General features: G+C 65.0%; 49 protein-coding genes and 1 pseudogene (1 of these 50 only partly in view). 28 read left to right on the plus strand and 22 right to left on the minus strand.

Annotated elements, in window-relative coordinates:
• Positions 1 to 781, minus strand: the 5' portion of a protein-coding gene (locus ACTHNR_RS24745; RefSeq protein WP_440551100.1) for a TIGR00730 family Rossman fold protein. The gene continues 101 nt to the left of window position 1, outside the view; the window shows 781 of its 882 coding nt (coding positions 1-781); the start codon lies at positions 779 to 781; its stop codon lies off the left edge, out of view.
• Between the two features lie 198 nt (positions 782 to 979).
• Here ACTHNR_RS24745 and ACTHNR_RS24750 point away from each other — a divergent pair, with 198 nt between their 5' ends.
• From ACTHNR_RS24750 to ftsH, 4 genes are all read left to right on the plus strand, one after another.
• Positions 980 to 1,630, plus strand: coding sequence for a BON domain-containing protein (locus ACTHNR_RS24750; protein WP_440551102.1), 651 nt, complete (start codon positions 980 to 982; stop codon positions 1,628 to 1,630).
• 173 nt (positions 1,631 to 1,803) lie between these two features.
• Positions 1,804 to 2,142, plus strand: coding sequence for a carboxypeptidase-like regulatory domain-containing protein (locus tag ACTHNR_RS24755; RefSeq protein ID WP_440551104.1), 339 nt, complete (start codon positions 1,804 to 1,806; stop codon positions 2,140 to 2,142).
• Positions 2,143 to 2,161: 19 nt separating this feature from the next.
• Complete coding sequence (locus ACTHNR_RS24760) at positions 2,162 to 2,632, plus strand: universal stress protein (protein ID WP_440551195.1); 471 nt, start codon at positions 2,162 to 2,164, stop codon at positions 2,630 to 2,632.
• 24 nt (positions 2,633 to 2,656) lie between these two features.
• Positions 2,657 to 4,567: an ATP-dependent zinc metalloprotease FtsH gene (ftsH, locus tag ACTHNR_RS24765; RefSeq protein ID WP_440551106.1), complete on the plus strand. Its 1,911-nt coding sequence runs from the start codon at positions 2,657 to 2,659 to the stop codon at positions 4,565 to 4,567.
• Positions 4,568 to 4,633: 66 nt separating this feature from the next.
• Here ftsH and ACTHNR_RS24770 read toward each other — a convergent pair whose 3' ends face one another.
• Positions 4,634 to 5,020, minus strand: coding sequence for a response regulator (locus ACTHNR_RS24770; RefSeq protein ID WP_440551108.1), 387 nt, complete (start codon positions 5,018 to 5,020; stop codon positions 4,634 to 4,636).
• 264 nt (positions 5,021 to 5,284) lie between these two features.
• Here ACTHNR_RS24770 and ACTHNR_RS24775 point away from each other — a divergent pair, with 264 nt between their 5' ends.
• Positions 5,285 to 6,763: a PAS domain-containing sensor histidine kinase gene (locus tag ACTHNR_RS24775; protein WP_440551197.1), complete on the plus strand. Its 1,479-nt coding sequence runs from the start codon at positions 5,285 to 5,287 to the stop codon at positions 6,761 to 6,763.
• Positions 6,764 to 6,857: 94 nt separating this feature from the next.
• Positions 6,858 to 7,328, plus strand: coding sequence for a CBS domain-containing protein (locus ACTHNR_RS24780; protein WP_440551110.1), 471 nt, complete (start codon positions 6,858 to 6,860; stop codon positions 7,326 to 7,328).
• Between the two features lie 39 nt (positions 7,329 to 7,367).
• Here ACTHNR_RS24780 and ACTHNR_RS24785 read toward each other — a convergent pair whose 3' ends face one another.
• Entirely contained in the window at positions 7,368 to 8,222 is an 855-nt protein-coding gene (locus tag ACTHNR_RS24785) for a MipA/OmpV family protein (protein WP_440551112.1), read from the minus strand.
• Positions 8,223 to 8,382: 160 nt separating this feature from the next.
• Between ACTHNR_RS24785 and ACTHNR_RS24790 the strand changes: the two genes are divergently transcribed.
• The gene (locus ACTHNR_RS24790; protein ID WP_440551114.1) at positions 8,383 to 8,874 is read left to right on the plus strand and encodes a response regulator; all 492 of its coding nucleotides are present in this window, start codon (positions 8,383 to 8,385) and stop codon (positions 8,872 to 8,874) included.
• Here the strand turns inward: ACTHNR_RS24790 and ACTHNR_RS24795 are convergent.
• Positions 8,834 to 10,153, minus strand: coding sequence for a cation:proton antiporter (locus tag ACTHNR_RS24795; RefSeq protein ID WP_440551116.1), 1,320 nt, complete (start codon positions 10,151 to 10,153; stop codon positions 8,834 to 8,836). The genes ACTHNR_RS24790 and ACTHNR_RS24795 overlap by 41 nt on opposite strands.
• A 207-nt stretch (positions 10,154 to 10,360) precedes the next feature.
• Between ACTHNR_RS24795 and ACTHNR_RS24800 the strand changes: the two genes are divergently transcribed.
• From ACTHNR_RS24800 to ACTHNR_RS24835, 8 genes and pseudogenes are all read left to right on the plus strand, one after another.
• A complete protein-coding gene (locus ACTHNR_RS24800) occupies positions 10,361 to 10,915 on the plus strand; it encodes a ferritin-like domain-containing protein (protein WP_440551118.1) in 555 nt (184 codons plus the stop codon).
• A gap of 70 nt (positions 10,916 to 10,985) precedes the next feature.
• Positions 10,986 to 11,549 carry a type 1 glutamine amidotransferase domain-containing protein gene (locus tag ACTHNR_RS24805; protein ID WP_440551120.1) on the plus strand — a complete coding sequence of 188 codons (564 nt, stop codon included), beginning with the start codon at positions 10,986 to 10,988 and terminating at the stop codon, positions 11,547 to 11,549.
• Positions 11,546 to 11,908: a DUF1488 domain-containing protein gene (locus tag ACTHNR_RS24810; RefSeq protein WP_440551121.1), complete on the plus strand. Its 363-nt coding sequence runs from the start codon at positions 11,546 to 11,548 to the stop codon at positions 11,906 to 11,908. The genes ACTHNR_RS24805 and ACTHNR_RS24810 overlap by 4 nt, the downstream gene beginning before the upstream one ends.
• An 85-nt stretch (positions 11,909 to 11,993) precedes the next feature.
• Positions 11,994 to 12,605, plus strand: coding sequence for a hypothetical protein (locus ACTHNR_RS24815; protein WP_440551123.1), 612 nt, complete (start codon positions 11,994 to 11,996; stop codon positions 12,603 to 12,605).
• A 176-nt stretch (positions 12,606 to 12,781) separates the two neighbouring features.
• On the plus strand, positions 12,782 to 12,940 hold the full coding sequence (locus tag ACTHNR_RS24820) for a DUF1328 domain-containing protein (protein ID WP_440551125.1): 159 nt from the start codon (positions 12,782 to 12,784) through the stop codon (positions 12,938 to 12,940).
• Positions 12,941 to 13,098: 158 nt separating this feature from the next.
• Positions 13,099 to 13,914, plus strand: a pseudogene (gene ku, locus ACTHNR_RS24825) (non-homologous end joining protein Ku); the annotation flags it as partial.
• Between the two features lie 8 nt (positions 13,915 to 13,922).
• On the plus strand, positions 13,923 to 16,736 hold the full coding sequence (gene ligD / locus ACTHNR_RS24830; RefSeq protein WP_440551127.1) for a DNA ligase D: 2,814 nt from the start codon (positions 13,923 to 13,925) through the stop codon (positions 16,734 to 16,736).
• A gap of 120 nt (positions 16,737 to 16,856) precedes the next feature.
• Positions 16,857 to 18,653 (plus strand): thiamine pyrophosphate-requiring protein, encoded by a 1,797-nt coding sequence (locus tag ACTHNR_RS24835; RefSeq protein ID WP_440551129.1) that lies wholly within the window; start codon positions 16,857 to 16,859, stop codon positions 18,651 to 18,653.
• Positions 18,654 to 18,660: 7 nt separating this feature from the next.
• Here ACTHNR_RS24835 and ACTHNR_RS24840 read toward each other — a convergent pair whose 3' ends face one another.
• A complete protein-coding gene (locus ACTHNR_RS24840; RefSeq protein WP_440551131.1) occupies positions 18,661 to 19,674 on the minus strand; it encodes an SDR family oxidoreductase in 1,014 nt (337 codons plus the stop codon).
• A 251-nt stretch (positions 19,675 to 19,925) separates the two neighbouring features.
• Here ACTHNR_RS24840 and ACTHNR_RS24845 point away from each other — a divergent pair, with 251 nt between their 5' ends.
• Together ACTHNR_RS24845 and cydB are read left to right on the plus strand one after the other, a co-directional pair.
• Positions 19,926 to 21,362: a cytochrome ubiquinol oxidase subunit I gene (locus ACTHNR_RS24845; RefSeq protein ID WP_440551132.1), complete on the plus strand. Its 1,437-nt coding sequence runs from the start codon at positions 19,926 to 19,928 to the stop codon at positions 21,360 to 21,362.
• Positions 21,349 to 22,362 (plus strand): cytochrome d ubiquinol oxidase subunit II, encoded by a 1,014-nt coding sequence (cydB, locus tag ACTHNR_RS24850; protein WP_440551134.1) that lies wholly within the window; start codon positions 21,349 to 21,351, stop codon positions 22,360 to 22,362. The genes ACTHNR_RS24845 and cydB overlap by 14 nt, the downstream gene beginning before the upstream one ends.
• A gap of 3 nt (positions 22,363 to 22,365) precedes the next feature.
• Here the strand turns inward: cydB and ACTHNR_RS24855 are convergent, their stop codons facing one another.
• The 8 genes from ACTHNR_RS24855 to ACTHNR_RS24890 all read right to left on the minus strand — a co-directional run bounded on the left by ACTHNR_RS24855 (position 22,366) and on the right by ACTHNR_RS24890 (position 32,019).
• Positions 22,366 to 22,944: a DUF3005 domain-containing protein gene (locus ACTHNR_RS24855; RefSeq protein ID WP_440551136.1), complete on the minus strand. Its 579-nt coding sequence runs from the start codon at positions 22,942 to 22,944 to the stop codon at positions 22,366 to 22,368.
• An 82-nt stretch (positions 22,945 to 23,026) separates the two neighbouring features.
• Entirely contained in the window at positions 23,027 to 24,670 is a 1,644-nt protein-coding gene (locus ACTHNR_RS24860) for a GMC family oxidoreductase (RefSeq protein ID WP_440551138.1), read from the minus strand.
• Positions 24,660 to 25,403 (minus strand): gluconate 2-dehydrogenase subunit 3 family protein, encoded by a 744-nt coding sequence (locus tag ACTHNR_RS24865; protein ID WP_440551139.1) that lies wholly within the window; start codon positions 25,401 to 25,403, stop codon positions 24,660 to 24,662. The genes ACTHNR_RS24860 and ACTHNR_RS24865 overlap by 11 nt, the downstream gene beginning before the upstream one ends.
• A complete protein-coding gene (locus tag ACTHNR_RS24870; protein ID WP_440551141.1) occupies positions 25,400 to 26,383 on the minus strand; it encodes a hypothetical protein in 984 nt (327 codons plus the stop codon). The genes ACTHNR_RS24865 and ACTHNR_RS24870 overlap by 4 nt, the downstream gene beginning before the upstream one ends.
• A 13-nt stretch (positions 26,384 to 26,396) precedes the next feature.
• Positions 26,397 to 27,569: an enolase C-terminal domain-like protein gene (locus ACTHNR_RS24875; RefSeq protein ID WP_440551143.1), complete on the minus strand. Its 1,173-nt coding sequence runs from the start codon at positions 27,567 to 27,569 to the stop codon at positions 26,397 to 26,399.
• 113 nt (positions 27,570 to 27,682) lie between these two features.
• Entirely contained in the window at positions 27,683 to 29,263 is a 1,581-nt protein-coding gene (locus ACTHNR_RS24880; protein ID WP_440551145.1) for an efflux transporter outer membrane subunit, read from the minus strand.
• Positions 29,264 to 29,265: 2 nt separating this feature from the next.
• Complete coding sequence (locus tag ACTHNR_RS24885) at positions 29,266 to 30,831, minus strand: DHA2 family efflux MFS transporter permease subunit (RefSeq protein WP_440551147.1); 1,566 nt, start codon at positions 30,829 to 30,831, stop codon at positions 29,266 to 29,268.
• 21 nt (positions 30,832 to 30,852) lie between these two features.
• The gene (locus ACTHNR_RS24890) at positions 30,853 to 32,019 is read right to left on the minus strand and encodes an HlyD family secretion protein (RefSeq protein ID WP_440551149.1); all 1,167 of its coding nucleotides are present in this window, start codon (positions 32,017 to 32,019) and stop codon (positions 30,853 to 30,855) included.
• Between the two features lie 296 nt (positions 32,020 to 32,315).
• Between ACTHNR_RS24890 and ACTHNR_RS24895 the strand changes: the two genes are divergently transcribed.
• The 6 genes from ACTHNR_RS24895 (at position 32,316) to ACTHNR_RS24920 (ending at position 38,106) form a co-directional block, all read left to right on the plus strand.
• Complete coding sequence (locus ACTHNR_RS24895) at positions 32,316 to 32,666, plus strand: hypothetical protein (RefSeq protein ID WP_440551204.1); 351 nt, start codon at positions 32,316 to 32,318, stop codon at positions 32,664 to 32,666.
• A 12-nt stretch (positions 32,667 to 32,678) separates the two neighbouring features.
• Complete coding sequence (gene coxB / locus ACTHNR_RS24900) at positions 32,679 to 33,641, plus strand: cytochrome c oxidase subunit II (protein ID WP_440551151.1); 963 nt, start codon at positions 32,679 to 32,681, stop codon at positions 33,639 to 33,641.
• A gap of 10 nt (positions 33,642 to 33,651) precedes the next feature.
• Entirely contained in the window at positions 33,652 to 35,667 is a 2,016-nt protein-coding gene (gene ctaD, locus ACTHNR_RS24905) for a cytochrome c oxidase subunit I (RefSeq protein WP_440551153.1), read from the plus strand.
• Positions 35,664 to 36,278, plus strand: a complete 615-nt coding sequence (locus ACTHNR_RS24910) for a cytochrome c oxidase subunit 3 (protein ID WP_440551155.1) — start codon at positions 35,664 to 35,666, stop codon at positions 36,276 to 36,278. Before ctaD ends, ACTHNR_RS24910 begins: the two co-directional genes overlap by 4 nt.
• Before the next feature lie 4 nt (positions 36,279 to 36,282).
• Positions 36,283 to 36,699, plus strand: a complete 417-nt coding sequence (locus ACTHNR_RS24915; RefSeq protein WP_440551158.1) for a hypothetical protein — start codon at positions 36,283 to 36,285, stop codon at positions 36,697 to 36,699.
• Positions 36,700 to 36,828: 129 nt separating this feature from the next.
• Positions 36,829 to 38,106, plus strand: a complete 1,278-nt coding sequence (locus ACTHNR_RS24920) for a c-type cytochrome (protein WP_440551199.1) — start codon at positions 36,829 to 36,831, stop codon at positions 38,104 to 38,106.
• A gap of 33 nt (positions 38,107 to 38,139) precedes the next feature.
• On the opposite strand, the gene ACTHNR_RS24925 is transcribed toward ACTHNR_RS24920, so the two are convergent.
• Both ACTHNR_RS24925 and ACTHNR_RS24930 read right to left on the minus strand, forming a co-directional pair.
• Positions 38,140 to 38,664, minus strand: coding sequence for a PRC-barrel domain-containing protein (locus ACTHNR_RS24925; RefSeq protein ID WP_440551161.1), 525 nt, complete (start codon positions 38,662 to 38,664; stop codon positions 38,140 to 38,142).
• Between the two features lie 108 nt (positions 38,665 to 38,772).
• Entirely contained in the window at positions 38,773 to 38,979 is a 207-nt protein-coding gene (locus ACTHNR_RS24930; protein WP_440551164.1) for a hypothetical protein, read from the minus strand.
• A gap of 164 nt (positions 38,980 to 39,143) precedes the next feature.
• On the opposite strand from ACTHNR_RS24930, the gene ACTHNR_RS24935 reads away from it, so the two are divergent.
• On the plus strand, positions 39,144 to 39,455 hold the full coding sequence (locus tag ACTHNR_RS24935; RefSeq protein WP_440551167.1) for a chemotaxis protein: 312 nt from the start codon (positions 39,144 to 39,146) through the stop codon (positions 39,453 to 39,455).
• Between the two features lie 46 nt (positions 39,456 to 39,501).
• Here the strand turns inward: ACTHNR_RS24935 and treF are convergent, their stop codons facing one another.
• The 3 genes from treF to ACTHNR_RS24950 form a co-directional block, all read right to left on the minus strand.
• Positions 39,502 to 41,241 (minus strand): alpha,alpha-trehalase TreF, encoded by a 1,740-nt coding sequence (treF, locus tag ACTHNR_RS24940; protein ID WP_440551170.1) that lies wholly within the window; start codon positions 41,239 to 41,241, stop codon positions 39,502 to 39,504.
• A gap of 222 nt (positions 41,242 to 41,463) precedes the next feature.
• Positions 41,464 to 42,207: an acetoacetyl-CoA reductase gene (gene phbB / locus ACTHNR_RS24945; protein WP_440551172.1), complete on the minus strand. Its 744-nt coding sequence runs from the start codon at positions 42,205 to 42,207 to the stop codon at positions 41,464 to 41,466.
• Positions 42,208 to 42,310: 103 nt separating this feature from the next.
• On the minus strand, positions 42,311 to 42,508 hold the full coding sequence (locus ACTHNR_RS24950) for a hypothetical protein (protein ID WP_440551173.1): 198 nt from the start codon (positions 42,506 to 42,508) through the stop codon (positions 42,311 to 42,313).
• Between the two features lie 721 nt (positions 42,509 to 43,229).
• On the opposite strand from ACTHNR_RS24950, the gene ACTHNR_RS24955 reads away from it, so the two are divergent.
• Positions 43,230 to 43,403, plus strand: coding sequence for a hypothetical protein (locus ACTHNR_RS24955; protein ID WP_440551176.1), 174 nt, complete (start codon positions 43,230 to 43,232; stop codon positions 43,401 to 43,403).
• Positions 43,404 to 43,555: 152 nt separating this feature from the next.
• Here ACTHNR_RS24955 and ACTHNR_RS24960 read toward each other — a convergent pair whose 3' ends face one another.
• Entirely contained in the window at positions 43,556 to 44,053 is a 498-nt protein-coding gene (locus ACTHNR_RS24960) for a PRC-barrel domain-containing protein (protein WP_440551178.1), read from the minus strand.
• Positions 44,054 to 44,107: 54 nt separating this feature from the next.
• Positions 44,108 to 44,341, minus strand: coding sequence for a DUF2795 domain-containing protein (locus ACTHNR_RS24965; protein WP_440551179.1), 234 nt, complete (start codon positions 44,339 to 44,341; stop codon positions 44,108 to 44,110).
• A 241-nt stretch (positions 44,342 to 44,582) separates the two neighbouring features.
• Between ACTHNR_RS24965 and tkt the strand changes: the two genes are divergently transcribed.
• Complete coding sequence (gene tkt / locus ACTHNR_RS24970) at positions 44,583 to 46,676, plus strand: transketolase (RefSeq protein WP_440551181.1); 2,094 nt, start codon at positions 44,583 to 44,585, stop codon at positions 46,674 to 46,676.
• A gap of 75 nt (positions 46,677 to 46,751) precedes the next feature.
• On the opposite strand, the gene ACTHNR_RS24975 is transcribed toward tkt, so the two are convergent.
• Positions 46,752 to 47,123: a hypothetical protein gene (locus tag ACTHNR_RS24975; RefSeq protein WP_440551183.1), complete on the minus strand. Its 372-nt coding sequence runs from the start codon at positions 47,121 to 47,123 to the stop codon at positions 46,752 to 46,754.
• Between the two features lie 405 nt (positions 47,124 to 47,528).
• Here ACTHNR_RS24975 and ACTHNR_RS24980 point away from each other — a divergent pair, with 405 nt between their 5' ends.
• On the plus strand, positions 47,529 to 50,123 hold the full coding sequence (locus ACTHNR_RS24980) for an ATP-binding cassette domain-containing protein (protein WP_440551201.1): 2,595 nt from the start codon (positions 47,529 to 47,531) through the stop codon (positions 50,121 to 50,123).
• Between the two features lie 80 nt (positions 50,124 to 50,203).
• Positions 50,204 to 51,418: a zinc-dependent alcohol dehydrogenase gene (locus ACTHNR_RS24985; protein WP_440551185.1), complete on the plus strand. Its 1,215-nt coding sequence runs from the start codon at positions 50,204 to 50,206 to the stop codon at positions 51,416 to 51,418.
• 99 nt (positions 51,419 to 51,517) lie between these two features.
• Here the strand turns inward: ACTHNR_RS24985 and ACTHNR_RS24990 are convergent, their stop codons facing one another.
• Positions 51,518 to 51,805, minus strand: coding sequence for a hypothetical protein (locus ACTHNR_RS24990; RefSeq protein WP_440551187.1), 288 nt, complete (start codon positions 51,803 to 51,805; stop codon positions 51,518 to 51,520).
• Positions 51,806 to 52,222: the final 417 nt, after the last annotated feature.

A 52,222-nucleotide genomic window follows, 5' to 3' on the forward strand; every position in this document is an offset into this window, starting at 1 on the left:
GGGCGGCGTCGCTGGGCGCGATCATGCCTTCGTCCACGAGAAAGTCGAAATTCACGGCGCGCCGCCAATACGGCTCGCCTACCAGCACGACCGGCAGCGGCGCGATCTTCCCCGTTTGCAGGAGCGTGAGCACCTCGAACAGCTCGTCGAACGTACCGTAGCCGCCCGGGAAAAACACGGCCGCCTTGGCGCGTTCCAGCAGGTGCAGTTTGCGGATGGCGAAGTAATGCAGCCTGAAGCACAGGTCCGGGCTGATGTAGGGGTTCGGGTATTGCTCGCGCGGCAGCGAAATGTTGAGGCCGATGCTCGCCCCGCCCATCTCGTAGGCGCCGCGGTTGGCGGCTTCCATGATGCCGGGGCCGCCGCCCGTGACGATCGCCAGGCCCGCGAATGCGCCGTGCGCCGACAAGTGCCCGACTCGGGCGCCGAACGCACGTGCGACGAGGTAATAGCCGCTCGAGGCGGCCAAGCGCTGTGCGGTGCGCACGGCCTGACGGCATCCGTCGTTCCCCGGGTTCCGGGCCAATGCTTCCCTCGCCGCCTGTAAGCGAGCCTCGGCTTGTTCCGGAGCGACGAGGTGCGTGCTGCCGTACACCACCACCGTGTGCTCGATGCCGTGCCGCTGCAAGGTTTGCTCGGTCTTCCAATAGTCGAGCTGCAGCCGCACCCCGCACATCTCGGGCTGCTGCAAAAACGCGCGGTCTTCGTCGGCCTGGCGGTAGCTTGGGCTGTCGATCAGGCGGCGGATGCGCGCCGATTCATCGTTGGGCTCGTCGGTCATGAAAGTGCGGTTGCCGGGGGGGCTTGTCGATGCTTTCCATCCTGCGCCCTGGTCGACGCGCTGAAGTTGATCGGTATCAAGGCGCCCGCGCGCCGGTGGGCGATGCTATGAACTGTTACGCGAGTGATGCGACGCACACGGCCTGTTGCCGGAGAAGGCGCGGACAACGAGCGCAAGAACGACGATGGAGCATGGCAGATGAAGTCGGATGAAGAACTCAGGCAAGACGTAGTGGACGAACTGGAATGGGACCCGGCCGTCGAGGAAGAGGGCATCCAAATCAGCGTTCGCGAGCGCGTCGTCACGTTGGAAGGCACCGTGCCGAGCCTTGCGCAAAAGATCGCGGTGGAGAAGGCCGTGCAGCGCGTCGACGGTGTGCGGGCCTTCGTCGTTCGGCTGCAAGTATCGGCTGACGGCGCATCCATGGACGCCGACGGCGAGATCGAAAAAGCAGTGCGCACTGTGCTCGATGCCACCGAAGGGCTGCCGGCGGATGCGATCTCCGTCACGGTCGACCGCGGCTGCGTGACGCTGGCCGGCACGCTCGATTGGGGCCATCAGCGCCGCGCGGCCGAACTGGCCGTGGGGCGGCTGCGCGGCGTCGTGGGCATCGTCAATCGCATCGCGGTGTGTGGCGAAGCGAATCCGGACGAGATCGGCGCCAAGATTCTCGGCGCGCTCAAACGGCGTGCGCGCGCCGATGCGCAGAGATTGACGATCGAGGTGCGCGACGGCGTGGTGACCCTGAGCGGCGCGGTGCATTCGTTCGCCGAAAAGCGCGCGGCGCACGGAGTCGCATGGGCGACACGCGGGGTGCGCGACGTCATCGATCGCATGACGGTCGAATGATCGTCGATCGACGCCTTCATGAATTCACGAAACGGTAGAGGCTGAAAATGCTTAGACGAAATCGGTGGTGGGTGATGGCGCTATGCGTGGCCGGTGCGATGGCAGGTCAAGTTTCGGCGAAGCCGCCGTCGCCTGCGCCGTCCTCATCGCCCTCCTTATCGGAAGACGCTCCGATGGTGCTGCGGCAAAACGGCATCGAATACGTGAGCGGCGGGATCGGAGAGGAGCAGGTCGCCGCGATGCGACAGATGGCGTCCCATTACAGCTTGAACGTGATGGTGGCGGGCCGCGGCGGCGAATACTTGTCCGACGTCGACGTGACGATCGCATCCGCGACGGGGAAAAACGTCTTTACCGCGCGCACCGACGGCCCGTACCTGCTCGTCAGGCTGCCCGCCGGGCGCTACCGCGTGACCGCGCAAAGCGGCCAAGCCAGTCAAACCCGGCAGGTGACGGTGCCGGCGCACGGCACGGCGCGCCTCGATTTTCATTTAGCCACCAACGAGTCTTAACGACGCGAGGAGAACCATGATGTATCGCAACATCCTGCTTGCAGTGGACGGCAGCTCGTCGTCCAAGCGCGCCATCGAAGAAGCCGTGCGCATTGCATCGCTCGCGCATGCGACCGTGCACGCGGTGTACGTCGTCGATAAGTCGGCGCTGTTCAACTACGGCGGCTACTACGATCCGCAAGCGCTGCTCGACGCGCTACGCGGCGACGGCCGCGCTGCACTGGCGCAAGTACGAGAGGCGCTCGGCGGGGCGGGCGTGACGGGCGACGAGGAATTGATTGAGACCGAAAGCATGGCCGACGACGTCGCAACGTGCCTGCAGCGCTACGTTGATGCTCACGCGATCGATCTCGTCGTGATGGGTACGCACGGCCGGCGCGGCATGCCGAGGCTCGTCCTCGGCAGCGTTTCCGAGCGGTTCTTGCGCTTCTCGACATGCCCGGTGATGCTCGTGCGGGCAGGGCAAGAACCAGAAGCTGCGTCGACGTAAACCCAGCGCCGCCGGTCAATCGCCATGGACCGCCAAAACGATCTCGTCAGTACGCTGCTTACGATCGGCTTGCTGGTGCTGATCGCTTTCCAACTGCTGACGTTGCGCGCACCGGCCCAACCGATCGACTACAGCGACTTCCGCCGGCTCGTCGCGGCCCGCCAAGTCGATAACCTCGAGATCACGCCGACGCGGATTACGGGCAACTTGCGCATGCCGAGCGCCGGCGCACTGCTGACTGCCTCCGATGCGCAGGCGGTGAAATCGCAGGGCGCGCCATGGCGCTTCACGACGGTACGGGTGGCCGACGATCGCTTAAGCGATGCGCTGGCGCAGGAAGGCATCCGCTATCGAGGAGAGAGCGACAGCACATGGCTCGGCTCTCTTCTCTCCTGGATCGCTCCGATCGTCGCGTTCTTCTTCGTTTGGTCGTTGCTGATGCGGCGCGGCGGAGGCGGTGCGATGCAGGATTTCATGGGCGTGGGCAAAAGCAAGGCGCGCGTCTATATGCAGAAGGAGACCGGCGTGAGCTTCGACGACATCGCCGGTATCGACGAGGCCAAAGCCGAATTGCAGCAAATCGTCGAATTCTTGCGTAACGCCGAACGCTATCGGCGGCTCGGGGGCAAGATTCCGAAGGGCGTGCTGATCGTCGGCGCGCCGGGCACGGGTAAGACGCTGCTTGCCAAAGCCGTGGCAGGCGAGGCATCGGTGCCGTTCTTTTCGATCAGCGGCTCCGCGTTCGTCGAGATGTTCGTCGGCGTGGGCGCGGCGCGCGTGCGCGACCTGTTTCAACAGGCGCAGCAAAAGTCGCCTTGCATCGTCTTCATCGATGAACTCGATGCGCTCGGCAAGGTTCGCGGCGCCGGCGTTACCTCGGGCAACGACGAGCGCGAGCAGACGCTGAATCAATTGCTCGTCGAAATGGACGGCTTTCAGCCCAATTCCGGCGTCATCATCATGGCCGCGACGAACCGGCCCGAGATCCTCGATCCCGCGCTCTTGCGGCCGGGGCGCTTCGATCGCCATATCGCCATCGATCGGCCCGACGTGGTTGGGCGCCGTCAAATACTCGGCGTGCACGTCAAAAACGTGACGCTCGCGCCCGATGTCGATTTGGCGGAGATCGCGGCGCGCACGCCCGGATTCGTCGGGGCCGACTTGGCCAACGTCGTCAACGAGGCGGCATTGCATGCGGCGGAACTCGAGAAGGCCGCCGTCGAGATGGACGACTTCGACGAGGCGATCGATCGCGCCATGGCGGGCATGGAGCGCAAGAGCCGAGTGATGAACGCGGAGGAAAAAGTCATCATCGCGCATCACGAAGCCGGGCATGCGCTCGTCGCGCAAAGCCGCGCGCACTGCGATCCGGTCAAGAAGGTATCGATCATTCCGCGCGGCATCGCCGCCCTGGGCTATACGCAACAAGTGCCGACCGAAGATCGTTACGTGCTGCGCAAAAGCGAACTGCTCGACCGGCTCGATGCGCTGCTCGGTGGACGCGTGGCCGAAGAAATCATGTTCGGCGACGTATCGACCGGGGCGGAGAACGACCTCGACCGCGCGACCGCGATGGCGCGTCATATGGTGGAGCGCTACGGCATGAGCGAGCGCGTGGGCCTAACGACGCTGAACTCGACGACCTACCCGGCGCCGACCGATGGCGCTCGCTACAGCGAGAGCACGGCGCGGCTCGTGGACGAGGAGGTCAGAGCGCTGCTGCGCGAGGCGCATGAACGCGTGGAGCGGACGCTGCGCGAACGTCGCGCACCGCTCGAGCGAATCGCCAAGCGGTTGCTGGAGTGCGAGGTGCTGGATCACGATGCGCTCATGCGGCTGATCGAGGGCGATGCGCCGCAGCCGCCTGCGGCTGCTAGCGCACCCGCGATGGATCCTGTCGAGCCTGTGCCAAGAAGCATTGGCAGCGAAACATAACGAAAGAATGATGAAAGATAAACGAAGGAAAGGCATCTCGATCGCCTTTCGTTTGTCTTTCTGTCCTCAATGCGAAGACGCGGGCGGATGCTGTTCGGCGAGCGTCACGAGCGCCGCGCGCAACTGGACGAATTCGCTCGCCTTATCGAGAAACAGCCGGGCGCCCAGGTCCATGCACACTTTCCGCATTTGCGCGTAAGCGGAATTGCTGAGGACGATGGCGGCGGTCGCGGGCCGATGCGCGCGCAGCCACTTCAGAACGGTCAGGCCGCTCGTGCCTGCTCTCAACTGCAGATCGAGGATGACGACGTCGGGCTCGCTGGCATGAATGGCGGCGAGCGCGGTCGCGGCTTCGTCGGCTTGCGCCACGATATGCGTGCCCGGGACGGTTTTCACTAGATCGCACAGGCGCTCGCGAATCGGCGCGTAATCTTCTACAAGTAACACCTTCATGATGCACCGCGGCTGTTTCAGGTTCGTGACCCAAGTGTCCGCGAAACGCCCGCGCTAGAAAATCAGCCGCGGACTTGATTCGTGTGCGGCTTTCGGCTTGGCTGTCAGCCAATGCCTACACGGCCGGAAGGGCAAACGTTTGCGTCTTTGCGCGCTCGTGCATGACAGCGTTCGGCCGCGAGCGCTAGACTGAAGTATCTGCAACGCGGGAGCCGGTTAGTGGATACTCAGCCGTTACCATCGAACAGCCAGGCCGGCGGCGCGTTGCTGGCGCGAATTTCGCCCGAAGAGCGGTACCGCGCCATGGTCGACTCCGTGAAGGACTACGCCATCTTCCTGCTCGATGCGAAGGGCCGGATCGCCACGTGGAATGCGGGGGCCGAACGGATCAAGGGGTACAGCGCGCGGGAAATCATCGGGCGCCATTTTTCCGTGTTCTACCCGCCTGAAGTGGCGGCGCGCGGCTATCCGGAGGAAGAATTGCGGCACGCGTCGGAGCTCGGGCGCTGGGAGGACGAGGGCTGGCGCGTGCGCAAGGACGGCTCTCGGTTTTGGGCCAACGTGGTCATCACGGCGTTGCGCGATGCGACGGGCGAGGTGATGGGTTTCGCCAAGATCACGCGCGATTTGACCGAGCGCCGGCGCAACGAGGAGCAATTGCGCCAGAGCGAGGAGCGCTTGCGGCGGTTGATGGACGCCGTCGAGGACGCGATCTTCATGCTCGATACTCAGGGGCTCGTGACGAGCTGGAACGGCGGTGCGACGCGCATGCTGGGGTTTCACGCGGGGGAAATCATCGGGCGCCACTTTTCTCGCTTCTATCCGATCGAGGCAATTGCCGAGCGTGAGCCCGAAGACGAACTGGGCGACGCGGCGGCCTACGGCCGTATCGAGAAGGAAGGGTGGCGCGTGCGCAAGGACGGGGCGCGTTTTTGCGCGCACATCGTGTTGACCGCCGTCTACGGCGTCGCGGGCGAACTCGTCGGTTTCGCCAAGGTGGTGAGAGACGTCACGGAACGCAACCAGCTGCGCGAACTCGAGTACGCGAGCGAATTGGCCGCGCGCATCGAGGCGACGCGAGAGGAAGAGAAAAAGCGCATTGCTCGCGAGCTGCATGACGATCTCGGGCAGCAGCTGACGGCCTTGAAGATGGATTTGACGGCGTTGACCGGAGACGACGCCCGTCCCGAGGCGCATTCCGACGGCGCCCGGGACGCGGTGCGCTTGCGCGCGCTGGCGATGCGCGAGGCGGTCGACCACGCGATCGCTTCGGTGCGGCGGCTGGCGGCGGGCTTGCGCCCGGCGGTGCTGGACGATCTCGGCTTGCTGCCCGCGCTCGAATGGCTCGTCGACGATTTCCGCCAGCGCTCGCGCCTGCACATCGAGATCGCGACCAATGCGGAGGACATCGCGTTCAACGACGCCGCGGCGACCGCCATTTTCCGCATCGTGCAGGAAGCGCTGACGAACGTGGTGCGGCATGCGCACCGTGTGACGGCGGTCACGATCGAGCTGAAGTGCGGGCCATCGGTGTGCGAGGTGGCGATCAGGGACGACGGCGTCGACGTCGAGCCGCTTGTGGGTTCGGCCGAGCGGCGCCCGAGCCCGTCGGGACTCGCGGGGATTCGCGATCGCGTGCGCCGGTTGGGGGGCTCGGTCTACATCGGGCGCGAAGCGGGCGCCGGGTTCGCCATTCGCTTATCGGTGCCGCGCGAGGCCGTCGAGGCGCAACCGCTGCGGTGACTTGACCTGCATCAAAGGGCGACGCCACGCGTCGGCGCAGGCTGATCGAATGCGCCGGTGTCACGCTCGCCGGCGCCGATCAAGGAGAGCGCTGATGAAAGTCGAGGAGTATCAAAGCAGCGGTACCGTCCACGTTCCGATGACCTGCACCGTGAGAGAGGCCGCCAAGCAGATGCGCGATCAACACGTCGGAGCATTGATCGTGACGGAGAACGGACCGCCGTCGAGCCGCGTCGTCGGGATCGTGACCGATCGCGACATCGTGGTGAAGGCCGTGATCGAACGTCTGGCGCCGGACGACTTGCTCGTGGCCGACATCATGCAGACCCATGTACTCTCCATCGACCGAAGCGCGGACATCGGCGACGCGCTGCAGACGATGGCGAGCCACGGCGTGCGCCGCCTTGCCGTGACGAACGCGGAAGGCGCGCTCGTGGGCATGCTTTCGCTCGACGACTTGCTGGGCGCGCTGGCCCGCGACTGGGCGCTGCTGTCCTCGATCGTGCGCTCGGAACTCACGCGCGAGCGTACGGGCAGCGTTCAATCGATGCTGCCGGCTGCTTGAGGCCGCGGCGCGGCGTTAAGCCACGCCGGGCAAGCGCGATCAGAATTGGTAGTTGATGGCGAGATCGAACACGCCCGATGCGCGCGTCTGCGTGATCGGGCTGTGCGCGGCCGAGCCCACGAGCTGCTGGAATGCGCCGTCGGCCGAGAAGATCCAGTGTTTTTTCACGGTCAGCGAAGCCGAGACGCCGAAGCCGACCGAGCGGATGCCGGCGGAGGCGTTGTATTGCCGGTAGCCCGATCGCGCCGCTTGCGTCGCATTCACGCCGAACCAGCTATTCATATAGCGGGAGTCGGCGATCGTCATCGTGGGGCCGGCGAACCACGCGAATTTTTCCGAACTTCCGGGCATCGGCATGTAAGCGCCGAGATCGCCGATCCAGCCGTTGTCGCCGCCGAAACTGCGGCGTACATCGGCGCGAATGACGAGCGGAAACGATTTCGAAACGGCGTATTCGCCCACGAGCCGCAAGCTCGGCGCCGGATTGATATTGCCCATGCCGTTCAAGTGCTCGAGGTCATCGGCGGCGCGCCGGCCCAGGTTGTAAGCAGCCCCTATCCCGAGCCGCCAATTCGGCCCGGTCAGGACGTTCATGCCGATGCCTTCGCCGGTGGACAGAAAGAAGCGATCGCGGTAACGAATGTCGATGCTGGGGCCCGCGAGCATCTGATAGCGGGACGAGCCGTCGTAGCGAGGCTGAAAGCTGGCGGAGGGGCCGACGCGAATGCGCCACTTCGGCAACTGCGGCTCGAACATTTGCTCGAGCAGGATGCCCGAGGAATATTGCCACTCGGCCAGCGGCGAGGGCGTTTGCGCCTGAACGGACGCGGGTGCGAGAGCGGCAAGAATGGCGCCGGCGAATGCCAGGCGCGAAGCCGCGAACGAGGTCGACATAGCGCTTTTCCTTATTGGAGACACCTCGAAAGACCTGAGGCAAATCGTGCCAGAGCTGACAGCAAAACGCATGCCCTTTTTTTGTCGCAGCGTGCGCCGCAGCAGGTTCGCAATTTGCGGCGCATCGCGTCTGCGTCGAGACCCACCAGGAGAAAAAGCAGTGACCGAGCCCGTCAAAGCTGAATCGAGCGAGGACGTCGTGCTGTGGCGAACGTTTCGGCCCGCCATGGTCGATCATCGGCGCGTGCTCGTCGTCGACGACTATCGCGATGCGGCCGAGGCCCTGCAACTTTTGCTCGATGCGGACGGGTTCGAATGCCGCGCGACGAGCGATCCTCGCGAGGCCTGCACGATCGCGCGCGAGTGGCAGCCCTTCGCGGTGATGCTCGATATCGCCATGCCCGGAATCGACGGCCTGGAGCTCGCACGGCGGCTGCGCGCGGACAGCGCGACGACGCATATGGTGCTGATCGCGTGCACGGGCTATGCCTCGGCGGAAGATCGGGCGCGCGCACGCGAAGCCGGATTCGACGCGCACTGCGCGAAGCCGTTGACGCCTGAGCTGATACTGCGCGTGCTCGAATTCGCCAGCGAGGGGAATCGTCCCCCGCCTATTTCGCCGCCCGACGCGCGCGGCGATACCGCTTCATGAGCGGGGTGGCCGACATGCCGTGCACGAACACCGAAGCGGCCACGACGGCGAGCGCGTAGGGCGCGAGCGGCACGATGTCGTCCCTCGGCCCGTGTTCGATCGCGTAGGAGAGGTAATAGATCGTGCCGATGCCGCGGATACCGAACCAGCTCATCATGCTGCGCTCCTCGCGCTCGGCACGGGAGCCGAGCAGCGACAGTTCGACGGCGGCGGGCCGAATCACGAGAAAGAGCGCCAGCACGAGCGCAACCGCGCGCCAGGTGAGGAGCGGCGCGGACAACGTGCTGAGCAGGTTGCCCACCATGATCATCATCGCCATCTCCGCAATGCGTTCGAGTTCGATCGTGAAGCCGAGCACCGATTCGGCCATGTAGGCGTGCGCTTTGTCGGGGTGAGCCGCCGTTGCGGCCACGTCGGACGAGTCGATCGAGCCGATCGCATCCTGCGGCGAGCGCGCGCCGGTGGCGCGGTGTTCGACGCGGCGCATGGCCACGCCCGCGGCGAAGACGGCCAGAAAACCGAACGTATGCAGTAGTTGCGCGGCGCCGTACGACAACTCGATGAGACCGAGTGCAAAAAATCCTTCAAGCCCGAGCGCTTGCGCGTGGCGCGTCCGTAGCCAGGCGACCGCGTGCGTGGTGGCGAAGCTGAGCAGCGCGCCGATACCGATCGCGCCGACGAGCCCCCATAGAGTTTCGATCAACGTCTCGAACGCCGGGAGATCATGTCCGGTTTGCGCGCCGCCCGCGCACCAGGCGAGCGCGATCAGCGAGAAGGGCTGGGCGATGCCGTCGTTCAGTCCGCCTTCGCCGGACAAAGCGAAACGCACGATGTCGAGGTCGTTGGCGTCGCGCACCTGCACGTCGTGCGCCAGCACCGGATCGGTCGGCGCGAGCATCGCCGCCAGCACCCACGCGGGGCCCCAATCGAGTCCCAAGCCCCACGCGCAGAACACCGCCAGCAGGGGGACCGTCAAGAGCATGGCGAGCAAGCCGAGCCGCACGGGCAGCGACCACAGCGAGGCGAAAATCGGCGCGCGAAGCCGAAGGCCGATCGCAAAGAGCGAGGCGAGCAAGGCGACTTCGCTCAAGAGGCGCACGAGCGAGGCGTCGCGTTCGATGTCGAGATCCAGCAAGCCGCCCGCGCTCGGGCCCAATGCGACGCCCGCGGCGAGGTACAGCATCGCGCCCGTCAACGGCAACCGCTTGAACAGCGAACTCGCAACGCCCATGGCGACGAACATGCCGCCGACGATGAGAAACCAAATTGTTTCCCGCATGGAGAGGGCATCCCATCATTGGGTTCGTCGGTAATCGTTGGCTCGGTGCAATGCGCATGCCAACCCTCCCTGTGGATGCGCACCTCAATTCGATTTCTTTGGCACGGATGATGCATACGAGCTAAGGCGTTGCTCGGGGTCGGCCCCATTCACGGCCGCGAGCGGCACACGTCGCGTTTCTTAAATACAAATCGATGGAGAAAACCCATGGCGAATCAACCGTTTTTGTCGGACGTCCAGGCCATTCGCAAGCGTGCACGCGAGCACATCGAGGAAGGGGCCGTGACCGCCGGCTATCAGGCCGATCGCGAAGCGGTGCTCAAGCTGCTCAACGACGCGCTCGCGACCGAGATCGTCTGCACGCTGCGCTATCGCCGCCATTACTTCATGGCGAAGGGCATCCATTCGAAAGGCATTGCCGACGAATTTCTGCAGCATTCGAACGAGGAGCAGCAGCACGCCGATCAAATTGCCGAGCGCATCGTGCAGTTGGGCGGCGAGCCGAATTTCTCGCCGGAGGGGCTTCTCACGCGCAGTCACGCAGAGTATGTCGAAGGCGCTTCGCTCGTCGACATGATCAAGGAAGATCTGGTCGCGGAGCGCGTGGCGATCGACAGCTACCGCGAGATCATTCAGTTTCTCGGCGAAAAGGATCCAACGTCGCGGCGCATCATGGAAAGCATCCTGGCCGTGGAAGAGGAACACGCCGACGACATGGCCGATCTGCTCACGGGCTTGCCCAGCGACACCAAGGCCAAGTGAGTTTTTGTGCTGGGCACTGGGTTTGCTGCGGTGCATGCAGCACTTCACTTCATCTAGAGGAGCTGCGCCGATGACTACGAAGACAAAGACGCTGGAAGGTTGCAAGGTCGCCATGCTGGCAATGGACGGTTTCGAGGAAGCGGAGCTTAGCGAGCCGAAGCAGGCGTTGTCGGAGGCCGGCGCGATCGTGCACGTCATTTCGAAGAAGCGCGGGCAGATCCAAGGCTTTCGGCACACGGAGCGGGGCGGCATGGCGACCGTCGACGCGACGTTCGACGAGGTGCGGCCGGAACAATACGACGCGGTCGTGCTGCCCGGTGGCGTCGTGAACGGCGATGCGATCCGTACCGTGCCCGAAGCGCAGGCGTTCGTGCGGGCGATCGACGAAGCCCATAAGCCGCTCGCCGTGATTTGTCACGGCGGCTGGCTGCCCATTTCGGCTGGCATCGTCAAAGGGCACACCATGACGAGCTGGCCTAGCCTGCAGGACGACTTGCGCAACGCGGGCGCGACCTGGGTCGATGAGGAAGTGGTCGAAGACGGCAACTTCATCACGAGCCGCAAGCCCGACGACATCCCGGCGTTCAATCAAAAGCTCATCGCCCGTCTGGAACAGCGAGGTCAGACACGATGAGTCGCGACGGGACGCGAGCCGGCAGCGAAGCGAAAACGAGCGCCGTGCCCAGAGCGGCGGCGCAGGCGACGGGGCCAACCCTAACCGTGACGTTCGCCGACGACGCACCCGCGTTCGACGGCGCCCAGATGGTCGTGCGTTTCGTCGCGAACGTCGACGGTGTCCCGCTCTCGTGCGCGATCACGGCCGAAGCGCTCGAGGATCATTTCGGCGCGGGCTCGACGCTCGAGGCCGAACTGTTGCGTGCGTACGCCGAAGGTCGAGACCGGATTCACGCGGTTTGCGCACGCGCGATCGAAGAGAGCCAAGGCGCCGCGGTCGTGCTGCGCAGCGGCTTGTTCCGCATCGAGCGAACGTGACCGCGGCTTCGCGCGCCGTGACGCGTTGAGTGCAACGTAGCTCGGGGGCGCGCCCCAAGGAGACAGAACTAGGAGGGCAATTGTCATGTCGCTGATCGTCGCAGGTCGCTTCACCACGTTCGACGATGCCGAAGCGGCCGCGAGCCGTCTGTTCGCGGCGGGTTTCGTGCAGGAGGACGTTACGCTGTTCTTCGTCAATCCGCGCGGGCAGCATGCGCGCTTTCCCATCGGCGGCGACCAGTACGCCGACCCGCAAGCGGCGCGCGCATCGAAAGGCGCGGGCAAGGGCGGCGCAATCGGCGCCGTGATCGGCGCGATCATCGGCGTCGCGTTGTTCAGTGCGTTTTCCTCGCCGTTCCTATTGCTCGTCGTGGCGGCCGGTGTCGGCGCCTACCTCGGCTCCTTGATCGGTGCGATGTCGCATACGCGCGGGGGAGGCAAGCTGCCCGACGAGCACGTGCCGCACGAGGCGCGCGATTCCGGCGTGCTGGTGGCCGTCCACGTTTCGCCCGACAACCAGCATGAAGCCGCGCGCGTGCTGCGCGAGGCGGGCAGCCTCGAAGTCGAGCGCGCGCACGGGCGCTGGCAGCACGGAAAGTGGGCCGATTTCGATCCGACGAAGGATGTCGAACCGATTCCCGCCACGGTCGCGGAGACAGTTTCCACGCGCCACGCGCAAGCTCACGCCAATCGTTAGGTGAACTGACAAATCGGTTCGAGGGGCGCAACGCAGCCCTGACCCGATAGGCATACGCATTGCAGTATCAAGGGAAGCGTTGCCGTCAAGAATCACAACGCTTCGCGCGCGCCGCGTTTTTCACGAACGCGCCCAGACGCCCAAGCCGGCGCACCGGCTTTCAACAGGAGGACGCCATGCTTCGATACGCAGTCGTATTTTTCATCATCGCGCTCATTGCCGCGATCTTCGGTTTCACCGGCATTGCCGCCGGCGCGGCCGAGATCGCGAAGATCTTGTTCTTCATCTTCCTCGTCATCTTCCTGGCGACGCTGTTGATCGGCGTATTCAGGTGACGACGGCAAGCACATAATAGTCTCGCCGTTGCAGGGATTACGAGCGCTTTGCAAGGAATGCAAAGCGCTCGCGCGAACGTCTCGCCTCGTCCCGCGCCGGCGTGCGTCGTCGGTGTAAAGGCGCTCGGCGCGCGGCCGACGGCGAAAGGAGAGTCGCCATGTCACGCGTGATTTGGAAAGGGGCGATCAGTTTCGGTCTCGTCAACGTGCCGGTGCAGCTGCATCCGGCCACGCGCCCGGAGCGGACGAGCTTCAACTTGCTCGACAAGGACACGGCCGATCCGATCGGCTATAAGCAGATCAATAAACGGACCGGCAAGGAAGTGCGCCGCGAGAACATCGTGCGCGGCTACGAGTACGAGAAGAACAACTACGTCATTCTCAGCGACGATGAAATCCGCTCGGCCAGCCCGGAATCGACGCAGACCGTCGACATCCTCGCGTTCGTCGAGGCGTATGGCGTTTCGTTCTTGTATCTCGATACGCCTTACTACCTGGTACCGGAGCGGCAAGGCAAGAAAGCCTACGCGCTGCTGCGCGAGGCGCTTGCCCAATCGGGCAAGATCGGCATCGCCAATGTGGTGCTGCACAACAAGCAGCACTTGGCGGCGCTCATCCCCGCAGGACCGGTGCTCGCGCTCAATACGTTGCGTTGGGGCGGCGAGGTGCTCGACGCCGGCGATCTCTCGCTGCCGCCCGCCGATGCGAAGTCGGCCGGCGTGAACCCGCGCGAAATCGAAATGGCGAAAAAGCTCATCGAGGATATGACCGAGACATGGGATCCGATGCACTATCACGATACCTTTCGCGACGACATCCTCGCGCTCGTCGATCGTAAGGTGCGCGAGGGTAAGACGCACGAGATCAGCGAAGGCGGGCGGGCGCCGGCCCGGACGCGGGCGACGGCCGATGTCGTCGATCTGTCGGAACTGCTCAAGCGCAGCCTCGGGCGCGGTAAGGGCAAACACGCGGCTTGATCGGCATGGCGGATAAACTCGACACCTATCGCAAGAAGCGGCGTTTCGACGAAACGCCCGAGCCGTCGGGCGCGGCGCGGGCAAGGCGCGCCAAGGAGACGGCGGGCCGCAAAAGCACGGGCCCCGCGCTTTCCTATTTGATTCAAGAGCACCATGCGCGGCGGCTGCATTACGATTTCCGGCTCGAACTCGACGGCACGCTCAAGTCATGGGCTATCCCCAAGGGGCCGTGTCTCGATCCTTCGGTGAAACGCCTGGCCGTGCACGTGGAAGACCATCCGCTCGAATACGGCAGTTTCGAAGGCGAAATCCCGCAAGGCAACTACGGCGCGGGCACCGTCATCGTGTGGGACCGGGGGACTTGGGAGCCGGCCGGTGGCGTCGCCGACGCACGCAAGGCGTATGCGGCAGGCAAGCTCAAGTTCACGCTGAACGGCGCGAAGCTGCACGGGGGCTGGGCGCTCGTGCGCAGCAGCATGCGCGGCAGCGGAGACAAAGAGCAATGGCTCCTCATCAAGGAGCGTGACGACGAGGCTCGGCTCGAGAGCGAATACGACGTCATCGCCGAACAACCCGGCAGCGCGCTCGCGGCTGGCGCTGCCCGCGCCGAGTCTGGACGCAAGGCGGCGACGCGCTCGGGCGACGACGGTGCGGCGAACGGAAAGACGAAGACGAAAACGAAGGCGAAAACGAAGGCGAAGGGAAAGGCGGCGAACACGAGCGCGATGGCCGTCCCCGCGAAAGCGCCGCACGCGGGCGAATCCCGCTCGGGTCACCCCGACATCGTCGCCACGCGCACGACGCAATCGCTGCGCGAGCTCGCGGTCTCGCCTTCGATCGAGGGCGCCGTCAAGGCGCGCTTGTTCGAGTCGTTGAAGCCGCAGCTTGCCACGCTCGTGGATGAAGCCCCCGCCGGCGGCGACTGGTCGTTCGAAATCAAATTCGACGGCTACCGCACGCTGATAAGGATCGATCGCGGCGATGCGAAGCCGGTCCGGATATTCACGCGCAGCGGGCTCGATTGGACCGCGAAGTTCAAGCGTCAAGCGCAGGCATTCGCCGCGCTGGAGGTGGAGACGGCCTGGATCGACGGCGAGGCGGTCGTGCTCGACGCCCACGGCGTGCCGAGCTTCCAGGCGCTCCAAAACGCGTTCGACGCCAATCGCCCACAGGACATCGTCGTCTTTGCGTTCGATTTGCCCTATCTGAACGGATATGACCTGCGCGACGTGCCGCTCGTGCAGCGCAGGGCGCTGTTGCGGGCGCTGCTCGAAGGATTCGACGACGACACGATTCGCTTCTCCGAGGACTTCGCGCTCGATGCGAACGATCTGCTGCACAGCGCCTGCGAGATGGCGCTGGAGGGGATCGTCGGCAAGCAACGGGACAGCCGGTATACCTCGCGGCGCAGCGGCGCTTGGATCAAGCTTCGCTGCCGTCGCCGGCAGGAGTTCGTCATCGGCGGCTATTCCGAACCCGCAGGCAGTCGCAGCGGCTTCGGCGCGCTGTTGCTCGGCGTCTACGACGCGAGCGGCAAGCTGCATTACGCGGGCCGCGTGGGCACGGGTTTCGACGCGTCGATGCTGCGATCGATCAAGCGCGAGCTCGACGCGCTGGAAACCGCCCGTTCGCCGTTCGCGGAGCCGCCTAGCGAGCGCAGCCGCACCAAGGTGCATTGGGTGCGGCCCGAACTCGTCGCCGAATGCAATTTTTCGGAATGGACGAGCGAGCGCGTCGTGCGGCAGGCATCGTTCATCAGCTTGCGCCGGGACAAGCCGGCCCGCGACATCGTGCAGGAGGCGCCGCGACATATGGACGGAACAAACGAGGCTTCGGGGGAGAAGCGCTCGCGAAAGGCGCGGACCGCCTCCACCGCTGCCGAGCGCGAAGAACCCAAGAAAACCGCACGACCAAAAGGCGAAGGCGACACGGTCGCCGGCGTGCGTATTTCGAACCCGCAGCGCATGATCGACAAGTCGATCGAATTCACGAAGCGCGATCTCGTCGACTATTTCGAGCGCATCGCGCCTTGGCTGCTGCCGCACTTGAAGGGACGGCCGGTCGCGCTGGTGCGGGCCCCGGACGGTATCGACGGCGAACTTTTCTTTCAGAAGCACAGCGCTCGCCTGTCGATTCCCTTCATCACGCAGCACGAAAAGCTCGACCCGGGTCACCCGCCGCTGCTTACGATCGACAGCGCGCAGGCGCTCGTGGGCGTGGCGCAAATGGGCACGGTCGAACTCCATACGTGGAATGCGGTGGTCGCGAACATCGAGAAGCCCGATCGGGTGGTGTTCGACCTCGATCCCGATCCGGCGCTCGGATGGGATCGCATGGTCGAAGCGGCCCGATTGACGCGTGAGTTGCTGGCGGAACTCGGGCTTCAGTCATGGTGCAAGACGAGCGGCGGGAAGGGCTTGCACGTGGTCGTGCCGCTCGCGCGCCACGCGGGATGGGACGACGTAAAGGCATTCGCGCAAGCCGCCGCGCAACATATGGCGGCGACGTTGCCAGACCGGTTCAGCGCGAAGATGGGGGCGCAAAACCGTCGCGGCCGCATTTTCGTCGACTACCTGCGCAACAACCGCGGATCGAGCACGGTGGCGGCATTTTCGCCGCGCGCGCGGCCCGGCATGGGTGTGTCGGTCACGCTCTCGTGGGACGAACTGGAAGATACGACGGGCGGCGCGCAATGGACCGTCGAGAACGTTCATGAGCGGTTGGCTTCGCTGCGCGCCGATCCCTGGGCCGACTATGCCGGGGCGAAACAGCGGATCACGCGCGACATGCGCGCGCGCTTGGGTATGAACGACGTTTGATGCGATTGCGGCGCTCGATGAGCGACGACGCCATGCGCGGCAATGCAGCGCGGGGCGCTTGCTCGGGCTTGCTTCTTGCGCGATATCCAGTCTCCCAGGTCGACCCAATCGGAGGCACAGATGGCGCAAACAGTAGGCGATTTCATCGTCGAAAGATTGCATGAGTGGGGCGTACGCCGCATATTCGGCTACCCCGGCGACGGCATCAACGGCGTATTCGGCGCAATGCGCCGCGCGCAAGGCAAGATCGAATTCATTCAGGCGCGTCACGAGGAAATGGGCGCGTTCATGGCGAGCGCCCACGCGAAATTCACGGGCGAACTCGGTGTGTGCATCGCGACCTCCGGCCCCGGCGCCGCGCACCTCGTCACAGGGCTCTACGACGCGCGGCTCGACCATATGCCGGTGCTGGCGATCTGCGGGCAGCAAGCGCGTGCCGCACTCGGTTCGCACTATCAGCAGGAAGTCGATCTCGTCTCGATGCTCAAGGATGTCGCGGGGGCGTACGTGGAGCAGGCGAGCGTGCCGGCGCAGGTGCGTCACATGGTCGATCGCGCCGTGCGGATCGCGCTGTCGCAGCGGCGCGTGACAGCCATCGTGCTGCCGAACGATCTACAGGAACTCGAATACACGCCGCCGCCGCGCAAGCATGGTACGGCGCATTCGGGCGTGGGCTATTCGCGCCCGCGCATTCTGCCCGAGCCCGCCGATTTGGCGCGCGCGGCCGACGTGCTCAACGCCGGCAGCCGTGTGGCGATGCTCGTGGGTGCGGGGGCGCTGCATGCGACCGACGAGGTCATCGCCACCGCCGAGCGTCTGAAGGCCGGCGTGGCGAAGGCGCTGCTCGGCAAGGCCGTCGTGCCCGACGAATATCCGTGGGTCACGGGCTCGATCGGGTTGCTCGGCACGAAGCCGAGCTGGGAGCTGATGAACCACTGCGATACGTTTCTGATGATCGGGTCCGGCTTCCCCTATTCGGAGTTCTTGCCCAAGGAGGGCGAGGCGCGCGGGGTTCAGATCGACATCGGCGCGGACATGCTCAGCTTGCGTTACCCGATGGAAGTGAACTTGGTCGGCGATAGCGCGGAGACGCTGCGTGCGTTGCTGCCGCTCTTGGATCAGAAGACGGACGATGCCTGGCGCAAGCGGATCGAGAACTGGACTTCGGACTGGTGGGAGACGCTCGATAAGCGCGCGAAGGAAAGCGTCAAACGGGGCGTGAATCCGCAGCGGATTTTCACCGAGCTCTCCCCGAAGCTCTCGTCGGACGTCATCCTGACGAGCGACTCCGGCTCTTGCGCGAACTGGTATGCGCGCGACCTGAAAATTCGCCGCGGCATGATGTGCTCCCTCTCCGGCGGGCTCGCGTCGATGGGGGCGGCCGTGCCGTATGCCATCGCCGCGAAATTCGCGTACTCCGATCGCCCCGTGATCGCGATGGTAGGCGACGGCGCCATGCAGATGAACAACATGGCCGAGCTCATCACGGTCGCCAAGTATTGGCGGCAATGGAAGAATGGCCGTTGGATCTGCATGGTGATGAACAACGAGGATCTGAATCAAGTGACGTGGGAACAGCGCGTCATGGAAGGCGATCCGAAGTTCGAAGGCTCGCAGGATTTGCCGAACGTGCCGTTTCACCGGTTCGCCGAACTCATCGGGCTGAAGGGGATCTACGTCGATACGCCCGAAGCGATCGGCCCCGCTTGGGATGAAGCGTTGTCGGCGGATCGGCCGGTCGTACTGGAGATCAAGACCGATCCGGAGGTGCCGCCGCTGCCGCCGCACGTCACGCTCGTGCAAGCGCGCAAGTTCATGCGTACGCTGATGGAAGGCGACCCCGAGGAGGGCAGCGTCATCGTCAACACGGCCAAGCAGGTGATGGCTTCCGTACTGCCCGGGAAGAAGGACTCCTAAGGATCGTTCAGCCGTGCTTGACGGCTTTCCGGCCCGCCAGCAGCGCGATCAAGCCCAGCGCGAGCGCCGCGCCCAGGGCGGCGCCGCGGTGGGTGTCGAGCCAGAGCGACGCGCACGTCGACTTGGCTTCGCCGCTGAAGGAGCCACGCAAACGGTGCGCCCCCGGAACGCTACGCCATAGGTCGACCGCATGCTCGGGGTCGGTCGGGCTTTGGCGTTGTTGAGCGCGAAAGGCGCGTTTGGCGAGGTAGCGATCGAGATAGCTCGGCGCGATCTTGTTCGCCACGATGGCTTTGATCGACGAAAGCCCGACATGCAGCTCTCGTCGCGGATGCGTCGCGGCCCACACGATCGCGCGCGCGGCGACCTCTGGCTCGTACACCGGGGCCACCGGCCGCGGTGCGCCGGGCATGCGGCTCGGCGCCCAATCGAATTGAGGCGTATTCAACGCGGGCATCTGCACCATCGTCACGCGCACGCCGCTCTTGTCGTGCAGCAACTCGCAGCGCAAAGCATCGGTAAAGCCGCGGATCGCATGCTTCGCCCCGCAATAAGCCGACTGTAGTGGAATGGCGCGGTAGGCGAGCGCCGAGCCTACTTGCACGATTACGCCTTTGTCGCGCCGGCTCATGCGCTGCAGCGCGGCCATCGTGCCCCAGACGTAGCCGAGGTAGGTCACCTCGGTGATGCGCGCGAACTCGGCGGGCTGCATGCGGGCCACGGGCGAGAACATCGTCACCATGGCGTTGTTGACCCAGACGTCGATGGGGCCGAGTTCGGTCTCGACGCGCTCGGCTGCCGCTTCGACGGCTTCGGGCGAGCTGACGTCGATCGGGATCGGCAAGGCGCGTACGCCGAAGCGGCGCACGGCTTCCGCCACTTGCCCCAGCGCTTCTTCGTCACGGGCCAGCAAAGCGACGTCGGCGCCCTTCTGTGCAAAAGCGAGCGCCGCCGCGCGGCCCACGCCGGCGCTCGCGCCGGTGACGACGACGATGTTCGGTGAACGACGTGAATGCGCCATGGCAGTCTCCATGAAGATTTGGCCGAGGCATAGCCGTATTCGTTGCGAACGCCGTAGGACGCCGAGAGTGCGCCCCGGTAGCGCACGCCTCACGCTGCGCGAATCGGTATCGGTCGATCGGTTGCATATCGCGTGCCGGCTGCGCGCCATCGCTTGCTATCCCGCACGCGGCACTTCCCTTGCTTGCCGATCGAGCGCACACCGGTGTTTCGTCCCGCCCTCCAACGCTCGATCGTTCCTTCCTTTCCTCCATGAGCGCACTTCTGCTGTCCCGCTTGCAGTTCGCCTGGGTCATCGCGCTGCATATTCTGCTGCCGGCATTCACGGTGGGCCTGTCCTGTTACATCGCAACGCTCGAAACGCTCTGGTGGGCGACGGGGCGCGATGTGTATCGCCGGTTGTCGGCGTTTTGGATTCGGATCTTCGCGGTCTCGTTCGGCATGGGTGTCGTGTCGGGCATCGTCATGCCGTTTCAATTCGGCACGAATTGGAGCCGATTCGTCACGGCCACGTCGAGTACGATCGGTTCGTTGATGGCTTACGAAGTGCTGACCGCCTTCTTTCTGGAATCGGCGTTTCTAGGCGTATTGCTGTTCGGGCGCAAGCTCGTTCCGCAATGGGCGCATGTCCTTTCGGCGATCTTCGTCGCATTGGGCACATTGATGTCGTCGTTTTGGATTCTCGCGGTCAACAGCTGGATGCAGACGCCGAGCGGATACCGCATCGTGGATGGCAAGTTCGTGCCCGACAGCATGATGGCGATCATCTTCAATCCGTCGTTTCCGTATCGCCTCGCACATACCGTCACGGCGTTTCTCGTGACGACGGCGTTCGTCGTGCTGGGCGTCGGCGCGCACTACCTGCTCAAGGCGCGCGCGCCCGAGGAAGGGCGTGTCATGGTGAAAATGAGCCTGTGGTTCTTGGCGGTCATGGTGCCCCTGCAGGTCGGTATCGGCGACGCGCACGGGCTCAATACGCGAAAGTATCAACCCGCCAAGCTCGCGGCGATGGAAGGACTATGGGATACGGGCCGGCGCGTGCCGGCCAACCTGTTCTCGATCCCCGACGACAAGGAGGAGCGCAACCACTTCGAGGTTTCGATCCCCGTGCTCGGCAGCATCTATTTGACGCACGATCCCAACGGCCTCGTTCAGGGCTTGAAAGACTTTCCGCGAGCGGATCGGCCGGTGGTGCCGATCGTGTTCTTCGCCTTTCACATCATGGTCGGAGTGGCGTTGCTGATGCTGGCGGTCGTGATTGGGGGCCTTGTTTTATGGCCGAAGCGAAAGCTTTTTGCGAGCAGGCGATGGCTCGGCTTGTGCCGCATCGCGAGTCCGTTGGGCTTCATTGCCGTGATCGCCGGATGGACGACGACCGAAGCGGGCCGTCAGCCGTGGACGGTATACGGGCTCATGCGCACGGCCGATTCGGTCACACCGTCCTTGACGAGCAGCGACGTGGCCATCTCGCTGGCGCTCTACGTGGTGAGCTACATCGTCATTTTCGGCTCGGGCGGCGTGCTGCTCGCCCGGCTGATTCGGCTCGGCCCCGACGCGCGCGAGAAGGAGCCGGCCACGCTCGATCGGCGAGCGGCCCGGCCCTTGTCGGCCGCGCATGCGGCACATGGAGACGACGTGCGCGCCCGGGCGGTCCCGGGTGCGATGGGAGGCGACGATGACGCAACTTGACCTCGTGCCGCTATGGGCGGCGATTCTCGGCTTCGCGGTGCTGATGTATATCTTGCTCGACGGCTTTGACCTCGGCGTGGGAATTCTCTTCCTGCTGCGCAAGAACGAACGGGACCGCGACATCATGATGGCGTCGGTGTCGCCCGTATGGGATTTCAACGAAACGTGGCTCGTACTGGGCGGCGCGGGCTTGCTGGCGGTATTCCCGGGGGCATTCGCCATCATCGTCCCGGCCGTGTACTTTCCGGTGCTGCTGATGTTGCTCGGGCTATTGTTCCGCGGCGTCGCATTCGAGTTCAGGGGCGTGCCCGGCGCGAATAGACGCTTATGGAACATTGCGTTCGCCGGCGGCTCCTTGCTGGCCGCTTTCGCCCAGGGCGTGATCGTGGGGATGTTCATTCAAGGGTTCGACGAGGCCGGCGGCCGATTCGTGGGCACCAGTTGGGATTGGGTGCGCCCGTTCCCGATCTTCGCGGGGTTCGGCGTCGTGGCGGGCTACGCGCTGCAGGGCGCGACGTGGCTCATCATGAAGACGCAGGGCCGGTTGCAGATATGGTCGCGGCACGTGGCTCAGCGGGTGATGGTGCTCGTTTTCGTGTTCATCGGCCTGGTGAGCGTCATTACCCCGTTTTCGAGCCCGAAGATCGCCGAGCGTTGGTTCACGTGGCCAAATATCGCGTTCTTCGCCCCCGTGCCGCTCGTCACGCTGCTGCTCGCCGGGCTGCTCGTGCGCGGCGCGGATCGCGAGCGCGAGGTGTTGCCGTTCGTCTGTTCCGTGGGGCTTTTTTTCTTGTCGTTCTCGGGGCTCGTGATCAGCCTGTGGCCGATGATTGCGCCGCCGTCGGTCACGCTATGGCAGGCCGCGGCGGCGCCTGTTTCGCACGAATTCTTGATGATCGGCACCGCGTTCGTGCTGCCGATCCTGCTGATCTATGTGGTCTGGTCGTACTGGGTGTTTCGCGGGAAGGCGAGCGAAGAGCATGGGTATGGGCATGAGTAAGGTCTACCCATGCGTAGCGCCGTTGCCGACCCTCTCCAAGCTGAACACCTGCTCGGCGCGCGACCCGTTGCGCTCCTTGATGTCCACGGTTCCGTGATACGCCACGCGCCAGCCATCGCGCGTCGCGACGATGGGTACGTTGCCGCCCGGACGGCTGTCTAGGTCGACGAGGCCGTCGGGCGGGACCGGCACGTTGTTCTCGAGCGTCGCGTTCGAGTTGATCACGTTGTCCTGCCAAGGGGAAGCGTCTTTTCTGGCCTCGAGCCCCTTTCCATCCGTGTCGACGGTATTGTCGGACGCCGCCATCGCTGCGTTGTCGACGGACACGATATGCGCGTTCGCGCGTGCGACGGGATCGGGGCTATCCGCATCCTTCGAACCATGTTCAATCGCCGGCAGCGGCGCCGGATCCTTGGCGGCCACCGCCTCGGCCGATGTGGCGCGCTTCGTTTTGCCGAATTCGCGGCCCTGCGTTTTCGCATCCGGCATATCGCCGCCGGCGGCTGGCGTCTTGGCCGGGCTTTTGGCCGCTATTTCGTTTTGCTGTGCCTGAGTCGGATTGTTTTGCGCGTTTTCCGCCATGGTCAGCCTCCAAAGTTGACGTGTACTTAGGGAAGTACCTTGCAACGAACGTGCCGAGCATGGTGGCCGAACCGGATCGGGATCACAATTCGCCGCGTGCACGCAACGCCGCGATCCGATCCGCGGTGCGGCATGCAATGGCCTGAATCGTCAGCGAAGGATTGACGCCGCCCACGGTGGGAAACACCGAGCCATCGCAAATCCAGAGATTAGGGATGTCCCAACTGCGGCAATCGGCATCGACGACACTCGTGCGCGGATCGTCGCCCATGCGCGCCGTGCCGTTCAAATGGCAGGTGTCGTCTTCCTGACGCCAGATTTCCTTCGCGCCGGCCGCATCGAGCGCCGTGCTCATGAAATCGAGGGCATGCTTCACGAGCCGTTTGTCGCTGTCGCACAGCGAATGCGTGATGCGCGCGATCGGCAGGCCGAGGGCATCCTTTTCGTCGGCTAGCGTCACGCGGTTCATCTCCTGGGGCAGCGTTTCGCCGACGATTTTCAAACCCGCTTGGTGGTTGTACTTTTCCATTTCCCCGTGCAGCGCGTCGCCCCACAAGCCGCGGCCCGTCTGCACCGCGGCCCAGGCATTGGGCAGCGGCCCCTGGCTCATGTAGCAGTAGCCGCCGAAGAAGTCCTTGCCTTCGTCCGTATAGTTCCAATGCTCGGTCAAGGCGAGCGACGGCGGCCCCTTGTACCACCGGATCTCTTCGTCCATCAAACCCCACACCGCTTGGTTCGACTGCACCATCAGATTCTTGCCGACGAGGCCCGAACGATTCGCGAGGCCGTCCGGAAAACGCGGCGTAGCCGACATCAGCAGCAACCGTGGCGTTTCGATCGCATAGCCGGCAACGACCACGTTGCGCGCCCGTTGAAACTGCCAGCGGCCCTCGCGGAAGTATTCCACGCCATGCGCGCGATCGTGTTCGTCCAGTGCGATGCGCCCGACCATCGACAAGTCGCGAATCTCCGCTCCCGCCTTGACGGCGCGCGGTATCCAGGTGACGAGCGCGCTTTGCTTGGCGTTCGTCGCGCACCCGGCCACGCAGAAGCCGCGATAGACGCAAGGGTGCGATTTGCCGCGCGGCGCCGATACCGTCGCGAGCGGTGTCGGGCACCAGGGAATGCCGAGCGCTTCGCACCCGCGTGCAAGCACGAGCGCCGAGGCGTTCAGTTCGTGCGCGCGATAGGGGTAGCGCGGACGATGCGGGCCCCAAGGGTAGTTGACCGGCCCGGAGATCTTCAGCGCGTCTTCCACATAGGCGTAGTAGCGCCACATTTCACGCCAATCGATCGGCCAGTCGGCGCCATAGCCTAGCAGGCTGCGCGCCTTGAACCACTCGGGGCGAAAGCGCAGCGACACCATCGCGAAGTGCACGGTGCTGCCGCCGACCGCCTTGCCGCTGTTGTTGCTCCCTAGCTTGAGCGGCTGCTCGCCGTCGCAGATGCGCTCATCGGTCCAGTACAGCTTCGCCTGATGCGTCTCGTCGGAGGCGAATTCCTCGAGCGGACGCCACCAGGCGCCCGCGTCGAACGCCACGACGCTAAAGCCTTGTTCGGCCAGACGGCAGGCCAGCGTTCCGCCGCCCGCACCCGTGCCGACGATGGCGAAGTCGACCGGATCGTCTTGCGGATATTCCCGCATCGGTATCCAGCCGCCCACGGTGAAGACGTCGGGGGCGCGCCCGTTCTTGCCGCGCGGCGTGTGCAAGGCGTCATCGCGCACGGCGGTTCTCCTCTAGGGCGCGTGCTTCGTTTCCGGGCTTGGCTTCGGACGCTTCCCAGGGGTCGCGGCGATTGGCCTGCATGCGCACGTAGCCGCGCGGATTCGCCGGGCCGCCGAAGCCGATTTCATTCCACGATTGCGGGTGGGCGTAATAGGCGGAGCCGATGTCGTGCAGCACGCGCAAACTGAAAAAGACATCGCAGGGCATGCCTTGCCACGCGGCGTCCTTCAATTCGCCGCGCTGCATCCGAGTCAGCAAGCCGCGCTGCCGAGCGCGATCGAGATCCGCGAAGGCGGCGCCATGCGCTTGGCGGCTTTCCGCGTCAAGCGCCGCGAGGCCGATGCGCCAAGCGTCGCGTAGCGGCGGCAGGCGCGCATCGCGATAGCCGTCGCGTCCGTCGACTTGAAGCTTCCGATCGACGAGCCCGGCAACGGGCACCGACGCTTCGGCCCAGCGATCGTCGCCTCGCTCGCGTGAGTCGCCGCCGCTCGCGTGCTTCTCGGCACGCTCGCTCGATGCGGGCGCTACGGGTGATGGCGCCCGCGATCTCGGCACGATGACCGCGCACAGGGCATCGAGCGCGCGCCACTGGGTGTCGTTGCAAAAGCGAGGCTCGTTGCGCTGCGCGAGGCGTTCGTCGATCACTTCGCGCGTCGCGTCGTCCCATGACGGCGTGTCGCGCTTTTGCATGACGTCGTAGCCTGGATAGCGCGATCGATGCACTTCGCTCATCGTTCTGTCTCCCTCAAACGCAAGGCGGCCAGCCCCGCGGTGGCCAACGCGGTGAAGCTCGGGGGCGCCGGCAGCGGCGGTCCGTTCAAAATGTTTTGCGACCAATTGCGCCATCCGCCCTGATTGCGCGCGATGCCGCGCGCATGGAATCCCATGCCGATCGCGCCAAGCGCGGCGGTGACGCGCAGCCAAAACCGGGTCCACCGGTTCGCCCTGGGCGGTGCGAGCGCCGCGCACGCCAGCAATGTCGCGGCGAGCGGCGGCACGGTCACGGGCGCATACATGGCGGGGTGCTGAAACGATCCGCGAAAATGCAGCAGCGCGACCTCGCCGACCGTGCCGATCATGCCGACCGCCGCCAGCAGCGCAAGCGCTTGCCCCGCCGGCATGCCGAACAATCGAGGGTCGTGCGCGGGCTCGTCGCGCAGGCGCTCGCCCACGGCCCCGAGCGCGCCGGAGAGCAGCAACGCGGCGGGCGCACCGAGCGGCGCGCCGTAAAACAGGTTGTGCCAGCTGAGCCTCCCGGGGCGTTTCGTCACGTTGTAGAGGTGAAATCCCGTGCCCGCTACTCCCACTCCCGCTGCGGCGAGGTAGATGGCGTTGCGCACGCGATGGCGGCTGTCGGCATGATCGGCGCCGCCGTGCACGCCGGCCGCGAGCGAAAGCGCGCCGGTGATCAGCGGCGCGTACATGCCGGGGTTCTCGAACGAGCCGCGGTAGTGCTCAACGGCCGAATCGGTCAGCGCCGACCATGCGAGCAGTGCCGAACTACGGTTGAACGCGCGCGCGGCATGGATATGCGCGTCGATCCGATCGCCCTGCCCGGTGAGACGCAGCGCCGTCGTGCGCACGGCGCGTTTCGTGTCTGGGTATCTGGTCCCGCCATGCGACGACGCGGCCTTGACGCAAGCCGCCGCGACGGCCGCGCCGGCGGCGACGCCCAAGGCGGCGACGATGCTGTCCGCCGTACGATTGATCAACGTATTCCTCCGTTCAGACTGCGTACGATTGCGCGTCGGCCCGCTTGAATCGAAGCCCGCAGCCGGGCCGCGAAAAATCTGGCGCAATCGCGCCGTGTTCGGGCCGGGGCGCGCCGTCGAACAGCATGGATTCGATGCGCACGTGATCGTGGAACCATTCGATGTGCCGCAACCGCGGCGCGGCGGCGGCCAGATGAAGATGCAACGCCGGCGCGCAATGGGCGGAAAGCGGAATGTGCCAGGCATCGCACAGCTGTGCGGCCTGCATGAAACCCGTTACGCCGCCGCAGCGCGTGGCATCGGCTTGAAGCACGTCCACCGCTTGCGCTTCGAGGATTCGACGAAAATCGTCGCCCGTATACGCGTATTCGCCGGCTGCCACGTCCATCGTGACCGGCGCGGCTTTTCTGACTCGGTGCAAGCCTTCCAGGTCGTCCATCGATACCGGCTCCTCGAACCAAGCGACGTCGTAGTGCGCGAACCGCTCGGCGCATTGCAGCGCGCCGTTGACCGTCAGCGCCCCGTTCGCATCGACGAACAAAGCGGCGTCGCCGATCGCTTCGCGCGCGGCCGCCACGCGTTGCGCATCGCGTTCTTGCTGGGCGCCGATTTTCATCTTGACGGCCTGGCAACCGTCGGCTTCGACCCAATGCGCCAGTTGTTCGCGCAGCCGCGCGTCGTCGTAGCTCGTGAATCCGCCGCTTCCGTAGATCTGCACCTGCTCGCGCATCGGGCCGCCGAGCAGCTGCACGAGCGGTACGCCGAGCAGGACCGCATTTAAGTCCCACAGCGCGAAATCGAGCGCCGAAATGGCAGTGGCGCACAAGCCCGAGCGGCCGATGTTGCGCACGCGCCGCCATAGGCGTTGCGTCAGTGCGTTGATGCGGCCCACGTCCTGATGCAAAAGTTCGGAGGCGAGTGTGTCGCGTATCAGCGTGACGGCGCTGGCGTCGGTATATGTGTAGCCGAGCCCCGTGCATCCGCCGGCGTCGATCTCGACGACGATCAGCGTGGTCGAATTCCATTCGAACGTACCGTCTGCCTCGGGCGCGTCGGTCGGAATTTTGTAGGCATGCGCGCGCACGGCGGCGATCGGTGTCGCGTCGAGTGCGTCGCTCGAGGCGGCGCAGAGGAGCGCGGCCGCAGACTGCGCATTGTGCGAATGCTGATCGGGAATGGGCCTCATCGTATTCGAAGGACAGATGTAAAGGGGGCGGCGCGCGCGGGATGGATGACGAAATCGCTGCGAAGCCACTGCGAGCACTGCGAGCGCCACCGTGTTCGACCTCGCAGCAAAGGCTATGCCGCGTTTTCCCATCCGCCGCCGAGCGCTTTGTACAGCGCGACGAGATCCGTTTCGACTTGAGTCTGCGCTTGTACGAATTGCGCTTGCGTTTGCGCCCATTGACGTTCGGCGTCGAGCACTTCGATGAAGCTGACAAAACCTTTCGAATAGCGTTCGCGCGCGAGGTCGTAGGCGCTTCGTTCCGTATCGGCGGCTGTCGATAGCGCGTCGCGATGCGCGAGATCGGTTCGATAGACGGCCAACGCATTGTCGACGTCGCGCAAGGCCACGAGTACGGCTTTGCGATAGGCGAGCGCGGCTTGCGCTTGTCGCGCGTCAGCCAAATGCAGGTTGGCGACGAGCGCGCCGCCCTCGAAAATCGGCAGCGAGATTGCCGGACCGAACGAGTAGAACAAGTGCGACCAGCGCGCCAAATCGGAGGCATGCGATGCCCGTGTGCCGATTTGCCCCGTCAGCGTGATGTCGGGGTAGAACTGCGCGACCGCCACGCCCACATCGGCCGTCGCCGCATGCAGCTGCGCTTCGGCCTGACGTACGTCGGGCCGGCGCCGGGCGAGCGTCGACGGCAGGCCGAGCGCAATGCGCCGCGGCAACGACGGCAGCGGGGCGTCGCGCATCAATTGCGAGTCGAGCGCTCCCGGCTCCGCGCCGACGAGCAGCGCAAGCCCGTTGGCCGCCTCGGCGATTTGGCTATCGAACGGGGCGACGCCCGCTTGTGCCTGCGCCAGTTGAGCGCTCGCTTGTTTGACGTCGAGCGCGCTCGCGAGCCCGACGGCGGCTTGGCTTTTCGTTAGCGCCAGCGTGTCGCGCGCATCGTCGACGAGATGCATCGCGACGGCGCGCGAAGCCTGCGCCCCGCGCAGTTGCAAGTAGGTCTGCGCCACTTCCGCCTCGAGCGAGAGCAGCGCATCGTTGCGGCTTTCGCGCGCGGCATCGACGTCGGCCGAAGCCGCTTCGACGGAGCGTCGAACGCGGCCGAACAGATCGAGTTCCCACGAGGCATCGAAGCCGGCCTGCCATAGGTTGACCGGCGAGGTGAGCTGATCGAGCACGTCGCCGGCTTGCTTTTGAAGCCCGGGGCCGCCCCCGGGGGCGACGGCATTGACCGGCGAATTCGGCGCGCCGAGCTGGTCGACCTTGTCGTATACGCCGTTCGATTGAAGAAATCCCTTGAGCCCGAGTTGCTCGCGTTGATAACTCGCGTTGGCGCGCAGATTCGGCAGGCCTTGCGCGGCCGCCGACTGCACCTGTGTCCTCGCTTCCACGATGCGCAGCACCGCCTGCTGCAGGTCGAGGTTGCCCGCACGCGCCTGCTCGATCAACGCATCGAGCGTGGCATCGTGAAAGTGGCGCCACCAGCGCGGATCGGGATCGCTGTCGACGACGATGGCGGGAGGCGCCGGTGCAATGGCGTCGCTCGCCGCGTGCGCGTGCGGTAGCGCTGAGGCATCGGCGCGCGCGAGATCGTGCCAAGCCTCTGGGACATGCGTGTTGGGCGGGTGAAAGTCGGGCCCGACGGCGCAGGCCGAAAGGGCCGCGGCCAGCAAGAGCGCAGGGGTAACCCGTCGAGACATGTTCAATGGCCTCCCGCGCCGCCCGCGGCTTTGACCGGTGAAAAGAAGAACATGAGCGGCACGCAAAACGCGCACAGGATCGCCAGCATGACGAACACGTCGACATAGGCGAGGATCGTCGCCTGTGAAACGAAGGTTTGATACATGAGGCCGTTCGCCGTCTGCATCGCCTGCTCGGGCGGCTGTCCCATGAGCGAGGACACCGCGGCCGCGCGGGTATGCAAGGCGTCCGTAAAGTTCTGCGAAAGCGGCGTCATATGCGCGGACAAATGCGCCATGCGCGCTTGGGCGCGTTCGCGCACGAGGGCCGTGGAGACCGAGATGCCGATCGAGCCCGCGACGTTGCGAAACATCGTGAACAGCGCCGATGCATCGTTGTTCAAGTCTCTGGGCACGCTCAGATAGGCGAGCGCGGTCGTCGGCACGAACAGGCAGCCGATCGCCAGCGATTGCGCGCTACGCATCATGACCAAGGTCTTGTAGTCAATGTCGGGCGTGAGCCAATGCGCGTAGGCGAGGGCCGCGCAAAGCAGGGCGAAGCCGAGACCGATGAAGTAGCGCGTCTCGACGTGGGGCATGATTTTGCTGATGATCGGAATTTCAAGCGTGATCAGCAACGCGCCCGGCGATAGGGCGAGCCCCGCGAGCGTGGCGGTATAGCCGAGCCGTTGCTGCGCGAGCTGGGGAATGAGGACCGAGCTGCCGTAGAGAATCATGGCGAATGCGGCCATCGCCACGCACCCGAGCGCGAAGTTTCGGTCCCTGAGCGGCGTTAAGCGCACGACCGGATGACGCGCATAGGCGAGCCACGCCGCCGCTCCGGCAAGCCCGATCGCTGCGAGCGCCGCGAATATGCGGATCATCGGCGACGAAAACCAATCGGCGTCCTCGCCGCGATCGAGCATGACTTGCAGGCACCCTAGGCCGATCGCGAGCAGACCGATGCCGACATAGTCGATCGACAGCTTCTCGCGGTTCGTGCGCGCCCAAGGCGGGTCGTCGACGAGCTGTTGCACGCCGAGCGTCGTCAGGATGCCCACCGGCACATTAAGGAGAAACACCCAGCGCCAGGAAAAATGATCGGTGATCCAGCCGCCGAGCGTGGGGCCGAGCACGGGCGCGACGACGATGGCCACGGCCGAGATCGAAAACGCGCGGGAACGCTGCGCGGGCGGGAACGTGTCGAGGATGATCGATTGCTGATTGGGCTGCAGCCCGCCGCCGAAGAAGCCCTGCAAGACGCGGAAGACGATGAGTTCGCCGAGATTCGTCGCGATGCCGCACAAAAACGAGCACACGGTGAACGCCATGATGCACAGCAGGAAGTAGCGCTTTCTGCCCATCAGCCGAGCGAAGAACGCCGAGATGGGCAGCACGATGCCGTTCGCGACGAGATACGACGTGAGGGTCCATGTCGCTTGGTCGTAGCTGGCGGACATCGTGCCCGCGATATGCGGCAGGGCGACGTTGACGATCGTCGTATCGAGCACCTCCATGAACGCGGCGAGCGTGACGACGATGGCGATCAGCCAAGGGTTCGCTGCGGGGCGCCAGTTCTCGTTCGCCATGGTTCGATCGGCCCGCTTTCGCTATTTGAGGTAAACCGTAGGCTCGACCGAGAGCCCGAGCGGCAACGGATGATCGGCCGGCAAGCCGCTGTCGATGACGATTTTCACGGGGACGCGCTGCACGATCTTCACGAAGTTGCCGGTCGCGTTTTCGGCGGGGAAGGCGGAAAAGCGCGAGCCGCTGCCCTGCTGAACGCTGTCCACGTGCCCGCGCAGCGTCAGGCTCGGATATGCATCGACGTCGATCTTCACCTTGTCGCCCGGCCGCATCTCGTCGAGCTGCGACTCCTTGTAGTTCGCCGTGATCCACACCTGCGGCGTGACGATCGAAAACAACGACGCACCCGGCTGTAGGTATGTCCCCAGCTGAACGTTCCGACGTGTGATCCATCCGTCGCTGGGCGCGCGCACTTCGCACCAATCGACGTTCAGTTCGGCCTGCTCGAGTTTCGCGCGCGCTTGCTCGACCTGCTGGCGCCGCTCCTCGACGGCCGCGACCGCCTGGCGGATCTGCTGCCCGACGAGCGACGCGGTGGCGAGCTGAGCCTGGGCTTGCTTGACCGAGGCGCGCGCCGACGCCTGCTTCGCGTCGGCCGCATCGATGTTTTGCTGCGAGGTGGCGCGTGCGTCGACCTGATGTTCACGCTCATAGGCCGCCTGCGCCTGCCTGAGGTCCGCGCGAGCCGAGGAGGCCTGCGCTTGCGCTTGCCGATATTCGGCCGGATAGCGCACGTGAGCGATATCGAGTTGAATTTGCGCGGTCTTCAACTGCGCCGTGGCAAGGCCCAGCTCGGCGCGGGCGGCATCGACCTGCGCGCGGTATTCGCGCGGATCGATTTCGACGAGCAGGTCGCCCTTGTGAACATAGACGTTGTCGTTGACTGCCAGCTTCACGACGTAGCCGGCCACCTTCGGGGCGATCGTGACCGCATTGCCGTCGGTATAGGCGTCGTCCGTGCTTTCTTGGTTGCGCGTCATGAACCACCAGACCAAAGCGACGATGGCGAGCAGCATGACCACGACGGCCAGCACGATCAACGGCTTCTTGCTGCGCGGCTTGCGATCCTTGGCTTGATCGCCTTCGTCGCGGCCGGGCTCGTTCTTGCGGCGCTCGTTTCCATCGTCGGATCGATCGCCGTGCGATTCGTCGCCTGAGCGGTCGCGCGGGGAGTCATCGGCTTCGGGCATGGGGAGAACAGTCGTCTTCGCGTTGACGGGCCCGCGCGCAAACGATATGCCCATGCGCTAGTAGGCATGTTCGATGCACGCCTGTGTCGTTTGCATGCCCACTGGGCGCGCGCGGTTGCAGACGAGTTGCAGCGGAAAGCCGCGGCATCGGTTCCAGTCTTCGGTTCCCCCATCAAAGCGGCGATGACGCACGCTTTTACACGGCGGGTGTAACGCATGGCCGAAACGAGCCATAGGGCACGGGCATGCGGTTTGCGCGAGGAGTTTCGTTTCCATGTGTCGAGGAGAGCAAGGTCATGTCTACTTCAAATGAAAAGCGGCAGAACGAGAAGCGACACGAGGAAGAGCGCATCGACCACGGCGTCGACGAGACGTTTCCGGCCAGCGACCCGCCGGCGGTCGGCGGCGCGACGCGGATCGATCCGAAAGATCCGAAAGATTCGAAAGATTCGAAAAATTCGAAAGATTCGAAAGATTCGAAAGATTCGAAAGAGCCGGACGCGGGAGGCGCAAGCGAGGACGGCGGCGGGAGCGATGACACGCCGGACGCGGCGTCGAGCGGCGGCGGGCGAGCGAAGGGATCCAGCGGCGCGCCTAATCCTTCCGGCGCGAGCGGGGACAATGATTTGAGCGGAATCGCCGGTTGACCGCCTGGCGCGATGAGTCTCCCACCGCTCCAATATTTGACGCATGCTGCCGGGCCGGCATCGGCGCCTGCCTATCGCCTCGGCTGGGCGTTGATGGCGCTCGTGCTGACCGTCATCGTCATCATCGCGGCCCTGCTCGTCGCGGCGATCGCCCGGCGACGTGCGAGTGCTTCGCGCACAGACGAGGACTCGATCCCCCCCGACACAGGCGGCACGAACTGGCTCGTCGTCGGCACAGGCCTGTCGTCGATCGCATTGTTCGGCGCCCTGATATACGCAATGGCGACGCTCGATTCGGTGGCCGCGCCGCCGCGTCAGCCGCCGCTCACGATTGTCGTCACGGCTTACGACTGGTGGTGGAAGATCGATTACCCCGATGCGCTCGAGCCGTCCAAAAGCTTCGTGACGGCGAACGAGATTCATATTCCCGTAGGCGTTCCGGTACGCGTCGAACTCCAGAGCGCCGACGTCATCCACACTTTTTGGGCGCCGCAATTGGCGGGTAAGACGGAAATGATCCCGGGGCAAACCAACATGCAGTGGATCGAAGCCGACACGCCGGGTGTCTACCGCGGTCAATGCTCTCAGTTTTGCGGGGCGCAACACGCGCATATGGCCTTCGAGGTCGTTGCGCAGCCGCAAGATCGATTCGATGCGTGGCGCGAGGCTCAACGGCATCAAGCGCCGGCTGCGGCGACGCCGGACGCGCGCGCGGGGCAGCATATCTTCGAAGAACGGTGCGCGGGCTGCCACGCGGTGCGGGGCGCCGCGGCCGACGGCAGGCAGGCGCCCGATCTGACGCACTTGGCTTCGCGCCGCTTGATCGCCGCGGGCCAAATGACGAACACCCCCGAGCATCGGCTCGATTGGATCGAGCACGCGCAGCGTATCAAGCCCGATTCCTTGATGCCTTCGATGCCGCTATCGGTGGCCGACGCCGCGGCATTGTCAGCCTACCTGTCCACCTTGCAGTGAGCGACGAACGATGTCAGAGACGCCCCTATCCGCGTTGCCCGGCGATCCCCCCGGTACGGTTCGGCTGTCGAGGCCGCTTCAAATCGGCGCGCTCGACGAGGCGGGCAAGGCGCGACTGCTGGAACTGTGGGAAACGCGGCCCGGTTGGCGCGGGTGGTTTTCGACCGTCGATCACAAGTCGATCGGCCTGCGCTATCTCGTGACGGCCTTTATCTTCTTGCTGATGGGCGGCGTCGAAGCATTGATCATGCGGGTGCAGCTCGCGCGGCCCAACGCGGGCATCTTGAGTCCCGAGCAATACGACCAGCTTTTCACCATGCATGGCGTGACGATGATCTTCCTCTACGCCTTGCCGGTGCTGTCGGGGTTCTCGAATTATCTCTGGCCGCTCGTCCTGGGCGGGCGCGACATGGCGTTTCCGCGGCTCAACGCATTTTCGTATTGGGTCTTTCTGTTCGCCGGCATCTTTCTTTACGCCAGCTTTCCGCTAGGGCAGGGGGCGGACGCAGGCTGGTTCAACTACGTTCCGCTGTCGAGCTTGACCTACGATCCGGGGCCGAACATCGACGTCTATGCACTCGGGATGGTGCTGCTCGGCATTTCGACGACGGTAGGCGCCGCGAACTTCATCGTGACGCTGTTGCGAATGCGGGCGCCGGGCATGTCGATCGACCGGATTCCCGTGCTCGTCTGGGGCACGCTGACGATCTCGGCCGGCAATCTGTTCGCCGTGCCCTCGGTGAGCCTCGCGTTCCTCATGCTGTGGCTCGACCGGCGGATCGGCACGCATTTCTTCGACGTGATGGGCGGGGGCGGGCGGGCGCTGCTTTGGCAGCATTTGTTCTGGATGTTCGCGCACCCGTGGGTCTATGTGGTGGTGCTGCCCGCCATGGGCATCGTGTCCGACGCGCTGCCCGTGTTCTGCCGTCGCCCGCTCGTCGGCTACGGGCCGGTCGCGATTTCGACGGTGGCCACCATGGTGATCGGCTTCGTCGTCTGGATCCACCATATGTTCGCAACCGGCATCGCGCCGCTCGCGCTCGCGTTCTTCGGGTCGGCGAGCATGATCATTTCGATTCCGAGCGCCGTTGCCACCTTCGCCTGGATCGCCACGATTTGGCTGGGTCGTCCCGTCTTCAAGACGCCGTTTTTTTTCTTCGCGGGCTTCGTGCTGCTGTTCGTGATCGGCGGCGTGTCGGGGGTCATGACGGCCGCCGTGCCGCTCGATTGGCAATTGACCGATACGTACTTCGTGGTCGCGCATCTGCATTACGTATTGATCGGCATCAACGTGTTTCCGGTCGTCGGCGGCACGTATTTCTGGTTTCCGAAGTTCACGGGCCGAATGATGAGCGAACGCTTGGGCCGCATCGCATTCTGGCTCATGTTCGTGGGGTTCAACCTCGGCTTCTTTCCGATGCACATCGCGGGCTTGCTCGGCATGCCGCGTCGCATCTACACCTATGCGCCCGACATGGGATGGAACACCGTCAACATGCTCACGTCGATTGGCTCGTTCGTGTTCGCTTTCGGCATCCTCGTGTTCCTCGTCGATTTGATTTATAGCCTGAAGCGCGGCCCGATCGCGGGCGCCAACCCGTGGGACGCGCCGTCACTGGAGTGGTCGGTGCCGTCGCCGCCGCCGCCGTACAACTTCGCAGTGGTGCCCATCGTGGCGAGCCGTCATCCGCTGTGGGAGGCGAGGATGCTGGGCGAGGCGGACAAGCCGGTTCATGCGCGCTCGCATCTGGACGAAGGCTATGTGCTCGTTCAAGGGCGCGAGGCGCTGGGTACGACGGCGGTGAGCGGCAAACCGCACGTGATCCTGAAGATGCCGGAGGATTCCTACACGCCCTTTTGGCTGAGCGCGTTCGCCGCCCTGCTGTTCGCGGCGCTCGCCATGCAGTGGTGGGGTGCGGCGGGGTTCATGCTCGCGCTTTGCGGGGTGTCGATCGCGGTGTGGCTCTGGCCGCGGCGCGAATTGATTCAGCGCGAGCCGGTACCTGTGGAGGACGCTTCACGATGAGCGACGATACGCAAGCCGTCCTGCTGCGGCCGGCCAATACGCTGCCCGTGGGGAGCGCCGGCGAGCGCGCGAGCGGCTGGCTCGGGTGCTTGACGCTGATCGCGACCGAGGCGGCCTTGTTCGGCTACTTGATCTTTTCCTACTTGTATCTAGCCGTGCAGCAAACCGTGCACTGGCCGCCGGAAGGGTTGCCCAAGCTCGGGCTGTCATCGGTCAATACGGCCATTCTCGTGACGAGCAGCGTGTTCGCCTGGCTGTGCGAGCGCTTCGTGCGCAGGCGGCGCAAGCGGTGGGCCGTCGCATCCATGGCGATGGCGGTCGTGCTCGGCGTGATCTTCGTCGGCATCCAGCTGCACGAATGGCACGACCATCCTTACGGACCGACGTCGCACTTGTACGGCTCGCTGTATTTCACCATCACGGGCTTTCACCTCGCGCACGTGATCGTGGGCTTGTTCGTGCTCGTGCTGCTCGGCGTATGGACGGGGCTCGGCTATTTCGACGAACGGCGGCATGCGGCGTTGACGATCGGCAGCCTTTATTGGCACTTCGTGGACATCGTGTGGCTGTTCATCTTCACGACGCTTTATCTGACGCCTTACTGGCTATAGCGCTATGGAAGCGAATCGCGGCATGACCGGCGAGCCGATATCGGCGCTGACGTTGGCGCTCGGCGCACTCGCGGCGCCCGGCGCCTGGTTGTTGCAGATATGCGCGGGCGAAACGCTCGTCTCGCAGACGTGTTTTCCGCATAACGTGCCGTTGCTGATTCCGATCGCCCCTGCCGCGCGCTGGGCCGTGATCGCCATGAGCGGCGCAACGCTCCTCGTCGGTCTCCTTGGCACGTGGCTCGCATGGCGCAATTGGCGGCGTTTGTCGCAAGCGCGTCGACGTCAGACGCCGGAGTCGCTCGATACGAAAGTGGAGGGCGAAGCGTTCGTGGCGAAAGTCGGCTTAATGGCGAGCGTTCTGTTTTTATTCGCGCTCGTGGCGACGGATGTCGCGACGGGGCTTGTCTCCGCGTGCACGTAGCGCGACGGGTCGCCGCGCAGCGTTTGGAGCGATATAGAGGTGTTTATGGCCTACGGCTGGAATATCGGACGATTGCGACGACATTTCGCTTCCGGCGCGTGGGCGTGGGTGGGCGTGTGGGCCTGCGGCATGGTGTTGTCGATGCCGTGCCGCGCCAGTGGGCCGGGCGATGCAGGCGCTGCAGCCGATGCGGCGCTGATCGCGCGCGGCGCCTATCTCGCCAAGCTCGCCGATTGTGCCGGCTGCCATACCAACGCGCCCACGGGCAAGCCGCGCGAGCCTTCGCCGCCGTTCGCGGGCGGCCTGCCGATGGGTTCGCCGTTCGGCACGATCTACACCAGCAACATCACGCCCGATCCCGTCTACGGCATCGGGCGCTATACCTACGACGATTTCGAGCGCGCGGTGCGCTCGGGCATCGCGCCGGGTGGGGAGCGCTTGTATCCGGCCATGCCATATCCCTCGTTCTCCAAGATCGGCGACGACGATCTGCACGCGCTCTACGCGTACTTCATGCACGGCGTCAAACCGGTCGCAACCCCCGCGCCGAAAACGAAACTGCCGTTTCCGTTCAACCAGCGCTGGGCGCTCGCGATCTGGGACGAACTGTTCGCGCCGCACGAGCGGTTCGACCCGCGCACCGATCGCAGCGCGCAGTGGAATCGCGGCGCGTATCTCGTGCAGGCGCTCGGTCATTGCGGCGCGTGTCACACGCCGCGCGGCCCGGCTTACGAAGAGCGCGGCTTCAACGACGGCGACCCGCTTTACTTGACGGGCGGCACGAACGACCATTGGTTCGCGCCGAATCTGACCGGCGATCCCGATTCGGGTCTCGGCGCGCTTTCCGAGGGCGACATCGCCGCTTTTCTGCAACACGGGCACGGCGCGGGGTTGTCCGCGTTCGGCAGCATGGTCGAGGTTATCGAGGACAGCGGGCAATACATGACCGACGACGATCGCCAGGCGATCGCCGCGTATCTCAAGACGCTGCCGCCGCGCGAAAAAAGCGGCCATGTCGACACCGATCCTTCGCGCAACCGCGCAACGGTCGACGTGTTGAGAACGGGGTCGATCGAGTATCCGGGCGCGGGCGTCTACAACGCGTTCTGTGCGCGCTGCCACAAGGCCGACGGGCGAGGCGTCGCGGGGAAATATCCGCGCTTGGCGGGTAACCCGGCCGTCGTCGCGCCGCATGCGACTTCGCTGATTCGGTTGCTGATCGACGGCGGCCGCAGCGCCGAGACGGTCGACGGGCCGCAGCCGCACCGCATGCCGTCGTTCGCCGGAAAGCTGAGCGATACGGAGATGGCCCGGGTGTTGACCTTCATCCGCAACGCATGGGGAAACGAGGCGCGGCCCGTGGCGCCTCGAGAAGTGAAGAAGATGCGCGCCGCCTTGCATCGCTGAGCAAGACGGCGCTCGGCAAGGCAGTGGGGCGCCCTACAGCTTCACCCCACCCGCCTCGGGCGCGTCGGGGTCCAAGTCATCGCGCGCGACGTCGTAATCGGCCTCGTACTCGTCGTCGGCGCCCAGGCTGCGCCAATACGGTTCGCGCCCGTAATACTGATGCACCGAGGTCGCCCAGGTCGCGTCCGCCATCGACGGCCACTGCTGCTTGTCGAACCCCGGTGCATTCTTGATTCGCTCCGACGACAGCGACACCAAAAAGCACTTGCGTGTCGTGTCGAGCGTCAGTGCATTCCACGGGATGGCGAGCAGTTTGTCGCCGATGCCGAGAAAGCCGCCGCACGACATGACGACGTAGGCGATCCGTCCGGCTTGGACGTCGAGCATGATTTCCTTGACCTTGCCGACTTCCTCGCCGTCGGTGCTCATGATTTTGTCTCCGTCCAACGTACTGGCCGCCATGACGTCGGGGCCCGGTCCCGCGGCGGTTTCACTACCCTTTCCGACGATCCGCGCGCCTTGGGCGCCGGTGGTGCTGCTGGTGCTGTGGGTACGCATAGCATCCCTCCTTCTTTCTAGGTGCGATTGAGCGCCGATGAACATCGAGGCGCTTGTGCAAGCCGTCGTGCAAGCAACGGGTATTCCGCGCAAGTGCAAAACGCCGGATCAGCGGCTCTTGCCGCCGCCGTCCATGCCCGAGCCGCCGCGCCAGACTTGCTTGCCGGTTTCGGACAGTTCGCCGCTGCTATGAGTCTCGTCCGCTTCGGTGCCGTCGACGGCCATTTCGCCGCCGGGTTGCTCGAGCGAGGACGGCTTGCGCTCCTTGCGGGCGGCGACGCGTTCGTCCTGCGATTTGCCGCTGTGAACGGTCATGCGAACCTCCTTCTTCGATCGTTACCGGACATGGATAAGGGACGCATAACGCGTGCCGAAGTCATTCGAAGGCGTGTCGTGCGAGCTTGCGCCGCCGCCGATGACCTGTGGCTCGGGCGTTGCTGCGCATGAGGGTTGAAGCGCAACCAGACAGGAGAATCGCGATGAGCACGTTAGACCCCGACAACGTCCCCCCCACGAACAACCCCGAGCCGCATGGACGCGAGACAGGCGCGTTGGGCCCGAGCGATTCGTCCGACAGCGGGAGCGACATCGCCGGTGCAAAGCGGCATGACTTCGACCGGGACACCGAACTCGACGAGCATGCGCTCGAGACCGGCGATGCGGAACTGGCGAGCGACACCGATCGCGCGGGCACCGGCGAGCGTTCGTCGGCCGACGGCGATTCGACGTTGACCGACGACGCCGATATCGAACCGGACCGCATCGACAAGGCGCCGGGCGTCGACGAATAGAAGGGAAAGCGCGGGGGGCGGCGGCCGTCTCCGGCCGCCGGCGGCTTCATCGAGCGCTGGCCGCCTCGGGCGCCGACGCGGCCGGCACGGCGTGAGCAATGTCCGCTGCGTTGGGATAGAGCGAGAGCAACCCCCGCAAGACGCCGTTGGTCCAGCCGAAGCCGTCCTGCAACGGATATTCGCCGCCGCCGGCGGAAGCCTGGGCGGCGTTCTTGCCGATGTCGTACTTCTCGACGAGCTTGCCCGTGCGCGCGTAATAGTTGACGTTCGTGCGGATCCAACGCGTCGCGATTGCGTGCGCCAGAGCCATTTCACCATAGCGGCGCAGGCCGATCACGGCGAGATATTGAAGCGGCGCCCAGCCGTTCGGCTCGTCCCACTGCTGGCCGGTGGCGACTTGCGTCGTGGCCATGCCTCCCGGCCGCAAGAGCCCGCGCTTGACCGATTCGGCAACGGCGTGCGCCTGCTCGCGCGAGGCGACACCCGCGAAAAGCGGATACACGGTCGCCGCGGTCAAATGGTGCCGCAGGGTGCGGTGCACGTAGTCGTAATCGGTGAAGGCGCCGATCCGCGGGTCCCAGAGCCAACGCCGAATGGCGTCGGCGCGTGCCGTTGCGCGCGCATCGAAGTTCTCCGCGCGCGTGGCGTCGCCTTGGAGCCGATAGGCCTTGGCCAGCGTGCGCTCGAGGCCGTACAGCAGGGCGTTCAGATCGGCGGGAACGAGCGCGGTGACGTCGATCGTCGCCAGCGTGCGGTTGTCGGCGAACCACCTCGAGCTGAAGTCCCAGCCCGTTTCGCCGCCCGCCCGCAAATTTCGCCATAGCTCGCCCGCATCGCGCTGGGGCATCGAGCGTGCCGTGGCGACGTCTTCCCGATACGACTCGTCGCGCGGCGCGGCGCGCTCGTCCCAATATCGATTCAGAACCGTGCCGTCGGTGAGACGAACGACGTGCCGCGTGGCATGGCCCGGCGCGAGCGACGCCGCGCCCGCCATCCAGTAGTCGTATTCGGCCTTCAGTTCCGGCAGGTACTGCAGGTAGACGCTGTCGCCGTCATGCTGCGCGAGCAATCCGACCATCTGCGCGAAGAACGGCGGCTGCGAGCGGCTGAGATAGTAAGTGCGATTGCCGTTCGGAATGTGTCCGTAGCGGTCGATCAGCGTCGAGAAATTCTTCAGTTCGTCGTTGGCCAGATCGTGCCGCCCACTGGCGACGAGGCCGACCATGATGAAGTACGAATCCCAGTAATAGACCTCGTTGAATCGGCCCCCCGGTACGACGTAGGGCATGGGCAGCGGCAGCAGCGACGACCAGGGGCTCGCCACCGGATCGGGATCGCGCCGCAGCACGTCCCACAGGGTGTCGATGTGCGCGACCACGGTCTGTTTCGGATCGGAGACGTACTTGCGCGCATCGTGCCGCGGCGCGGCGAAATGCGCATCGACGAACTTGCGCAGATCGAAACCCGTTTGCTTGCGCGCGGCGTCGTAGGCGGCGACGATGCGCGCGGGCGCCTCCTTGGGCGTCATGTCGGCGAAAGTCTTGCTGTCGGGAAAAAGGCGCGCGAGCTCGACGTCGCGATAGAGTTCACCCAGCGTTTCCGACGGCGGGGAAGGGGCCACCGGCGAGGGCTTCGCACGCGGGTTGATCGCCGACGCGCCGGGGGAACGCGTCTGCTCGCTCGCGGGCGCCGAAGGCGCGGGTGTCGCGACCGGCTCCGCGGCAAAGCAGGTTGCGGTGCACAGGAGCACGGCGGCGAGCGCGGGGCGCGCGAAGGCAAGACGCATGAGCGAGACCTCTCTTTCGTTAGCGTTAGTGTGCGTGTTCGCGTTGACTGCGACGCTTGCGCGAAGCGGGCGAGACCTTGCGCCCGGGCGTCGGCGAGGCCGTGCAAGGCACGTGCCTTGACGCGCCGGGCGTGCAACGGGCGCGCGACGGCGCGAGGGTGATGCGACCGGCCGGAAAGCTGTGCCGCGAGAGGCGGGCCGGCCGCGAAGAAGAGCCTTCGATTACTGCAGGTGCTGACCGCCGTTGATCGAAATATTCGCGCCGGTCACGAAGCCTGCATCGTTCGAGCAGAGATAGGCCACGAGCGCGGCCACTTCCTCGGGCTGCCCGAGTCGGCCCACCGGAATTTCCGGCAGGATCTTCGTGGCCATGACTTCCTCGGGCACGGCCATGACCATGCGCGTGGCGATGAAGCCCGGCGAAACGGTGTTGACGGTCACGCCCTTGCGGGCGACCTCGAGCGCGAGCGACTTCGTGAAGCCATGCATGCCGGCTTTCGCCGCCGCATAGTTCGTTTGACCGAAACCGCCCTTGCAGCCGATGACCGACGAGATGTTGACGATGCGGCCCCAGCCGCGTGCCGTCATCTGCTCATACCACTGCTTGGTCATGTTGAAGACCGAATCGAGATTCGTGCGCATGACCGCGTCCCACCCGTCTTTCTCGAGCTTCTTGAAGCTCGCGTCGCGCGTAATGCCCGCGTTGTTGACGAGGATGTCGATGGCGCCGATCTCGGCCTTGATTTGCGTGGCGCAGCGGGCGCACGAATCGTAATCGGCCACGTCCACCGGATAGGCGCGAAACTGCCTGCCCGATGCTTCCATCTTGGCGAGCCAGTCGTCTGCCCCGGTATTGCTAGGCGAATAGGTGACGACGACGGCATGGCCGACATCGTGCAGCCTCGTGCTGATCGCTTCGCCGATGCCACCCATGCCTCCCGTAACGAGGGCAATTTTCTTTGTCATGTGGTGTTCTCCTTGATGAGGCGTTTGACGAAGTGAGAAGTCGACGAGCGCGCCGCGGTCCTCTCAAACCGCGGCGCGCTCGTCCGATTGGCCTCTCTTGCGGTTACCGCAGGCGAGAGCAAGCTTCGAGAATGGAGTGCCCGTTGGGGGTGATGCGCGGGCGCGGCAGGCCGATGTCCTCGGCCTCGTCGAGCGCGATCAAGTGGCGCTCGAGGAGCGTGCTCAGTTCGGCGCGATCGCCGATCTGATCGGGCGCGTCCCGGACGAGCATGAGCGTGGCAAGTTCGTGTGGGCTCAGCATGCTGACCTCCAATCGCGTAAAAACGGTCGATTCATTTCATCAATTGGCGTGCGGGACGGCTGCTCCCGCGGGCGCGGATCAATTATTTCGTCGACATAACGCACGGAGCAAAACCGGAACGAATTCCGGTCGATAAAACACAAACTGCATAAACAGCGGATGGTCGGAATGGCTATTCATATGATGCTATAAAACGTTTTCGATTATTTATGCAGATGAAACAAGAGGTATTAATTACCCGCCCTAGGCACGCATCCTGCGGACGATAGGTAATTGTTTCGAATGAGCGGCTGGTCGGCCCGGACCAGCTCCGATTCGAGATTGGCGCAATACTAATCCGGTATCGCGCAGTTCGCAATATGGAAGATCCGCGTTTTCCTGCCGCCCCATTTGTTCTGAGAGGCAGGTGAGCTTTGCACCCAAAAATCGACTTTCAAATATGTTCGATTGACTTTCGTTCTTAGGCAATGCGAACGGTTTAATCGTGGCGTCACAATTGGCCGATACCGGAAATGCCCGTTTCCGGACAGCGTCCGGCCTCGGACGAACGGTTCGGGTGCGGCCCCTGTCGGGAGCTTCTCGACCGGCATGAGGAAGGAGCCCGACCGTAGACTGCCCACGAGGCGAATCGCGGGCCCGATATTTGCGAGGAAGCCGTATCGGCCTAGCGGCACCGCTCGGCTCCTTAGCGAAGCACGCTTGTCAACGGAGGACACCGCTCATGCAAGAAACCCCGGAACCCAAAAACCCCGGAGACGAAGCACCGCCCGACGCGCCCGGCGTGGGCGAAAGCCCGTGCCGCGTCTGCCGTGGCACAGGCATGGTGGAAGGGCAGCCTTGCACGATCTGCGGAGGAACAGGACGCGTACTGCAAGGCATCGGCGGCGGCCGATAGGGCTCACGCGCCCCACGTCGGTTCAGTCACGCCGGGGAGCGGACGCGAGGGGATGGCCGCACGAGCGGCGGGGCACGGCATGCGCCGGCCCCGCCGCTCGATCGCTCAAGGCGAGATCCGATCGCCTTTAGCCGGGATGGGACGACCCGGCATCAGTGACGCCCGTCGCGGGTCGGATCGGTGCCCGACGCCACACCGGTCGTTTCCACGCGCTCCATGTTCGAGTCCCAGTAGGGCGAGCTGCCGTAATAGTCATGCAGCTCGTTCGCCCAGGCTGCATCGGCCATGGCCGGCCAGTGGTCCTTGTCGAAGCCGGGTGCGTTCTTGACGGTCTCGGACGTGACGGACAGCAAGAAGCATTTGCGGTCGGTATCGAGCGTCAGCGCATTCCAAGGAATGGCGAGCAGCTTGTCGCCGATGCCGAGGAACCCGCCGCTCGACATGACGGCGTAGGCGATGCGACCCGTGTAGACGTCGAGCATGATCTCCTTGATCTTGCCCACGTCCTCGCCGTCCGAGCTCATGACCTTGTCGCCGTCCAGCGTGCTTGCCGCCATGACGTAAGGCCCAGGGCCTTCGGCCGACGTGCTGCCCTTGCCGACGATGCGGGTCTGCCCGCGGCTATTCATGGGATCCGGTGAGAGGCTCATAGTGTGCTCCTTTCGTAGTGGGACATTGTCTAGGGCCGGTCGCTGCGCGACCCCTTACTGCACCTGCGAGATCGCCTTCGAGACGGAGGCAGGGCTGTCGTAGTTCTTGTCGGGCAGCCGATCGAGCAATTCGACGATCTCGCGCTCGGCGTGATGGGCTCGCGCCGTTTCGGCGAGGCGCTCGCGCGTCGTCGGATAGTCGACGCCCGACAGCGCCTTTTGGATCGCGATGGGCGAAGGCTGTCCGGGGTGCCTATGATCTTGCGAATGGGCCGGGTGCTGGGCCATGTATGCCTCCTTGAACGAGGTTGAACACGCCTACGAATTCAGCAACGACCGTTCCATCCGCGCGAAGCCGCGCGGTAGCGGGCATGCGCGCGGGCAAAAAGCGGCGCGCCGCCGCATACGCCGTAAAACGTTCAGGGGCGATGCAGACTTTGCCCATGCATGGGTGGGTGCAACGCCCCATGGGTATAGGCGTTGCTCGACGACTCGTATTGGTTGCAACCCTCAAATAGGACGCTTTGCCATGCACTCAGACCCCGCACTCGACCAGCTTTGCATCGACACGATCCGCACGTTGACCATGGACGCCGTCCAGAAAGCGAACTCGGGCCACGCCGGTGCGCCGATGGGGCTCGCGCCGGTGGCGTATCAGCTCTGGCAGCATCACCTTCGCTACGATCCGGACGAGCCGCTATGGCCCAATCGCGACCGGTTCGTGTTGTCGGTCGGCCACGCTTCGATGCTGCTCTATTCGCTGCTGCATCTCGCGAACGTCAAGGCGGTCGACGACGAAGGGCGCGCGACGCAAAAGAGCGCCGTTTCGCTCGACGACATCCGCCGTTTTCGCCAGCTCGACAGCAACACGCCGGGCCACCCGGAGTACCGCATGACGACAGGCGTCGAAACGACGACGGGCCCCCTCGGTCAGGGCCTGGGCAACAGCGTCGGGATGGCGATCGCTTCGCGCTGGTATGCGGCGCGATACAACCGCGACGGTTTTCCGCTATTCGACTATCGGGTCTATGCGCTCGCCGGCGACGGCGACCTCATGGAGGGCATCTCGCACGAGGCGGCATCGCTGGCGGGGCATCTGCGCTTGTCGAACCTGACATGGATCTACGACAGCAATCGCGTGACGATCGAAGGGCATACCGATCTTGCCTACAGCGACGACGTCGAAGCGCGCTTTCGCGGTTACGGGTGGCATACGCTAGCCGTCGAGGATGCGAACGACCTGGGGGCGCTCGACGCGGCCTTCGCCGGTGCGAAGCGCATGACCGATGCGCCGACGCTGATCGTCGTCAAGAGCGTGATCGGCTGGGGCGCGCCGCACAAGCAGGGCACGGCGGCGGCGCACAGCGACGCGCTTGGCGAAGAGGAGGTCGCGCTCGCAAAGCGTGCTTACGGCTGGCCCGAGGACAAGCAGTTCTACGTGCCGCCGCACGTGCAAGAGCGCTTCGCCCAAGGCGTCGGCGCACGCGGGGCGCAGGCGCGCGGCGCGTGGCGCTCGTGCATGGAGGCGTATGCGCGGCGCTACCCCGATCTCGCGCGCGAACTCGCGCTCATCGACGGTCACGGTCTGCCTGACGGATGGGATGCCGATTTGCCCGTATTCGACGCCGACGCCAAAGGGGAGGCGACGCGCGCGTCCTCGGGCGAAGTGCTCAACGCCCTTGCGGCACGCATCCCTTGGATGCTCGGCGGCGCGGCCGACCTCGCCCCGTCGACGAAGACGCTGCTCAAATTCGAAGGCGCGGGCAGCTTCTCCCGCGACGATTCGTCCGGGCGAAACCTGCACTTCGGCGTGCGCGAGCATGCGATGGGCGCGGTGGCGAACGGGCTCGCGCTATCGAACCTGCGCCCCTATACCGGTACGTTCCTCATCTTCAGCGACTATATGAAGCCGCCGATTCGATTGGCCGCGTTGATGGAGATCCCCGTCGTTTTCGTGTTCACGCACGATTCGATCGGCCTGGGCGAAGATGGGCCGACGCACCAGCCTGTCGAACAGTTGGCGTCGCTGCGCGGCGTTCCCGGCTTGACCGTGCTGAGGCCCGCCGATGCGAACGAGGTGCGCGAAGCCTGGCGCGTGGCGCTGAACGATGCACGCCGACCGACCGCGCTCGTGCTGTCCAGACAGCCGTTGCCCACGTTGGATCGCAAGCGCTTCGCCGCTGCCGACGGCTTGCATCGCGGCGCCTATGTCCTGGCGGATCCGCCGGACGGCTCCGCGCCGTCGGTGCTGCTGCTGGCGGCCGGCAGCGAAGTGTATGTTTGTCTCGCGGCCTACGAGCGCCTGACGCAGGAAGGAATAGCGGCCCGCGTGGTGTCGATGCCGTCGTGGGATATTTTCGAGCTGCAGGACGATGCTTACAAGGACAGCGTGATGCCGCCGGAGATCGACGCGCGCGTGGCCGTCGAGCAGGGCGCAACGCTGGGTTGGGATCGTTATGTCGGGCGAGCCGGGGAAAAAATCGTCATGCATACGTTCGGCGCGTCGGCGCCAATGCGCGACTTGCAGGCGAAGTTCGGATTCACGCCCGATCACGTCTATGAGGCGGCCAAGCGGCAAATCGCGCGCGTGATTGGATCGAGAGGGTTACCGAGCGGAGATTGAGCGCCCGGGGCCGGCAAAAATACCGGCCCCGGGGCGCTTTACTTCAGGTTACGTCCGATCGACGCGAGCGGTCCGCTATTGCTGATGTCCGCCGCGATAGAGCTGGTCTTGCTGCGGCGAGGTCGGATCGCCGGTCGTGCTGTGCCGCCCCCGGTGATTCATGCCGGGCGACATCGTGGAGCGGCCCGAATTCTCGCCGGTTGCGCCCGGGCTGCCGTAGCCGCCGGTGGTGTTGCCGTTAGCGGTGTTGCCGTTGCCATTCGCGACGTTCCCGCCGTTCATACCCGGCTGGATGCCGGGCTGCTGCAGCGTATTGCCATCCGGCGCGGCACCGCCGCGCGTGCCGCCCCCGCCGCCTGCCGATCCGCCCGCGCCCTGAGCATAAGCGCCGCCCGCACATGCGATCGCGAGTACCGAAACGAGTAGCGTCTTCGTCGAAGTCTTCATCGTGGTCCTCCATTTAAGGTTGCGAATGATGCGCGTCTAATTTCAACTCCGTAACGCACGCTTTCACTGCTGCAAGGGACATGCCTTGGACAGGGCGACCTGTGGCAAGGAAGGGGCGGGAACGCGTGTTGCGCGCCTCGGATGAACGCCGACGGGACAAGGCGCGCAAGGCGTCGGTGGGGGGTTCCCTCGACGGCCCGCCCACAGGAGAAGCGCAATGGCTGGATCTCTCGATGCACAACGGTGCCTCGTGGAAATCGAACACGCGATATTCAAAATTTTCCGGTTCACGTCGACGCGGCGCGTCGACACCCGTGCGCGAGGATAAGGGTGAAGCTCGAGCGACTGGAGCGAAGCGCGCGATCGCGCGTGAAGGGGCGCATCGCCGCCGATGTCTGGAATGCAATGTGGCGCTATCGAACGCAGACGTTCGGCGCTACCGCGTTGATGGTCGCGGCCAAGCTGGCCGGCGTATCCGTGCCGCTCGTGCTGCGCGAAATCATCGACGAACTCGGGCATCGCACGGCGCTCGCGCTGTTCCCCGTCTTTCTCGTGCTGGCCTATGCGCTGCTGCGCTTCCTGGGCGATGCGCTGGGCGAGACGCGCGACGTCGTCTTCAGCACCGTCACGCAGCATACCGTCGCGGGGCTTGCCGAGCGCACGTTCGCGCGCCTGCATCGTCTCGGCGCGCGGTATCACGCACAGCGGGAGACGGGAGCAATCGTACGGGACGTGCAAAAGGGCACGGATGGGGTGGGTTATCTGCTCGGCGTCGGGCTGTTTACGATTTTGCCCGCCTTCATTGAGATCGCCACCGTGATTGCCATCATCGCCGGCAACTTCACGATCGCATTCAGTTGGATCATCGCGGCGACGCTGGTCGGCTACGCGACTTATACCGTGATCTTCACGCGCCGGCGCATGCGCGTGCAGCGCGAGGTCAATCGGCTGGAGGCGGCGTCCGACAGCCGGCTCGTCGACAGCATGCTCAACTACGACACGGTGAAATATTTCGCGGCGGAGGAGCTCGAAACGTCGCGTTATCGCAGCGTGCTGAGCCGATGGATCGTCGCGCGGCTCGCGAATCAGCGCGCCCTGACCGCGCTGCATCTGGGGCAAAGCGCCGTCGTCTGCCTTGGGATTGCCGCAATGATGCTGCTCGCCGTGCAGTACGTCGCGGCGGGCCGCATGACGCTCGGCGATCTCGTGCTGGTCAATGCGTATATCGTGCAAGTGTGCATGCCGCTGAACACGCTCGGCTTCGTGTTCCGCGAAACGAACGACGCGCTCGTCAATGTCGAGCGCATGTTCACCGTATTGGCCGGCGATAGCGCGGAAGGGGCCGAATCGACGGCGGACGAGGATCGCGACGAGCCTGATGCGAAACCGTTGATCGTGACGAACGGCGAGATCGCGTTCGAGCATATCGACTTCGGCTACGATCCGGCGCGGCAAATCCTGCACGACGTCGATTTCAGAGCGCGGCCCGGCGGCACGCTCGCGGTCGTGGGCGGCAGCGGATCGGGCAAATCGACGCTCGTGCGCCTGCTGTTTCGCTTGTATGCGCCGACGCGCGGCAAGGTCACGATCGACGGGCAAGATTTGCGGTACGTCACGCGCCGTTCGTTGCGCGGGGCGATCGGCATCGTGCCGCAGGACACCGTGCTCTTCAACGACACCATCGCCTACAACATCGGGTACGGTCGGGAGCATGCGACGCGCGCCGATATCGTGCGTGCCGCGCGCGCGGCGCAGCTCGACGAATTCATCGAACGGCTTCCCGACCACTACGATACGCGCGTCGGCGAGCGCGGTTTGCGGCTGTCGGGCGGGGAGCGGCAACGGATCGCGATCGCGCGTGCGTTCCTGAAAGATCCGCCGATCATCGTGTTCGACGAGGCGACCTCGGCGCTCGACACGCGTTCCGAGCGCGCGATTCAAAACGAATTTCGTCGGCTTGCTCAAGGCCGTACATCGGTCGTGATCGCGCATCGCTTGTCGACGATCGTCGATGCAGACCGCATTCTCGTCATGGAGCATGGGCGCATCGTCGAACAAGGCCGCCACGACGATCTGATCGCCCGGCCGGGCGGCGTCTACGCGCGCATGTGGGCGCTTCAGCGTGAGCAAGGCGAGCTCGAACACACGCAGCGCAAGCTGGCGGCCCAGCCCATGCGACTGGGCGACCTGGCGGCCGAGATCGCCGCGCGCGTGGTGACCGAGGCGCAGGCGCAAGGCGTCGATTTCGGGCTGCGCGTCGTCGACCCGGAATTGCCGGTGACAGGAGAAACGGAGCAGATTCAACGTGTCGTCGCCAAACTATGCGCCAACGAGGTCGAGCATGCGGCGGCCGGCGAGCGCGTCGAATTGCGGGCGACGCGCGACGGCAATTCGGCATGGCTGGCGGTGCTCGGTTCGCGTGCCGAGCCCGCGCCGCTGTCCGACGAACAGGCGGCCGAAGCCGAGCGCGTGCTGAGCGCGGCGGGCGGCAAGCTGTCGCCGACGGCCGTCGACGGGCACGTCGCGTACGTCGTCGCCTTGCCGCTCCTGCCCGTGGTGGGCGCGGACGGCGTCGTGGCGCCGGTGGCGCAGGGGCAAGCGCGTCTGGACGGGATCAACGTGCTGGCGATCGACGACGACGAGGAGGCGCGCGATGCGTTAGAGGCGGCGCTCGTCGCGAGCGGCGCGCACGTGGAACTGGCTGCTTCGGGCGCCGATGCATTGCGTCGCCTGAGGGATACGACGCCCTCGGATTGGCCGCGCGTGCTCGTCTGCGATATTTCGATCGGCGACGAAGACGGGTGCGAGGTTCTGGCTCGCGTTCAAGACATCGCCCGCCAATACGACGGCGCGTCGCCGCCCGCTATCGCATTGACGGGGCATAGCGACCCGGCGGTGCGAGAGCGGACGGCCCGCGCCGGGTTCCGTGCGCATTTCGTCAAGCCCGTGCCGATCGATGCGCTCGCCGGCGAGATACGACGCTTGGCCGTACATGCCTGAAGCAAAGGCTCTTTGCGTATCGGGACTCACCCTTGCTCGCCTCCGGAACCGAGTCCAACACCATGCGAACGGAGGGCAAGATGAAAGCAGTGGTTTTTCACGGGATCGGCGACATACGCTTGGATACGGTGCCGGACCCGAGCATGCAGGCGGCAACCGATGCGATCGTGCGGCTCACGTCGAGCGCGATCTGCGGCACCGATCTGCACATGGTGCGCGGCACGTTATCCGGCATGCAGCCGGGTACGATCCTCGGTCATGAAGGCGTGGGCATCGTCGAGGAAGTGGGCACGGCGGTGCGCAATCTGTCCAAGGGCGATCGCGTCTTGATCCCTTCGACGATTTCATGCGGCTATTGCGCCTACTGCCGGTCGGGCTACACGGCGCAGTGCGACAACGCGAATCCGAACGGGCGCCTCGCCGGCACGTCGTTCTTCGGCGGCCCGAAAGACACCGGGCCGATCGACGGCTTGCAGGCGCAATACGCGCGCATTCCGCTGGCCGCCGCCACATTGATTCGGTTGCCCGACGACATCGACGACGACCGCGCGATCCTGCTGTCCGATATCTTCCCCACCGGCTGGTTCGGCGCGCAACTCGCGCGCGTGAAGCTGGGCGATACCGTGGCCGTGTTCGGTGCGGGCCCGGTGGGGCAGTTTGCGATAGCGAGCGCTCGGCTGATGGGCGCGGGGCGTGTCTTCGCCGTCGATCGGCTCGAATCGAGATTGTCCATGGCGCGCGCGCAGGGGGCGGAGCCGATCGATTTCGATCGCGAAGACCCGGCCGAGGCGATCCGGTCGTTGACGGGCGGCATCGGTGCGGATTGCGTCATCGACGCGGTGGGCGTCGACGCGGAGCGCGCCCAGCAAGGTCCGGCCGCGGACGGGCAGCAACGCGAGATGTTCGATCGCGAGGTCAAGGAAGTGGCGCCCCAGCAGGCGCCGAGCGCGCAGGAGGGCGACGGACAATGGAAGCCCGGCAGCGGGCCGACGCAGGCCGTCCAATGGGCGGTGAAAGCCGTGGCGAAGGCCGGCACGATCGGTGTGATCGGCGTGTACCCGCCGAGCCTCGCGCGTTTTCCCCTGGGCGAAGCGATGAATCGCAATCTGCAGGTGAATATGGGCAACTGCAATCACCGCTCGATTCTGCCTGGGCTCGTTGAACGCGTGCGCAACGGGTCGGTCGATCCGATCGCGATTCTGACGCAGCGCGAGCCGATCATGAATGCGATCGACGCCTATCAAGCGTTCGACAAGCGGCAGCCCGGATGGATGAAGGTCAAGCTCGAGCCTTGAGGGGCTCTAGGCATTCCGGCGCTGCGTCGCTCGGGGCATCGACTGGGCGCGGCATTGGGTGGCCCGGCCATCGCTGCGGGAGGTCAATCGCAGCTGCGGCTACCGGCGAGGGGCCGTCGGTGTCGCTGGCTTGGCCCCCGCCAAGATTTGCCGAATCTTGGCCAAATGCCGGTCCCCCAGCGCGTGGTCTTGGGCGGCGCCAACCGGCCGACGCGGCGCCGGCGGCCAAATGCCTAGGTAGCGGCACAACGCCGATACGAACACGGGCCGGCCGGCGTGCGCCAAGCGCCGCGCCGCATCGGTCACGCGCACGTGGCCCGCGTGCGTCATGAGCCAGGCGAGCGCCTGCCGGTCGTCGTCATTTGCAAGTCGGATGAGCCGTTCCATACAGCACCTATACTGTATAAATACACAGGTAAATATATACAGTACTTTTGCTGGGGAAGCAAGGGCCTCGGGCAGCGGCGGTACGCTGAAGAGGCTGTAGCCCCGCTCCGTTTGGGCATCGAGCGCCCGGGCCTATGCAAAGCTGTGACTCAGCGCGACAAAAACGGCCGTTTCTGTGAATCTACGCGACAAAAAGCCGAGTCGTGAAGGCTATCTGTGACTCTACGCGACACGCGGGGCAACTCTCGCGGCGAGGCGGCAATCTATCTCCTATTGCATTTTGTGAGCCTACGCGACAAATTTGACCATTTCTGTGACTCTGCGCGACAAAATGTGAGTTCGAGGCGATAAAATGTGACTCTACGCGACAACTCGGCACCTTCATGACCGCGACCCTAGAGCCCGTAACCAAGGACG

It is taken from the genome of Trinickia sp. (assembly GCF_051954495.1).
Classification (GTDB): Bacteria; Pseudomonadota; Gammaproteobacteria; order Burkholderiales; family Burkholderiaceae; genus Trinickia.

Coding starts and splice junctions, on each gene's coding strand:
- ACTHNR_RS24980 (WP_440551201.1), top strand. CDS start 47,529: ATGTGGCGCTATCGAACGCAGACGTTCGGCGCTACCGCGTTGATGGTC.
- ACTHNR_RS24975 (WP_440551183.1), bottom strand. CDS start 47,123: ATGAAGACTTCGACGAAGACGCTACTCGTTTCGGTACTCGCGATCGCA.
- ACTHNR_RS24795 (WP_440551116.1), bottom strand. CDS start 10,153: ATGCGGGAAACAATTTGGTTTCTCATCGTCGGCGGCATGTTCGTCGCC.
- ACTHNR_RS24805 (WP_440551120.1), top strand. CDS start 10,986: ATGACTACGAAGACAAAGACGCTGGAAGGTTGCAAGGTCGCCATGCTG.
- ligD (WP_440551127.1), top strand. CDS start 13,923: ATGGCGGATAAACTCGACACCTATCGCAAGAAGCGGCGTTTCGACGAA.
- ACTHNR_RS24955 (WP_440551176.1), top strand. CDS start 43,230: ATGCAAGAAACCCCGGAACCCAAAAACCCCGGAGACGAAGCACCGCCC.
- ACTHNR_RS24935 (WP_440551167.1), top strand. CDS start 39,144: ATGAGCACGTTAGACCCCGACAACGTCCCCCCCACGAACAACCCCGAG.
- ACTHNR_RS24925 (WP_440551161.1), bottom strand. CDS start 38,664: ATGCGTACCCACAGCACCAGCAGCACCACCGGCGCCCAAGGCGCGCGG.
- ACTHNR_RS24965 (WP_440551179.1), bottom strand. CDS start 44,341: ATGGCCCAGCACCCGGCCCATTCGCAAGATCATAGGCACCCCGGACAG.
- ACTHNR_RS24915 (WP_440551158.1), top strand. CDS start 36,283: ATGGAAGCGAATCGCGGCATGACCGGCGAGCCGATATCGGCGCTGACG.
- ACTHNR_RS24865 (WP_440551139.1), bottom strand. CDS start 25,403: ATGAGCGAAGTGCATCGATCGCGCTATCCAGGCTACGACGTCATGCAA.
- ACTHNR_RS24845 (WP_440551132.1), top strand. CDS start 19,926: ATGAGCGCACTTCTGCTGTCCCGCTTGCAGTTCGCCTGGGTCATCGCG.
- cydB (WP_440551134.1), top strand. CDS start 21,349: ATGACGCAACTTGACCTCGTGCCGCTATGGGCGGCGATTCTCGGCTTC.
- coxB (WP_440551151.1), top strand. CDS start 32,679: ATGAGTCTCCCACCGCTCCAATATTTGACGCATGCTGCCGGGCCGGCA.
- ACTHNR_RS24890 (WP_440551149.1), bottom strand. CDS start 32,019: ATGCCCGAAGCCGATGACTCCCCGCGCGACCGCTCAGGCGACGAATCG.
- ACTHNR_RS24780 (WP_440551110.1), top strand. CDS start 6,858: ATGAAAGTCGAGGAGTATCAAAGCAGCGGTACCGTCCACGTTCCGATG.
- tkt (WP_440551181.1), top strand. CDS start 44,583: ATGCACTCAGACCCCGCACTCGACCAGCTTTGCATCGACACGATCCGC.
- ACTHNR_RS24750 (WP_440551102.1), top strand. CDS start 980: ATGAAGTCGGATGAAGAACTCAGGCAAGACGTAGTGGACGAACTGGAA.
- ACTHNR_RS24895 (WP_440551204.1), top strand. CDS start 32,316: ATGTCTACTTCAAATGAAAAGCGGCAGAACGAGAAGCGACACGAGGAA.
- treF (WP_440551170.1), bottom strand. CDS start 41,241: ATGCGTCTTGCCTTCGCGCGCCCCGCGCTCGCCGCCGTGCTCCTGTGC.
- ACTHNR_RS24855 (WP_440551136.1), bottom strand. CDS start 22,944: ATGGCGGAAAACGCGCAAAACAATCCGACTCAGGCACAGCAAAACGAA.
- ACTHNR_RS24990 (WP_440551187.1), bottom strand. CDS start 51,805: ATGGAACGGCTCATCCGACTTGCAAATGACGACGACCGGCAGGCGCTC.
- ACTHNR_RS24835 (WP_440551129.1), top strand. CDS start 16,857: ATGGCGCAAACAGTAGGCGATTTCATCGTCGAAAGATTGCATGAGTGG.
- ACTHNR_RS24840 (WP_440551131.1), bottom strand. CDS start 19,674: ATGGCGCATTCACGTCGTTCACCGAACATCGTCGTCGTCACCGGCGCG.
- phbB (WP_440551172.1), bottom strand. CDS start 42,207: ATGACAAAGAAAATTGCCCTCGTTACGGGAGGCATGGGTGGCATCGGC.
- ACTHNR_RS24880 (WP_440551145.1), bottom strand. CDS start 29,263: ATGTCTCGACGGGTTACCCCTGCGCTCTTGCTGGCCGCGGCCCTTTCG.
- ACTHNR_RS24875 (WP_440551143.1), bottom strand. CDS start 27,569: ATGAGGCCCATTCCCGATCAGCATTCGCACAATGCGCAGTCTGCGGCC.
- ACTHNR_RS24755 (WP_440551104.1), top strand. CDS start 1,804: ATGGTGCTGCGGCAAAACGGCATCGAATACGTGAGCGGCGGGATCGGA.
- ACTHNR_RS24910 (WP_440551155.1), top strand. CDS start 35,664: ATGAGCGACGATACGCAAGCCGTCCTGCTGCGGCCGGCCAATACGCTG.
- ACTHNR_RS24770 (WP_440551108.1), bottom strand. CDS start 5,020: ATGAAGGTGTTACTTGTAGAAGATTACGCGCCGATTCGCGAGCGCCTG.
- ACTHNR_RS24985 (WP_440551185.1), top strand. CDS start 50,204: ATGAAAGCAGTGGTTTTTCACGGGATCGGCGACATACGCTTGGATACG.
- ACTHNR_RS24950 (WP_440551173.1), bottom strand. CDS start 42,508: ATGCTGAGCCCACACGAACTTGCCACGCTCATGCTCGTCCGGGACGCG.
- ftsH (WP_440551106.1), top strand. CDS start 2,657: ATGGACCGCCAAAACGATCTCGTCAGTACGCTGCTTACGATCGGCTTG.
- ACTHNR_RS24815 (WP_440551123.1), top strand. CDS start 11,994: ATGTCGCTGATCGTCGCAGGTCGCTTCACCACGTTCGACGATGCCGAA.
- ACTHNR_RS24800 (WP_440551118.1), top strand. CDS start 10,361: ATGGCGAATCAACCGTTTTTGTCGGACGTCCAGGCCATTCGCAAGCGT.
- ACTHNR_RS24810 (WP_440551121.1), top strand. CDS start 11,546: ATGAGTCGCGACGGGACGCGAGCCGGCAGCGAAGCGAAAACGAGCGCC.
- ACTHNR_RS24930 (WP_440551164.1), bottom strand. CDS start 38,979: ATGACCGTTCACAGCGGCAAATCGCAGGACGAACGCGTCGCCGCCCGC.
- ACTHNR_RS24820 (WP_440551125.1), top strand. CDS start 12,782: ATGCTTCGATACGCAGTCGTATTTTTCATCATCGCGCTCATTGCCGCG.
- ACTHNR_RS24885 (WP_440551147.1), bottom strand. CDS start 30,831: ATGGCGAACGAGAACTGGCGCCCCGCAGCGAACCCTTGGCTGATCGCC.
- ACTHNR_RS24785 (WP_440551112.1), bottom strand. CDS start 8,222: ATGTCGACCTCGTTCGCGGCTTCGCGCCTGGCATTCGCCGGCGCCATT.
- ACTHNR_RS24920 (WP_440551199.1), top strand. CDS start 36,829: ATGGTGTTGTCGATGCCGTGCCGCGCCAGTGGGCCGGGCGATGCAGGC.
- ACTHNR_RS24760 (WP_440551195.1), top strand. CDS start 2,162: ATGTATCGCAACATCCTGCTTGCAGTGGACGGCAGCTCGTCGTCCAAG.
- ctaD (WP_440551153.1), top strand. CDS start 33,652: ATGTCAGAGACGCCCCTATCCGCGTTGCCCGGCGATCCCCCCGGTACG.
- ACTHNR_RS24960 (WP_440551178.1), bottom strand. CDS start 44,053: ATGAGCCTCTCACCGGATCCCATGAATAGCCGCGGGCAGACCCGCATC.